Genomic DNA, 57,671 nt, shown 5'->3' on the forward strand with positions numbered 1-57,671 from the left:
GCGTCCTCGACCTGCTCGGCGACGACGCGCATGCCGCATTGGGTCGCGGTGAACCCGTTCCGGTGCGGCGCGCGTGTGCCGGCGGCGGCGAACTCGGAACGCTGACCCGGCTGCTGCTGATCGGTGACACCTGCGACCGTTCGGAGGTGGCGGCCGCTCTCGGCCCGCTCGACCTCGACACCGCGGAGTCGGTCGGACTCCTCCGTCCCGACGGCGACGGTGTGCGCGCCGCCGTCGACGTCCGTCCCCTCGACACCGGCCGCGGCACACGCTGGCTGTTCTCCGACCTCGACGGCGCCACCCGCGAGACCACGATCGCCCCGGACCACGTGCTGGGCGTCGGCCAGGCGTCGTTGTCGCTGCTGCGCGCCTCGGTGACCGCGTCGGGATCGGTCCTCGATCTGGGCACCGGATGCGGGGTGCAGGCCGTGCACGCCCTCGACACCGCCGATCACGTGGTCGCCACCGACATCACCTCGCGCGCCGCGGCGATGACGCGCGCGGGCATGGCGATCAACGGCATCGGCGCCGACCGGTACGACCTGCGCACCGGCCCGTGGTTCGCACCGGTCGACGGCGAACGGTTCGACCACGTCGTCGCGAACCCACCCTTCGTCGTGGGCACACCGACGGTGACCCACAGTTATCGCGACTCCGGACTCGATCTCGACGGCGCGAGCGCACTCGTCGTGTCGACGGCCGCCGACCACCTCGCCGACGGCGGCACCGCGTGCCTGCTGGCCTCGTGGGTCGTCACCGGAGGCGACTGGCGCGAGCGGGTCGCCGACTGGATCCCCGACCACGGCGTCGACGCCTGGGTGGTGCAGCGCGACGTCGCCGATCCCGCTCTGTACGTGGGCACCTGGCTGCGCGACGCCGGCCTCGACCCACGGTCGGGCGAGGGGGCGCGCCGCGCGCAGGAGTGGCTCGAGCACCTCGACCGTGCCGGCGTCGAGGGCGTCGGGTTCGGATTCGTGTTCCTGCGGTCCACGGGCGAGGCGACCGATCTGCTTGCCGAGGAGATGTCGCATGCGATCTCCGACCCGATGGGACCCGAGGCCGATGCCTACCTGTCCCGCGCCGCGTGGCTGCGCTCCCACGACATCGATGACGCCCGACTGCAGCTCGCCCCCGACGTGGCGCTGGAACAGATCTCGACGATCGGCGTCGACGGCGCCGGGTGGTCGGAGGTGGTGTGCCGGCTGCATCGCACCGACGGGCCGCGGTGGACGCACGAGATCGACTCCTGGGGCCGCTCGCTCGTCGCCGGTCTCTCCCACGACGGGTTGTCGGTCGCCGACGTCGCCGATCTGCTCGCCGCGGCCACCGGCGAGTCGCTCGACCCCGCGGTGCTGCGAGGTTTCGTGGGCGACCTCGTGCGCCACGGGATCCTGCTCCCACCCGGCTGACCGGCGAGGCGAGGGGTACTCTCAGCAACTTCTCAGACCGGTCTGGACATCGCCACAGGTCAGGAGTGTTTGGTCAGGGGACAGCGGGGAACTATTCGCGTAGAGCGAACCGTTGAACCCCATGAAGACACACGCTCGCGAGGAGGCCGACATGCCCAGTTCCACCGCCACGACGATCAGGCCCGCAGACACCATCCGCCCGCAGATGACCGACGCGGATCTCGACGCCCAGAGCCCGGCGGCAGATCTCGTCCGGGTGTACCTCAACGGGATCGGCCGCACGGCTCTCCTCAACGCCGAGCAGGAGGTCGACCTGGCCAAGGCCATCGAGGTCGGTCTCTACGCGAAGCACGTGCTCGCCACGAAGAAGCGGCTGTCCCCCACCAAGAAGCGCGATCTCGCGCAGCTCGTCCGCGAGGGCGAGTCGGCGCGGTCGCATCTGCTCGAGGCCAACCTGCGCCTCGTGGTGTCGCTGGCCAAGCGCTACACCGGTCGTGGCATGCCGCTGCTCGACCTCATCCAGGAGGGCAACCTCGGATTGATCCGCGCGATGGAGAAGTTCGATTACGCCAAGGGATTCAAGTTCTCGACGTACGCGACGTGGTGGATCCGCCAGGCGATCACCCGCGGCATGGCCGATCAGAGCCGTACCATCCGGCTCCCCGTCCACCTCGTCGAGCAGGTCAACAAGCTCGCCCGCATCAAGCGCGAACTGCACCAGCAGCTCGGGCGTGAGGCCACCGACGACGAGCTGGCAGAGGAGTCGGGCATCCCGGCCGAGAAGATCGCCGATCTGCTCGACCACAGCCGCGACCCGGTGAGCCTCGACATGCCCGTCGGCACCGACGAGGAGGCGCCCCTGGGCGACTTCATCGAGGACGCCGAGGCCACCTCGGCCGAGAGCGCTGTCATCGCCGGTCTGCTCCACACCGATGTCCGCACCGTGCTGGCCACCCTCGACGAACGCGAGCAGCAGGTCATCCGTCTGCGTTTCGGTCTCGACGACGGCCAGCCTCGCACCCTGGACCAGATCGGTCGCCTGTTCGGCCTGTCGCGCGAGCGGGTCCGTCAGATCGAGCGTGAGGTCATGTCGAAGCTCCGTCAGGGTGATCGCGCGGAGCGTCTGCGCGCCTACGCCAGCTGATCGATCGCATCAGGCGCTCGCTCGCGAAGCGATCACGCAGGTCGTCCGATCGCGCAGCGTTCACGCAAGTCTCCTCGGCCCGGTATCCGCTCTCGTGGGTACCGGGCCGATGCGTATCCGGCCGGAGAGCACCTCGGCGCCGTGCTCCGAGCACAGGATCGGATCGAGGGCGACCTCACGGATCTCGGGGAGGTCGTCGACGAGGGTCGAGACCCGTATGAGCAGGTCGGCCAGGGCGTCACGATCCACCGCGGCCTGTCCGCGATACCCGGTGAGCAGCGGCGCCGACCGGGGTGCGGCGATGAGTTCGTACGCATCGGCCTCGGTCAACGGGATGGCCCGGTGCGCGTGATCGCCGAGCAGATCGAACGTCGCACCCGACAACCCGAACGAGATCAGTGAACCGAACGACGGGTCGTCGCGGACCCGGATGATCGCGGCCACCCCGCGTGCCGCCATGCGTTGAACCTGCAGGTATCGCTCGCCGGTGACCGCGATCAACTCGTCGAACGCCGCGCGCACCGTCGCGGCGGTCGAGAGGTCCAGGCGCGCGCCCTCGCCGTCGAGTCGACCGCGCCAGGTGGTCGAGACGGCCTTCACCGCGACCGGATAGCCGAGTCGGTCCGCGGCCGCGGCGGCGGAGTCGGCGTCGTCGACCTCGACGAATTCGGTGACCCCGATCCCGTAGGCCGCCAACACCTGCGCCGACCGGCGTTCGTCGAGGGCGACGGTCTCGCGGTGGGTGTCGTCGCCGACGGCGCGCACCGCCTCGCGGGCGGCGTCGGCATCGACGTCGGCCGGGCGGATCACGGGTGACTCGGGGCGGGCACGCCACTGCGCGTAGCGCCACGCCTGCCCCAGCGCCGTCGCCGCCCGCTCGGGCGCCGGATAGGACGGGATGGAGCCACGCACGGGGGTGCCGTCGCCGTCGCGCACGGTGAGGTTGGCCGGGATGCCCTCGACCGCCAGGAACGTCGAGACGATGGTCTTCGCGCTGCCGGCAGTGGCGTCGGTCAGAGCTCGGGCGTAGCTGTCGGCGCCCACCGCGACCGGCGGTACGAACACCGCGACGATGGCGTCGACCTCGTCGTCGGCGACCACCTTGCGCAGCGCGGCGGCGAACTCGCCCGCCCCGGCCCCGGCACCGAGATCGATCTGCTCCACCACGCGCAGCCCGAACCGTTCCCCGGCGCTGCCGGCGAGCACACCGAGGACCGTCGAGTTCCCGACGATCGCCACGCGGGGGCCCTGCGGCAACGGTTGGTAGGCCAGCACGGTCGCGCAGTCGAAGAGGTCGGCGATCGTGTCCACCTGGATGACGCCGGACTGTTCGAGAACCGCACGCGCACTGGCGTCGTCGAGGGTGGAGTCGCGTCGCTCCTGCGACGGGGCCACCGCCGACCGCCCGGCCTTCACCGCGACGATCGGCTTGTTCCGCGACACCCGCCGCGCGAGCCGGGAGAACTTGCGCGGGTTACCGAAGCTCTCGAGGTACAGCAGGATCACGTCGGTGCGCGGGTCGCTGTCCCAGTACTGCAGGAGGTCGTTGCCGGAGAGGTCGGCACGGTTGCCCGCCGAGACGAAGGTCGACAGACCGAGATGCCGCCGTGCCGCGGCGTCGAGGATCGCGATGCCGAGCGCCCCGGACTGACAGAAGAACCCGACGCGGCCGGGACCGGGCACGCGCGGTGCGAGGGTGGCGTTGAGGGCGATGTCGGGGTCGGTGTTGATGACGCCGAGGGCGTTGGGACCCACCAGCCGCATGCCGTGGGCGCGGATCTCGTGGACGAGGGTGCGTTCGGCGACCGCACCGGCGTCGCCGGACTCGGCGAACCCGGCCGAGACCACGACCATCGTCTTGACCCCCTTCGACAGACAGTCCTGCAGCACGTCGCCGACGGTGTCGGCGGGTACCGCGACGACGGCCAGGTCGACCGGGTCGGGGATGTCGCGGACCGAGGCGTAGGCGCGGATGCCGCGCACGGCGCGGGCCTCGGCGTTGACCGGGAACACCGGTCCGTTGAAGCCGCCCTCGATCACGTTGGCCAGCAACGCGTTGCCCACCTTGCGCCGGTCGGCCGAGGCCCCGATGATCGCGACCGATCCGGGCGCCAGCAGGTTCGAGACGCTGCGGGCCTCCGAGCCGACCTCGCGGGAGTTGCGCACGGTGAGCAGCGCATCGGTCGGGTCGATGCGGAACTCGACGTGCACGGTCGAGCCGTCGAAGCTGCGGGAGAGCTGATACCCCGCGTCGCGGAACACCGCGAGCATCGCGCGGTTCTCGGTGAGGACCTCCGCCTCGAAGCGGTCGAACCCGTTCTCCGCCGCGGCCCCGGCGAGGTGCTCGAGCAGCACCGTGCCCAGACCACGGCCCTGGTGGTCGTCGGCGACGACGAACGCGACCTCCGCGGCGCGCGGTCGACCCGCGAAACGGAGGCTCTCGTAGATCCCGATCGCGATGATCCGGCCACCCAGCAGCGCCACGAGGGCCACCCGGTCGTGGTGGTCGACGGTGGTCACGTGACGCACGTCCCGTGCCGACATCTCCGGGTACGGGCCGAACCAGCGCATGTAGCGCGTCCGCTCCGACAACGTCGCGTGGAAGGCCACGATGCGGTCGGCGTCGTCCGGGACGATCGGCCGAAGATGCACCGCTCCCCCGTCCGACGCCAGCACGTCGGCGGTCCAGTGCTGCGGGAAATCCCAGGGGCCGTTGCCGGTTCCGGCCGACCCGTCCACCGGCGACGGCGTGGGGCCGTCCGGCGACATCTCGTCGCGATCAGTCACGCGGATCCTCCGGGTCGAGGCCGCGCAGGGGGAACACGGCGCGGCGGCTGGCGAGGATGGCGGCATCGGTCGCCGAGTGCAGGTGGGCGGAGATCCCGTCGGCGGGCTCCTGTCCCCAGTTGCCCTCCCACCGGTCGAAGTCGATGTCGCCGCCGTCGGACATGGTCTCGGCGGAGACGTCGGTCGCGAAGTCCTCGTGGACCGCCGACGCCGCGGCGTGTGCCGAGGCGCGCCACGCCTCGCCGGTGGGAGTCGTCGGGTCGACATCGCGGTCGAGAGCCGCGGCGATGAGGTGGGTCCAGATGCGCGGCACCACGTCGACCACCCCGTATCCGCCGCCGCCCACCGCGAGCCAACGGCCGTCGCAGTGGCGGTCGGCGAGGTCGCGCATGGCGTGGATCGCCGCACGTTGACCGTCGATGGTGAGCGCCAGATCGGTGAGCGGGTCGGCGCGGTGGCTGTCGACGCCGCACTGGCTGACGATGATCTGTGGCCTGAAGTCGGCGACCAGGCTCGGCACGATCGCGTGGAAGGCCCTCAGCCACAAACGATCCGGGGTGCCCGGCGGCAGCGGTACGTTCGAGGTGGTGCCCGCACCGTCGCCCTCACCGACGTCGCTCGCGTACCCCGTCCCGGGGAACAGCGTGGTGGGGTGCTGGTGCAGCGACACCGTCAACACCCGTGGGTCACCGGCGAAACAGCGCTCGACACCGTCGCCGTGGTGGGCGTCGATGTCGATGTAGGCGATGCGGTCGAAGCCCGCGGCGAGCAGTCGGTGGATGGCAACGGCGCAGTCGTTGTAGACGCAGAAGCCCGAGGCACGGGCGGGCATCGCGTGATGCATCCCGCCGCCGATGTTCACCGCACGACGGGCGACCCCGCGCGCGATCGCGTCGGCCGCCGCGACCGTCCCGCCGACGAGGAGCGACGCCGCCTCGTGCATCGCCGGGAAGACCGGGTTGTCGGCGCCGCCGAGGCCGAAGATGCGTTCGCCGACCGCGGCGGAGTACCCGGGGACCACGTCGCCGGAGGCGGTCGCCCCCGCGGCCCGCACCGCCTCGATGTACTCGGCACGGTGGACGGTGGTGAGCATGTCGTGTGACGCCGCGTCGGGGACCAGCGGGTCGACACCGGCGAGCACGCCGAGGTGATCGGCCAGCGACATGGTCAGCGCCAGTCGGATCGGGTTCATGGGGTGGCTCGGACTCCACCGGTAACCGAGGAAATCGTCGGTCCAGACCACCAGCGTGTCGGTGCGTGCACCCGTTCCGATCACTGCCGATCGCTGTTCGCCGCCATGCCCCCAGGCTAGAGCGACTCGCCTCGGCATGGAGCGACCCGGATGCGGGTAATCTGTCCGATGTGACGATGATGCCCCGAGTGGCGGAGGGATGGGCACCGTGAACGATCTGGTGGACACCACCGAGATGTACCTGCGCACCATCTACGACCTCGAAGAGGAGGGCATCGTGCCCCTCCGTGCGCGGATCGCCGAGCGCCTCGAGCAGAGCGGACCGACGGTCTCGCAGACGGTGGCGCGGATGGAGCGCGACGGCCTGCTGCGCGTCGCCGGGGATCGCCAGCTCGAACTCACCGAGCAGGGCCGGTCGTTGGCCATCGCGGTGATGCGTAAGCACCGTCTGGCCGAGCGGCTTCTCGTCGACGTGATCGGGATGCCCTGGGACGAGGTCCACGCCGAGGCGTGCCGCTGGGAGCACGTGATGAGCGAGAACGTCGAGCGACGTCTGCTCGAGGTGCTCGAGCACCCGACCACCTCGCCGTACGGCAACCCGATCCCCGGGCTCGATCTCCTCGGCGTCGAGGGCGCCACGATGGACAACGCGACGCGGCTGTCGGACCTGCCCGAGGGTGAGCCGGTCGCCGTCATCGTGCGACGGCTGTCCGAGCACGCCCAGGACGACCGCGACCTCATCAGCAAGCTCCGCGAGGCGGGTGTGGTGCCGAACGCCCGCGTGACCGTGACCAGCGAGCACGGCGCGGTGACCATCAACGCCCCCGGTCACGGTGGACTGCACCTCTCCTCGGAGATGGCGCACTCGGTCCACGTGGAGAAGGTGTGACGCGGCCGGTGACCGCATGAAGCTGCTGGTGACCGGAGGGGCCGGCTACGTCGGCAGCGTCTGCGCCCGGGTGATGATCGAGGCCGGTCACGAGGTGACCGTCGTCGACAACCTCATCACCGGCAACCGCGATGCCGTTCCCGACGCCGCGGACTTCGTCGAGGGCGACGTCAGTGCCGTCGCCGCCGACGTCCTCGGCGGGTCGCGGTTCGACGGTGTCCTGCACTTCGCGGCACAGTCGCTCGTCGGCGAGTCGGTCGAGCAGCCCGAGAAGTACTGGTACGGCAACGTCGTCGAGTCCCTCGACCTCCTCGAGGCGATCCGCAGGACCGGCACACCGCGTCTGGTGTTCTCCTCGACCGCCGCGACCTACGGTGAACCCGAGTCGGTTCCGATCCTCGAGTCGTCGCCGACCCGTCCGACGAATCCGTACGGGGCCACGAAGTTGGCCATCGACCACGCGATCACCTCCTACACCGGTGCTCACGGTCTCGCCGCGGTGAGCCTGCGGTACTTCAACGTCGCCGGCGCCCACGGCGGCGCCGGGGAGAACCGGCGCGTGGAGACGCATCTCATCCCGATCGTGCTGCAGGCCGCCCTCGGCCATCGCGAGTCGGTGAAGATCTTCGGCACCGACTACCACACCGACGACGGCACGGCAGTCCGTGACTACATCCACGTCTACGACCTCGCGCGGGCGCACGCCCTGGCCCTCGAATCGGCCGTCGCGGGCCGCCACGAGATCTACAACCTCGGCAGCGGGTCGGGTTTCTCGGTCCGCCAGGTGATCGAGACCTGCGCCGACGTCACCGGTCTCGAGATCCCGGTCGAGGAGGCACCGCGTCGTGCGGGTGACCCGGCGGTGCTGATCGCCTCGAGCGACAAGGCGATCAGCGACCTGGGGTGGTCGCCGACGAACACCGCGCTGCCGACGATCGTCGCCGACGCGTGGGAGTACACCCGAGCACTCGGCGACCGCGCGCACTCCGCTCCCCGGGCCTGACCCGCCCCTTCGCGGTGTCAGGCGCCGCGACGCATCCGGTGCTGCGTCGGGGGTAGTGCGACACCGAGTCGACGTGCGAGATCACGACTCGTCGGCAACAGTTCGGCGAGTACGTCCGGTCGCATACCGGCCCGGAGCGACTCGTCGAGCAGTGTCGCGAACGAGTTCCCCGGATCGGCGGCGAGCGCGGCGTCGAGTGCGATGCCCGCCATCGCACCGTCGCCGGCGACATAGTGCAGGTGGGCGAGCAGCGTTGCCGCCGTGGCGCGGCCGCGTCCGCGTAACCGTCGGGTGAGATCGGCCCACAGATGCTGTGCGTCGTCGGCACGATCGCTCGCGGCCAGGGCCAGCAGCGCGTCGCGGACGTGCACCGACCGGATCGCGTCGCCGAGGGCGACCACGTCAGCGCATCGCGGATCCGTGCCCAGACCGGAGTCGACGGCCGCCAGCACCAGCCGCAGACGTGTGGTGTCGTCGGGCGTGGGTCCCGACACGGTCGCGTCGGCGGCACAGATCCCTCGCTCGCAGTGCGCCCCGGGCTCGACGGCGGCGGTCATCTCTGCGCGCGACCCGGCCATGACGCGTCCGGTGGTGACAGCATGGGCCACGGCCGTCGGCGTGAACCGTGGATCGGCGAGTCGACCTCCGGCCAGATGGTGGTCGGGATGTCCCCACGCGGTGTACCAGCGTGCGCCCGAGGCGATCTCGTCGGTGGCGAACCCGGCGGCGAGCCCCAGATCGGCGAGACCGAGGTCGATGACGTCGAACACCGACGCCCAGCGCGGGTCGTCGCCGGGGATGCGGTCGTCGACGACGACGGCCACGACCGCCGACGCGCGCTCGCGCAGACAGACGCCGCAGAGGTGCTCGATGACGGCGCACATCGCCTCGCTCGGTTCGCCGAACGGATCGAGATCGATGTCGTGGCGCATCGTCACCTCGACCCGTGAACCCGAGCCCCCGAAGGTGAGCAGGACCAGGGAACGCTGCGGGACGAAGCCGAGCATCGCGGGCACGGCCGCGATGAGGTCCCCGGGATCGTGGAGGGTGACGGTGGTGGGTTCGATGCTCATGTGACGACCGTGACCCACCACGGCGACACGGTCGCACGGGCGAGAGGCGATCAGGCGCAGTTGTGCACAGATCACCCCGATCCCCACGTCACCGACCGCGGGAACGCTCCACGGCCGTGGTGAACACCGCGTCGAGAGCGGCTCCGTCGGGTCGCGACCCGGAGAACGACAGGTAGGACGCGTACACCCGGATCCCGTCGTTCTGCGCGGCGAGGACCGTGGTGGTCTGCGTGAGGGTGACCGGGGCCCGCCCGGAACTCGACACTCGGCGGAAGGCGATGGACTCCTGCGAATCGACGGGTGAGGCGGGCAGCACCTCCTGGGTCACCCTGGAGGTGACCCCGCCGATGTCGGCGGTGTAGCTCCCGCACCGCGACACGAGGTCCGACAGCTGCGACAGCGGAGTCTGCGCGCGCGTGGTGACGACGGTGAGATTGCCACCGGTGGTCGACATCCCGGTGATCACGACCGAATCGCCCGAGCCCGACGGGATCTGCGGCGGCAGGCACGATGCGGGATCGACCGTGCCACCGAGGGGTCGACCGGCGAGATCGGCGAGGGCGTCACCGGCCTGCTCGCTGCGCAGTCGGGTCGCGGGGTAATCCGACGGGAAGTCCGACGGTGACAGCGCCAGGCGGTCGATGGCCTGCGCGCCGTCGGACGCCGAGGCCCCCGAGGCGGCGACCGGTGTCCCGTCGATCCCGTCGGTGCACCCCGCCAGCAGGCACACCGCCACGACCGCTCCGACCAGTGCGGCACCGAGCGGTCGGCGGGTGTGGAGGGTACGTGCGGCGGTCACCGTGACGACTGTGCCATCTCGCCGCACCCCACCCGCGGACCGACACGTCCTCGGCCTCAGCTGCTCCCGAACACGAGCAGCCTCAGCTGCTCGGACCATGAGCAGCCTCAGCTGCCGCGGGCGATCCACTCCTCGAGGTGCGGTGCCTCCTCGCCGACCGACGTCGAATCACCGTGTCCGGTCCGCACCTCGGTACCCGGGTCGAGGGTGAAGATGCGCTCCCGGATCGAGTCGATGATCGTCGGGAAGCTCGAGAACGACCGTCCGGTGGCGCCGGGCCCGCCCGCGAACAGGGTGTCGCCGCTGAAGAGCACGCCCGCCTCGGGCAGGTACAGACAGCACGACCCCGGCGAATGGCCCGGGGTGTTGATCAGCACCAGCTCGGTCCCGGCGACCGGGATCCGTTGTCGGTCCTCGATGTCTCCGTGGGCGGCGTCGGGATGGGTCTCGCGCCACAGCATGTCGTCACCGGGGTGTAGCAGGACAGGCGCGTCGAGTCGCTCCGAGAGCTCCGGGGCGACGGTGATGTGATCGTTGTGGCCGTGGGTGGCCACGATGGCCCGCACCGTTCGGCCCGCGACGGCGTCGACGATCGGCTCGGCCGAGTGCGCCGCGTCGATGATCACGACCTCGTGCTCGTCGCCGACGATCCAGATGTTGTTGTCGACATCCCAACTGCCGCCGTCGAGTTCGAACTTCCCGGAGGTCACGACGTGGTCGATGCGGAACGTCACAGCTCGACCACCGATCGCAGGACCTCGCCGGCCTCCATCTTGTGGAACGCCGATTCGATGTCATCGAGCGAGATCCGCTCGGAGACGAACTTCTCCAAGGGCAGACGTCCCTGCCGGTACAGATCGACGAGCATCGGGAAGTCACGCTCGGGCAGGCAGTCGCCGTACCAGGAGGACTTCAGCGATCCGCCGCGGGAGAAGAAGTCGACCAACGGCAGTTCGAGTCGCATCTCCGGGGTGGGGACACCCACGAGGACGACCGTGCCGGCCAGATCGCGCGCGTAGAACGCGGTCTCGTAGGTCTCGGGACGACCGACGGCGTCGATCACGACGTCGGCGCCGTTGCCGTCGGTGAGTTCCTGGATCGCGGCGACGACGTCGTCGACCTGCGACCCGTCGATGGTGTGGGTGGCCCCGAGATCGGTGGCCCAGGCGAGTTTGCGGGCGTCGCGGTCGACGGCGATGATCGTCGACGCACCGGCCAGGCGGGCTCCGGCGATGGCGGCGTCGCCGACACCCCCGCACCCGATCACCGCGACGCTGTCGCCGCGCTCGACGTGACCGGTGTTCATCGCCGCACCGAGCCCGGCCATCACGCCGCAGCCGAGCAGTCCGGCGACCGCGGGATCGGCCTCGGGGTCGACCTTGGTGCACTGCCCCTCGTGGACGAGGGTCTTGTCGGCGAACGCGCCGATACCCAGTGCAGGGGTCAGTTCGGTGCCGTCCTCCAGGGTCATGGGGGCACTGGCGTTGTGGGTGTCGAAGCAGTACCAGGGACGTCCACGCTTACAGGCACGGCACTGTCCGCAGACCGCGCGCCAGTTGAGCACCACGTAGTCGCCGACGGCGACATGCGTCACCTCGTCGCCGATCTGCTCCACGGTGCCTGCGGCCTCGTGACCGAGCAGGAACGGGTACTCGTCGTTGATGCCGCCCTCGCGGTAGGCGAGGTCGGTGTGACACACGCCGCACGCCGCGATCGCGACGACGACGTCACGGGGCCCCGGATCGGGCAGCGTGATGGTGACGACCTCGGTCGGTGCACCCTTGCTCTTCGCGACTACCCCTCGCACCTGCTGTGGCATGAAACGTCTGACCCTTCGTCGGTGTGTCGTGTTCGTGCTCTCATGCCGATCTTGGCATGAGTGATCGACGACACGCGATCGTCGCCACACCCGCCCGCGCGCCGCACACGGGAATCGCCGGTGGTGTCGCGGTCGTTGAGGTCGGTGACACCGACATCTCCCCGTCCGTTGGTCGCCGCGATTGTGGTGACCACCGTGGGCATGGGCGACAATGGACAGATGCGGCCGAGGGTCCAGCCCTCGTCGTCGCGATCACAGGAGGACAACCATGGACGAGAAGTCCACGCTGTACGAGCTCGAGTTCCCCGTGCCCCAGGTGGCGGGCGAGGAGGGAACCGGCCCGGTGCTGGTGCACGCCATGGAGGGATTCGCCGACGCCGGACACGCCGTCGCCCTGGCCGCCGAGCACCTGCGTGACAGCCTCGAGTCCGAGCTGGTCGCGACCTTCTCCGCCGACGAGCTGATCGACTACCGCTCGCGTCGCCCCACGATGACGTTCTCCGGCCAGGAGTTCACCGACGTCGACATGCCCGAACTGACGATCCACGCGATCCGCGACAACGCCGGGCGCCCGTTCCTGTTGCTCGCCGGTAACGAACCCGACCTGCGGTGGGAGCGTTTCGTCGAGGCGGTGCGCGGCTTGAGCGACCACTTCAACGTGTCGTCGGTGGTCGGTCTCAACGCCATCCCGATGGCGATCCCGCACACCCGTCCGTCGACCATCACCGCGCACGGGTCGGATGCGTCGATGCTCGGCGACCTCCCGCGGTGGGGCAGCCCGCTGAAGATCCCCGCGAGTGCGTCGATGCTCGTCGAGCTCCGTCTCGCCGAGCACGGGTACCCGACGGCCGGCCTGTCGGTCCACGTGCCGCACTACCTCTCGCAGGCTCAGTACCCCGGTGCGTCGGCGATGCTGATCGAGTCGTTGGCCACCGTCACCGGGCTCGATCTCCCCGTCGCCGCCCTGGAGAACGCCGCGGCGAAGGTGCGGGTGCAGATCGACTCCGAGGTGGAGGGCAACGCCGAGGTCGAGTCGGTCGTGTCGGCGTTGGAGAGCCAGTACGACGCGTTCACCTCGTCGGAGACCGAGAAGGCCTCCCTGCTCGCCGCCGATGAGTCGCTGCCCAGCGGTGACGAACTGGGCGCCGAGCTCGAGGCGTTCCTGGCCGATCAGACCGCGGGCGACGATGTCGATGTGGACGGCGCGCGACGCGAGCTGCCCGAGGACCACGACGGCCCGGACAGCCAGAACCCGACCCCGCCGACCGGAGACGGTGTCTGATCGCCGGACCCGCCACTCTCCCGACCCCGGCGTCCGCCGACGCCGACGACCTCTTCGACGCACTCGGTGAGTGGGTCTCCGCGCGCGGCATCTCGCTCTATCCCGCGCAGGAAGAGGCGCTGATCGAACTGGCCTCCGGTGCCAACGTGGTCCTGTCGACGCCCACCGGATCGGGGAAATCGCTCGTCGCGACCGGCGCCGCCTACTTCGCGCTCGGTCGAGGGCAACGCACGTTCTACACCGCCCCGATCAAGGCGCTCGTGAGCGAGAAGTTCTTCGACCTCTGCGCACAGTTCGGCGCGGAGAAGGTCGGCATGATGACCGGCGACGCCACGGTCAACCCGGGTGCGCCGATCATCTGCGCGACCGCCGAGGTGCTCGCGAACCTCGCGTTGCGCACCGGCGCCGACGCCGATGTCGGTCTCGTGGTGATGGACGAGTTCCACTACTACGGCGACACCGAGCGTGGCTGGGCGTGGCAGGTGCCGCTCATCGAGTTGCCGCACGCACAGTTCCTGCTCATGTCCGCGACGTTGGGCGACGTGTCCTTCTTCGTCGACGACCTCACCGAGCGCACGGGACGTCCGACGGCCGACATCAGCGGCACGCAACGACCGGTACCGCTGGACTACAGCTACGTGCTGACCGCGGTGCACGAGACCATCGAGCGGCTGATCGAGGCCGACCGCGCGCCGGTGTACGTCGTGCACTTCACCCAGCAGTCGGCCGTCGAACGTGCGCAGGCCCTGCTCAGCGCCAAGATCATCACCCGCGAACAGCGCGACGCGATCGCCGCCGAGATCGGCGACTTCCGCTTCTCCGCCGGCTTCGGTTCGACGCTGTCGAAGCTGGTGCGTGCGGGGATCGGCGTCCACCACGCGGGGATGCTGCCCCGCTACCGACGTCTCGTGGAACGGCTTGCGCAGCAGGGACTCCTGCGGGTCGTCGCCGGTACCGACACCCTCGGCGTCGGCATCAACGTCCCCATCCGCACGGTGCTGTTGACCGGGCTGACGAAGTACGACGGCGTCCGCACCCGCCATCTGCAGGCGCGTGAGTTCCACCAGATCGTCGGACGCGCGGGCCGAGCGGGCTACGACGATCGCGGTTACGTGGTGGCGCAGGCCCCCGAACACGACGTCGAGAACGCCCGGGCGACCGCCCGCGCGGGCGACGACCCGAAGAAGCTCAAGAAGATCCAGCGCAAGAAGGCGCCCGAGGGCTTCGTCTCATGGGGTGAACCCACTTTCGAACGGCTCATCGCCGCCCCGCCGGAGCCGCTGCGGTCGCATTTCCGTGTGTCGACCTCGATGGTCATCGACGTGATCGCCCGTCCCGCCAACTGTTTCACCGCCATGCGTCACCTGCTGGAGTGCAATCACGAGCCACGGGAGCGGCAGCGGCGACACATCCTGCGCGCCATCGAGATCTACCGCGGGTTGCTCACCGCAGGGCTGGTCGAGCCGATCGACCCGTGGACCGCCGAGCCCTCCGACACCCCCGGCGGCAAGACCGTCCGCCTCACCGCCGACCTGCCCGCCAACTTCGCGCTGTCGAATCCGTTGTCGTCGTTCGCGATCGCCGCTCTCGAACTCCTCGATCCCGCCGACCCGGGTTACGCGCTCGACGCCGTGTCGGTGATCGAGTCGATCGTGGAGGACCCGCGGCAGGTGTTACGGGCGCAGCGCTCGGCCGCCCGCGACGTCGCCATCGCCGAGATGAAGTCCGACGGCATCGAATACGAGGAGCGGATGGAGCTGCTCGAGGAGGTCGACCACCCCAAGCCGCTGGCCGACATGCTCGACGCCGCCTTCGAGATGTACCGACGCGGCCACCCGTGGGTGTCGGGCACTCCCCCGGCCCCGAAATCGATCGTGCGCGAGATGGTCGAGGGCGCCATGGGTTTCACCGATTTCGTGGGCACCTACAAGCTGGCGCGCAGCGAGGGTGTGGTGCTCCGCTACCTCACCGACGTGTACCGCTCGGCGCGACACGGGCTGCCGACCGCACTGCACACCCCCGAACTCGACGACCTCATCGAGTGGCTCGGGGACCTCGTCCGACGGGTCGACTCGAGTCTCATCGACGAGTGGGAGCAGTTGACTCATCCCGACGACACCGGCGACGGACGTGCGACTCCCCCGCCCATGGCGGGTCCGAACGTCCGCGCCCTGCGGGTCGGTGTGCGCAACCACATGTTCGCACTGGTCTCGGCGTTCGCGCGTCGCGACGTCGCGACCCTGTACCGCAAGCACCCCGACGTCGAGTGGCGCGACGACCTCGATGACTACTTCGACGAGTACGACGAGGTCGGGATGGGTCCCGACGCGCGGAGCCCGCAGCTGTTCACCCTCGACACCTCCGAGCAGCCGTGGCGGGTGCGACAGACGCTCGACGACCCCGAGGGTGATCACGGGTGGGCCATCACCGCCCTCGTCGACCTCCCCGATGTCGAGGCCGACGATGCCGATGGCGCGGTGTCCGACGGTCAACCGGTGATCCGCGACGTCGAGGTGGTCGCGGGCTGACGCGAATGCGGACCCACTCCGGGGTCTCAGGTATTGACAGCAGCCTGTCAAGACGACAGTGTGTTGTCATCTGTTGACCACGTCAGGAGTTCCCCATGAGCACCGCACCCCGCCCCGTCCTCCTCGCCATTTACGACACGCTCGCCGACTGGGAGTACGGACTCGCCAGCGCGCACATCAACTCCGGCGCCCACCAGGTCGACCCCGGTCGGTTCACCGTGGTCACCGTCGGGCTCATCGACGCGCCGATCCGCACCATGGGCGGGATGCGGGTCGTGCCCGACATCACGATCGACGAGGTCGACGAATCCACCACGGCCGCACTGATACTGCCCGGGGCGGAGGCGTTCTCCGCCGGCTACGGAGCGCAGTGGGCCGACCTCGCCGAGCGGCTCCTCGCCGTCGGCATCCCGGTCGCCGCGATCTGCGGGGCGACCTCGGCCCTCGCCCGCCACGGGCTGCTCGACCATCGCCCCCACACCAGCAACGCCGCAGAATATCTCGGCGCGCAGCCGGGATACCGCGGTGAGGAGTTCTACGTCGACGAGCTCGCGGTCACCGACGGCGACCTGATCACCGCGAGCGGCATCGCGCCGGCACACTTCGCGCGCGCCGTGCTCGCACGGCTCGGCCTCTACCGACCCGAGACGCTTGCGGCGTGGTTCGACCTCTATGAGAACCACGACCCGGCGGCCTACCCGCGCCTGATGGCCGAGTCCGCGTGACGCACCCCCAGAGGTTGCTGAGCGATTCCGCGCTGCTGGCGTTCCGACTCAACGGGCAGTTCCTCGCCCTCGCCGACGACCTCGCGGCGCCCGCCGGACTCACCGCGACGCGGTGGCAGGTGCTCGGGGCGGTGGTCTCCGAGCCACTCCCGGTGTCGCAGATCGCGCGCGACATGGGCATCACCCGGCAGAGCGTGCAACGCACCGCCGATCTGCTGGCGCACGACGGCCTCGTCGAGTATCTCCCGAACCCGGCACACCGTCGGGCCAAACTGGTCACCCCCACCGTCGAGGGACGGGAGGCGATGGCGCGCATCTCCCCCGGTCACGCCCGCGCCGCCGCACGGCTGACCGACGAGGTGGGGGCGCAGCGATGGGAGACCATCGTCGAGGGACTGCGCGCGCTGTCGGCGGCCCTCGACGCGATCGAGGACCGCCCGACCTGACCGGACGGAATGGGTGTTCGACCGAAGGTCAGACGAGTTCGTCGAGCCCGTCGGACATGCGCTGGGCCAGTTCGTGTGTCTGCTCGGTGGTCATCACGAACGCCGGCGAGATCTGCAGCGCTCCCGCGCCCGCTGCGCGTCCGCTCACACCGTGACGGCGCAGCGCGGTGACCGCGGCCGGCCCCTGGGCGGGGTCGGCCAACTGCACCGCCGCCACGGCCCCGATGCCGCTGCGCACCTCCGACACCACGGTGTGCTCGGCGAGCGGCGCGAGCGCGGTGTGCAGGTCGGACTCGAGTCGTCGTGCCTCGTCGAGCAACCCCTCGCGCTCGATGATGTCGAGGTTGGCCATCGCGGCCGCGGCCGCACCGGCGTGGCCGCCGTAGGTGTAGCCGTGGCGCCACCACACGCCGCCGGAGAAGAACGGCTCGGCGATGTGGGGGGCGACGAAGACCGCACCCATCGGCACGTAGCCCGAGGTGAGTCCTTTCGCGGTGGCCATCATGTCGGGCTGCAGGTCGAAACGCTGCGAGGCGAACCAGGACCCGCCGATGCGCCCGAAACCGGTGACGACCTCGTCGGCCACGAACAGCACGTCGTGGTCGCGGCAGATCTGGCGCACCTCGGTCAGGTACCCCTCCGGTGGGAGATAGATGCCGCCGGCACCGATGACGGGTTCGCAGAAGAACGCGGCCACGGAGTCGGGGCCGACGCGCTCCAGGAGTCCGAGCAGGCTCTTGGCGTCGTCCCACTCGACGGTGGCCGCGTCGGCCATCAGGGTGCCGTAGCCCTCCCGGTTCGGCGGCAGCCCCGACAGCGCGGTCCCCGCGACGTGCATCCCGTGGTAGGCCTTCGTGCGCCCGATGATCAGCGTTTTGTCCGGTCGACCCTTCTCGTGCCAGTACCGGCGGGCCAGTTTCGCCGCGGTGTCGATCGAGTCGCTGCCGCCGGAGGTGAAGAACACCTTGCTGTCCGCGATGGGCGCGATCCCGCCGAGTCGCTCGGCGAGCTCGATGGTGACCGCGGGCGCGACGTCACCGAAACCGGAGTAGTGCGCGAGAGTGCCGAGTTGGCGTGCCACCGCGTCGGCGATCTCGGTGCGACCGTGCCCGACGTTGGTGAACCACAGACCCGCGGTCGAGTCGATGTACTTGTTGTCGTCGGTGTCCCAGATGTGCACCCCCGAACCGCGAGCGATCGCGAACGGTCCGGAGGAGCTGACCGCCCCCATGTCGGCAAACCCATGCCACAGCGTCGACGTCATGGGCCAATCATGCCTGTCGCCCACCGGCGTGGCGGGGGCGCGGTCCCCTGTGGCGAGGAGTCGTCGCGCACACGGCGCGGGGCCCGACGCAGAGGGAACGAATATCGTAGGAGACATCATGTCCCGACCCCCTCGCGCGCGTTCGACCGACGACCGGTCGGCACGTCGCCGTCCGAACGGCCCCCGGGGTCCCCACACCGACTCGACGGCCACGCCATCCGAGCCACTCGTCATCGACGAGGACGAGGTCTCGATCGTCGATGCCCACCGGTTGCGGCGCCGCGTGTCCGGGGCGCGCGACGACCGTTCCCGCCACCGGCTGGCCGGTTCGATCGACGCGGCGCGGGGGCGTCTGGCCCGCAGGAAGACGCTCGTCCCGGAGCTGAGCTATCCCGACGAGCTGCCCATCTCGGGGGCGCGCGAGGAGATCGCGGCCGCGATCGCCGCCCACCAGGTCGTGGTCGTCGCCGGGGAGACCGGATCGGGCAAGACCACCCAGCTGCCCAAGATCTGTCTGGGCCTCGGGCGCGGCGTCCGCGGCGCGATCGGCCACACGCAGCCGCGCCGAATCGCCGCGCGCGCCGTGGCCACCCGCATCGCCGAGGAGACCGACACCGAGTTGGGCGCCGCCGTCGGGTTCGCCGTCCGTTTCGACGACCGGTCGGGCGCGGACACCCTCGTGAAGGTGATGACCGACGGCATCCTGCTGCGCGAGATCGGACGCGACCCGCTGCTGCTCGCCTACGACACGCTCATCATCGACGAGGCCCACGAGCGCAGCCTCAACATCGATTTAATCCTCGGCTTCCTCAAGCAGCTGCTGCCCCGCCGACCCGATCTCAAGGTCGTGATCACCTCGGCGACCATCGACCCCGGCCGCTTCGCCGAGCACTTCGCCACCCCGGACCATCCGGTCCCGGTCATCTCGGTCTCCGGCCGCACCTACCCGGTCGAGATCCGATACCGACCACGGGACGCCGAGACCGACGACGGCGACCCCGACGGCGACACCCGAGGCGGGGGCGACCACGACGACGTCGACCAGATCCAGGCGATCGACGCCGCGATCGGTGAACTCACCCGTGCCGGACCCGGCGACATCCTGGTGTTCCTGGCCACCGAGCGCGAGATCCGCGACACCGCTGACGCCCTGCGACGGCGCCTCGACGACCGTGTCGACATCCTCCCGTTGTTCTCACGGTTGTCGACCGGCGATCAGCAGAAGGTGTTCACCACCTCGCAGCGCCGACGGATCGTGTTGTCCACCAACGTCGCCGAGACCTCGCTCACCGTGCCCGGCATCCGCTACGTCGTCGACGCCGGCACCGCGCGCATCTCCCGGTACTCGTTGCGTACGAAGGTGCAGCGGCTGCCGATCGAACCCGTCTCGCAGGCCAGCGCGCGCCAGCGAGCCGGCCGGTGTGGACGCGTCGCCGACGGGATCTGCATCCGTCTGTACTCCGAGGAGGACTTCGACAGCCGCCCCGAGTTCACCGAACCGGAGATCCTGCGCACCAACCTCGCGTCGGTCATCCTCACGATGACCGCGCTGAATCTCGGTGACATCGCCGATTTCCCGTTCGTCGAGGCTCCCGACGCACGGTCGATCCGCGACGGGATCGGCCTCCTGGAGGAGCTCGGCGCCGTCGACGGGTCCGGCACCCGCCGCGGTCTGACCCCGGTGGGTCGCGACATCGCCGACCTGCCCATCGATCCCCGGTGGGCGCGCATGGTGGTCGCGGCGCACGAGAACGGCGCGCTGGCCGAGGTGCTCGTCATCGTCGCCGCCCTGTCGTTGCCCGACGTCCGCGAGCGTCCCACCGAGAAGCGACAGGCCGCCGACGAGTCGCATGCGCGGTTCGCCGTGGCGGGGTCGGACTTCCTGTCGATCCTCGCGCTGTGGCGACACCTCGAACAGATGCGGGATGAGCTGTCGAACAACCAGTTCCGCAAGCGGTGTGAACGCGAGTTCCTGCACTGGCTCCGGATCCGCGAATGGCGGGAGCTGGTGCGACAACTCGAACGCATCACCGCCGACAAGGGATGGACACCCAACACCTCCGACGCGTCGCCCACCGCGGTGCACCAGTCACTGCTCGCCGGGTTGCTCGGACACATCGGCGTCCGCGACGGCGACACCCGCGAGTTCCTCGGCGCCCGCGGAACCCGGTTCGTGGTGTTCCCGGGGTCGCCGCTGGCCAAGAAGCCGCCGCGTTTCGTGATGGCCGGTGAGGTGGTGGAGACCTCGCGGTTGTTCGCGCGCACGGTCGCGGGCATCGAACCCGAGTGGGCCGAGAAGATCGCCGGACCGCTGGTGAAACGTTCGTACAGTGAGCCGCACTGGTCGTCGAAGCGGGGTTCGGCGATGGCCTACGAGCGCGTCACGCTCTACGGCGTACCCCTCGTCGCGCACCGCGCGGTCCCGTTCGGCCGGGTCGATCCCGAGACATCGCGGGACCTGTTCATCCGGCACGCGCTGGTCGAGGGTGACTGGCGCTCCCGACACCCCTTCTTCGACCGCAACCGGGCCCTGCTCGAGGACGCCCGTGACCTCGAGCACCGTGCGCGCCGCGGCGACCTCGTCATCGACGACGACCAGCTCTTCGACTTCTACGACCAACGCATAGGTCGAGAGGTCGTGTCGGCGGCCCATTTCGACACCTGGTGGAAGTCCGCGCGCCGCGGGGACCCCGAACTGCTCGACCTCACCCCCGACACGGTCGCCGACACCGACGCGGTCTCGGCGACGGAGTTCCCCGACCGGTGGCAGCAGGGCGAGGCGCACCTCGATCTGACCTATCAGTTCTCGCCCGGCGCCGAACGCGACGGGGTCACCGTCCACATCCCCCTCGCCCTGCTGCCGCGGGTCCGTCCGTCGGGCTTCGACTGGCTGGTCCCCGGACTGCGCACCGAGCTGGCCGTGGCGATGGTGCGGAGCCTCCCCAAATCGGTGCGCAGGCGGCTCGGTCCCGCCGCCGATGTCGGGGCTGCGGCCATGGCCGCACTCACCCCGCGCAGCGAACCGGTCGCCGTCGGTCTGGCGCGTGAGGTGAGTCGCCAGACCGGTGTCGCGGTGTCGCCGAACGATTTCGACCCGACCACGTTGCCCCGCCATCTGCGCATGACCTATGCCGCGGTCGCCAACGACGGATCGGTGGTCGCCACCGCCGAGTCGCTCGCCGAGCTGCGCGACGCCGTCGGGGGATCGGCGCCCGCGGCGCCGCGGCGTGGTGTCTCGACGTCCCGGGGCGGTGCGTCCGCCGCACCTGCGCCGCCGCCGATCACCGAGTGGACGGCCGCCACCATCGGGACCATCGCACCGTCGGTCGTGGAAACCGTCGCCGGTCAGCAGGTCACGAGCCATCCGTGCCTGCTGGTGGTCGACGGCGGTGTCGTGCGGGCGGTCGCGACCACCGCCGCCGAGGCCGACCTGCAGACCCACCGGGCCATCCGACGGCTGCTCGAGATCTCGATCCCCGTCCTCAAGCCCTCGGCCACCGGCCGGCTACCCGTCGCGGCGCGGTTGGCGTTGTCGCAGAGTCCCTACCGCTCGACCGAGGACCTGCTGCGTGACTGCACACGGGCGGCCATCGGCGATCTCACGGGGTCGACCGGCACGGTGCGCGACCCCGCCGCGTTCGCGGCGCTCCGGGCGTCGGTTGCCCGTGACACCCCGGCGGTCGCCCACGCCGCACTGGCAACCGCGGCCGACGTGCTGATTCGCGTCGCTCCGATACGGGCGGAACTCGACCGCCTCCGCTCGGGAGCTGCCGTCGCCGACATCACGCGCCAGCTCGACGATCTCGTGTTCGACGGGTTCATCGCCGCCACCGACGCCGAGCACCGCGCGCGTGTCGCGGTGTATCTCGACGCCATCCTCGTGCGATCGGCGCGCCTGCCCGCTGCGTCGGCGACCGACGCCCGGGCGATGGAATCGTTGGACCGCGTCCTCGACAGGTGGGCCGAGGTGGTCGAGAGAGCGACGCCGGCACGGCGTGTCACGCTCGGGGAGCAGATCCACTGGATGGTGGAGGAACTGCGCATCGGGCTGTTCGCCGAGCGCATCCGGCCCGCCTATCCGGTGTCGGAGCAGCGGATCCTACGTGCGATCGACGGCCTCGCCCGCGGAGCCGACGGAGGCGGTGGCGGCGCGCGACGGTGACGACCGCAGGTCGTCGATCTCGCGCTGGAAGTCGTCGACGGACTCGAACGACCGGTAGACCGAGGCGAAGCGCAGGTAGGCGACCTCGTCGAGTTCACGCAGCGGCCCGAGGATCGCCAATCCCACCTCGTTGCTGGGGATCTCGGCCGAACTCGAGGCACGGACGGCGTCCTCGACCTGCTGGGCCAGCAGCCGCAACCGGTCCTCGTCGACGGCACGGCCCTGGCACGCGCGACGGACGCCGAGCATCACCTTCTCGCGGCTGAACGGCTCGGTCACCCCGTTGCGCTTCACGACAGCGAGCACCGCGCTCTCCACCGTGGTGAACCGACGGCCGCAGTTCGAGCACGAACGGCGGCGGCGGATGGCCTGACCCTCGTCGGCAACACGCGAGTCGACCACTCGGGTGTCCTCGTGCTTGCAGAAGGGGCAGTGCATCGACGTGTCCTCGAACCTGATCCGCGGGCGACGCGCGTCGAGGACGGACCCCGGGGCGTCACAGGGTCCGATGTGGACCCACGGTCGCGAGGATACCGACCCGGGTCGAGCGTCACACACCGGTCAGTTCCGGTAGAGCGGTGCGAGCAGCGGTTGGCCCGCGGTGAGGGCCGATCCGCTCATGTGGTTGAGCTCCCTGATGTCGGCGACGACCGCCGACGTCGACCGGTCCGGGGCGACGCGCTGCGCGAGCTCGCCCAGCGACTCCCCGCCACGGACGTGGACCACCGAGGTACCGGCGATCGGCGCGGCCGTCGAGTCGGTGGCGGCCGCCCCACCGATGACGACCGCCCACACCGCGATCGCGAGGGCGATGCCGGCGACGATGGCCGCGCCCCATCCGATGGGGGCGGGCCGGCGCGACACCGGTGCGTGGCGGCGTCCGTCGGCGCACACGACGCCCGCGGGGCGCGCCGCGACCGGCCGACCCGAGGGGCGGCGGCGTGCGGGCACGGGGCGCGGCGCCGGACGCGGCGCGCGCTCGACCGTGGCTCCGGCGGGCCGGTGACCCGCGTGTGCGGTGGTGCTGCTGTGACGCGTGAGAGTCTGATTCATGACGTGCTCCTCATCGACCAGACGTTCGAGTGAACGTGTGTTCGATTTGTATCACGCACCTCCGACAATGTCCCGACACGGTCGAACAAATGTTTGAAAGTTGTTATCTGCTGCACTACTGTCCCAGGTGACAGCAGGTCCGCGCGTCATCCGAACCGTTCGAACAGACCGGTCGGGAGCGGGCCGCGACAGGAGGGACACCGTGTCCGACACCACCGTCACCACCACCGACTTCGCCGACGGCCCGATCAGCGAGGCCGATCTGACGCCTCGGCAGGCGAAGGTGCTCGAGGTCATCCGTGCGTCGGTCCGCGAGCGCGGCTATCCCCCGAGCATCCGCGAGATCGGCGACGCGGTCGGCCTCAACTCCACCTCGTCGGTCGCCCATCAGCTCCGCACACTGGAGCGCAAGGGCTTCCTCAAACGCGACGCGAACCGCCCCCGCGCGGTCAACGTCCAGGACGCCGATCCCGGTGACGGCGGGGGGTCGGATGCACTCTCGCTGCCGACCCCGACCTTCGTCCCGGTCCTCGGCCGGATCGCGGCCGGCGGGCCCATCCTCGCCGAGGAGGCCGTCGAGGAGGTCTTCCCACTCCCCCGCGAACTCGTCGGCGACGGTGCGCTCTTCCTGCTCCGGGTGGTCGGTGAGTCGATGATCGACGCCGCCATCTGCGACGGCGACTGGGTGGTAGTCCGCCAGCAGAACGTCGCCGACAACGGCGACATCGTCGCGGCGATGATCGACGGCGAGGCCACGGTGAAGACCTTCAAGCGCACCGACGGACACGTGTGGCTGATGCCCCACAACCCGCAGTTCGACCCCATCCCGGGAGACGAGGCGGCCATCCTTGGCAAGGTCGTCACCGTCATGCGTCGCCTCTGATCGACTGCACACACCCCGCAGATCCCATCTGACCACGCCGCGTGTCACACTGAGCTCCCCGTTCGGCGGACGACAGGAGAAGTGATGGGCACGCAGCGATTGGTCCTGGACGGGGCGGTGGTCATCGTGACCGGCGCCGCGGGCGGCATCGGGCGAGAGGTCGTCCGTGAGGTGCATCGTCGCGGTGCCCGGGTGGTCGCACTCGACCTGGTCCAGGCGGCGGTCGACGACGCCGTCCGCGGACTCGATCCCGACCGCGTGCTCGCGGCACGCGCCGACGTCACGGTCCCCGCAGACCTGTCCGACGCGGTCGATCGTGCCGTTGCGCGATGGGGACGGATCGACGTGGTGTTCGCCAATGCCGGTATCTCCAGCGGAGATTCGGCCGACACCGTGGCCAGCGTGGCCGACGGCGTGTTCGAGCGCGTCATCGGCGTCAACCTGATGGGTGTGTGGAACACGGTGCGGGCGGCACTCCCCCACATCATCGACTCCCGGGGGCATGTCCTCGTCACCTCGTCGACATACGCCTACCTCAACGGGATGGTGAACGCGCCCTACGCGGCATCGAAAGCCGCCGTCGAGCAGATTGGACGCGCGTTGCGCAGCGAGCTCGCGGCCCACGGCGCGACGGCCGGGGTGCTCTACCCCGGATGGGTCGCGACCCCCATCGCCGACGTCGCCTTCGGCAAAGACCAGCTGGCCACCGCGCTGATCAAGCGGGCCTTCCCACGTCCGCTGCTCACGCCGATCAAGCCCCGACGCGTCGGGCTGGCGGTAGCCGACGGGATCGAGGCCCGGTCACCGCGCATCCAGGTGCCACGCCGGTGGATCCCGGTGTCCGCCCTGCGCGGGATCGTCAACCCGCTGTCGGATGCCGCCCTGCACCGTGATCCGACCATGATCGGCCTCGTGCGTGAGGTGGAGGACCGGGCTCACCGGCGGTGAGCCCGACCGGTCGCCGTCAGGCGTGCAGGGCCGCCGCCGCGGCGGCCCGTGCGTCTGCCGGATCTGCGGTGGCCAGCGCCGCCTGCGCCGCGGCCCGGCACTGCGCAGTGCTCACCTGACCCAGCGCCGCACCCACCCCCGCGGCGGCCGCGGGTGCGCTCGACAGTGACGTGGCGCCCATGCCCACCAGCACACAGGCGAGCAACGGGTCGGCGGCGGCCTCACCACACACGCCGACGGACTTGCCGGTCGCCGAACCCGCTGAGGCGACCATGTTGATCAGTGCGAGGACGGCGGGCTGCCACGGGTCGGTGAGGTAGGCCAGTTCGGCCGACATGCGGTCGGCCGCCATCGTGTACTGCGTGAGGTCGTTGGTGCCGATCGACACGAAGTCGACCTCGGCGAGGATCGACGGCGCGAGCAGTGCGGCCGAGGGGATCTCGATCATCACCCCGGCGATGAGGCCCCGGGCACGCACCTTCGCCGCGAAGTCACGCGCCTCGGTCGCGGTGGCCACCATCGGGGCCATCACCCACGGGGACGAGCCGGTGGCCTCGGCGGCGGCCGCGATGGCGTCGAGCTGCCGATCGAGCAGACCCGGGTTGCCGAACGCCACCCGCAGACCGCGCACACCGAGCGCGGGGTTGGCCTCGGTTCCGTTGTCGGCGAACAGGAGCGGCTTGTCGGAGCCGGCGTCGAGGGTGCGGATCACGATCTTCGCGTCGGGCTCCCCCGCGGAGGGGACGAACGCTTCGATGACCTCGCGGTAGAGCGCGGTCTGCTCGGCGGCGTCGGGCTCCTTCGCGCGGTCGAGGAAGGCCAACTCGGTACGGAACAGCCCGATGCCCTGGACCGGGAAGTCGGTCGCGGAGCGCGCAGATGTCCCGTCCTGGACGTTGGCGAGGATCGACACGTCGAGTCCGTCGGCGGTGCGTCCCGGTCCGTTCCAGCGCGACACCAACTCCGCGGCGTCGCGAGACCGGGCGACGGCGGTGCGGGCGGTCTCGGCGTCGGGACCGACGGTGACGGTGCCGGCCTCCCCGTCGAGCATCACCGGGGTGCCCGCGGCGACCGAGGTCAGGGCACCGACCGCGACGACACACGGAATCCCCAACTGGCGGGCGATGATCGCGGTGTGGCTGGTCGGTCCGCCCAGACGCGTGGCGAGGCCCCGCACGAGGGCGGGGTCGAGCCCGGAGGTGTCGGCCGGAGCGAGGTCGTCGGCGAAGAGGATGACCTCGTGGTCGGGCTGGGCCAGGCCGGGTTCCGGGTCACCGGCGAGTTCGGCGAGCACACGATCGCGCACGTCGAGCAGGTCGGTCACCCGCTCGGCCATGAGACCGCCGAGCTTGGTGAACATGGCGACGAACTGTTCGGTGGCGTCGACCGCGGCGTTCGGTGCAGGTGATCCCGCGCGGATGAGCTTCTCCGCCGAGGAGATCCAACCGCGGTCCTGTGCGAGGGCGGCGGTTGCCGAGAGGACCTCCGAGGCCACCCCGGTGCCCGCGGAAGCACGGGCACGCAGGCGGTCGGCGACGGCCGCCGCCGCGGCGACGAACCGCGCGCACTCGGCCTCCACATCCGCCGGTGGGGTCCCCGGGCCCGGCAGGGCCGGCCGCTCACCGGGCCACATCACCGGCGCGAAGGCCACACCGGACACCACGGGGGTGCCGGTGAGGACCGTCGGGGCGGCGGGATCGGTGGAGGTGGTCACGTCCGCCGAGGAGAGGTCGTTCGCTGTCGCGTGGGGAGCCATGGGGTGCCTATCGATCGTTGCTGTCGGCCGATCATCCGCCGCGGCGTCCGATGTGGACTCTCGACGAGGTGATTGTCATTGCGGTGCTGCTGTGTGACTCAAATTACAAGAAAAGCTTGACTTGTCAACACATCCAGGCGTAAACACAACGATATCAACATTCAAAGCCACACATTCCAACCGAAACGGGGACGCGTGTACGCCGAAGAGCGACAGCAGGCCATCGCCGACCAGGTACTCGCCCACGGTCGCGCGTCGGTGACCGCGCTGGCCGAGGAATTCGATGTCACCAGCGAGACCGTGCGTCGCGATCTCGCCTCGCTCGAGCGGGCCGGATTCCTGCGTCGCGTACACGGCGGCGCCGTCCCGGTCGACGCCGTGCGGGTCACCGAGCTCGGTGTCGCCGAGCGCGCCGATGCCCATCCCGACGAGAAGGAGCGCATCGGCACAGCCGCGTGTCGCTTCGTGCCGTCCGACGGCGGCAGCCTGGTCATCGACGCGGGCACCACCACCGTGCAGGCCGCCGCCCGGCTGCCGCGCGATCGAGCGCTCACCGTGTTCACCAACTCGCTGCCCGTCGCCGCGTCGGTGGCCGATCACCCGGGCGCGCAGTTGCACTTCCTCGGCGGTCGCATCCGCGGGCTCACCCAGGCCGCGGTCGGACCCGCCCCCATCACCGCACTCGCCTCGTTCCGCGTCGATGTCGCGTTCATCGGCACCAACGGCATCACCGAACGCCACGGGCTGTCGACACCCGACCCCGACGAGGGTGCGGTGAAGTCGGCGATGATCGCCGCCGCCAATCGTGTTGTCGTGTTGGCGGATTCCTCCAAGCTCGGCGCCGAGGACATGACGCGCTTCGCCGGCCTCGAGGAGGTCGACGTCCTCATCACCGACGACGGCATCGACCCGGGCTTCTCCGCGCAGCTGTCCGCGCGCGGTGTCGAGGTCGTGATCGCATGATCGTCACCGTCACCGCCAATCCCAGCGTCGACCGCACCATCGTGCTCCCCGGAGAACTGGTCCGCGGATCGGTCATCCGCGCCGCCGACGCGCGTGTCGAGCCCGGGGGCAAGGGCGTCAACGTCTCCCGCGCCGTGCAGATGGCCGGCGCGGCGACCACCGCGATCCTGCCCGCACGCGCCGGCGATCCGTTGCTCGTGGGACTCGACGCCGTGGGGCTCGTCCACCGCACCGTCGACGTCGCCGTCGACGTCCGCAGCAATCTCACCATCACCGAACCCGACGGCACCACGACCAAGCTCAACCTGCCCGGCGCGGTGATGTCGCCGTCCGAGCTCGCCGAGATGACCCGCCTGGTTTTGGACTCCGCCTCGACCGCGACCTGGGTGGCGCTGTGCGGATCGCTCCCGCCGGGGGTGCCCGACAACTGGTACGCCGACCTCGCCGACCAGCTGGCGTCGATGCCCTGCCGGGTCGCGGTGGACACCTCGGGGACGCCATTGACCGCAGTGCGCGCGGCCATGCCCGGGGTGTCGGTGGATCTCATCAAGCCCAACAGCGAGGAACTCTGCGAGATCACCGGCGCAGATCTCGATTCCCTGGAACGGGCCGCCGACGCCGGCGACTTCGGTCCCACCCACGACGCGGCGCGCGCCCTGCACGACCTCGCCGGCTGCGCGGTCCTCGCGACACTGGGTGCGGCCGGCGCGATGCTGGTGACCGAGACCGGCGCCTGGCGCGCCACACCCCCGCCGATGATCCCTGTGAGCACCGTCGGGGCCGGTGACGCCACCCTGGCCGGTTACCTTCTCGCCACCCTCGACGACGCCTCCCCGGCCGACGCCCTGCGTCGTGCCGTCGCCTACGGATCGGCGGCGGCGGGGCTCGCCGGCACCCAACCACCCCGACCCACCGACCTCGCACTGTCCGCGGTGCGCGTGAGCGAGGTGGCGACACCCCACGCGGTGTGAGGCCCTCGCGCCGCATCCCTTGACCCGACCACCCGCTTCACCGAACAACCAGAAGTCGACCAGCCTCCACCGTGGAGGCTCCCATCGAGAAAAGGCACAACGATGTCCGACACCCATATCGGCACCGCCCCGACCGGGGCGCCCGAATCCGCCGATCCACCGCAGATCATCGAGGCCGCGACCGTCGCCCTCGACGTCGCCGCCGGATCGGACAACCAGGCGGTGATCACCTACCTCGCCGACCTCCTGGTCCGCAGCGGCCGGGCCACCGACGCCGACACCCTGGTGAGCGCGGCGATGGCGCGGGAGGCCCAGTCGGCCACCGGCCTTCCCGGCGGGATCGCGATCCCCCACTGCCGCACCGAGTCCGCGGTGCGCGCGAGCCTGGCCTTCGCCCGTCTCGCGCCGCCGGTCGATTTCGGCGCCACCGACGCCCCCGCCGATCTGGTGTTCCTGATCTCGGCGCCCGCCTCGGGCGGCTCCGAGCACATGAAGCTGCTCAGCGCACTGGCCCGCGCCCTCGTCCGTCCCGACTTCGTCGCGAAGCTGCGTGCCGCGTCCGACGCGGACGCCGTGGTCGCCCTCGTGTCCGAGGTCGTCACCCCGGCGGCGCCGAAGGCCCCTGCTGCGACAGGCACCGCAACCGCGGGCGCTGCGGCGACCGCCGCGGTCGCGACCTCGGCCGGCACCACCCCGCCCGCCGCGACCGGTTCGGCGGCTGCCACGACCGTCGTGGCCATCACCGCCTGCCCGACCGGCATCGCGCACACCTACATGGCCGCCGACGCCCTCACCTACGCCGCGCAGCGCGCCGATGTGGACTTCGTCGTCGAGACCCAGGGGTCGTCGAAGACGACCGCCATCGATCCCGCCGTCATCGCCCGGGCCGACGCCGTCATCTTCGCCACCGACGTGGGTGTGAAGGGCCGGGAGCGTTTCGCCGGCAAGCCCGTCATCGAGTCGGGGACCAAGCGCGCCATCAACGAGCCCGACACCATGATCGCCGAGGCCGTCGCCGCGGCGAAGGACCCGAACGCCAAGCGTGTGGGCGGCTCGGCCGCAGCGGCCGACGCCGGCGCATCGGCAGGCTCGAGCGAGCTCGGCTGGGGCACACGCACCCGGCAGATCCTGCTGACCGGTGTCAGCTACATGATCCCGTTCGTCGCCGCGGGCGGCCTGCTCATCGCACTGGGCTTCCTGCTCGGCGGATACGAGATGGCGCTCAAGCCCGACGGCGCCACCGATCCCCTGGGTGCGACGATCGCGCTCAGCAACAGCCTCACCAACCTGCCGTCGGGCGGGTTCGCCCAGTACCTCGGTGGCGTGTTCTTCGAGATCGGGTCGCTGGCGTTCTTCTTCCTGGTGCCCGCGTTGGCCGGCTACATCGCCTTCGCGATCGCCGACCGTCCCGGTCTGGCTCCCGGTTTCACCGCCGGCTACATCGCCTCGGTCGTCGGCGCCGGCTTCATCGGCGGCCTCGTCGGTGGTCTCATCGCCGGCTTCGTGGCCCTGTGGATCAGCCGGATCCCGTTGCCGCAGTGGGCGCGTGGACTCATGCCCGTCGTCATCATCCCGCTGCTGGCCACACTGATCACCGGCGCGCTGATGTTCATGGTGCTCGGACGCCCGCTGAAGTGGATCACCACCTCGCTGCAGGACGCGCTGTCGAACATGTCCGGCAGCTCGGTCATCATCCTCGGCATCATCCTGGGTCTCATGATGTGCTTCGACCTCGGCGGTCCGGTCAACAAGGCCGCCTATGCCTTCGCGGTCCAGGGGCTCGCGATCGGTGGCTCGGCCGACCTCCGGATCATGGCGACGGTGATGTGCGCCGGCATGGTCCCGCCGCTGGCCATGGCGCTCGCGACCACGATCCGTCCGAAGCTCTTCACCGAGCCCGAGCGGGAGAACGGCAAGGCCGCATGGCTGCTCGGAGCGTCGTTCATCTCCGAGGGCGCGATCCCGTTCGCCGCGGCCGACCCGCTGCGGGTGATCCCGTCCATGATGGCCGGCGGTGCCGTCACCGGCGCGCTGACCATGGCATTCGACGTCGGTCTGCGTGCCCCCCACGGCGGCATCTTCGTGTTCTTCGCGATGAGCAACGTGTTGGGCTTCCTCATCTCGCTCGCAGCGGGCACGATCGTCGGAGCCGTTCTCGTGGTCGCGGCCAAGCAGATGCGGTCCAAGCCGGTCGTCGCGACGTCCGAGGTCGCCCTCGGCGCTCCCGTCCCCGCGTGATCTCCTCCCACCCGACACCTCCACACAGAAGGAACTGAACATGCCCAGTACCACCATCGCCGTCGGGTCCGCCGTCGGACTGCACGCCCGTCCTGCCACGATCATCGCCGAGGCCGTCGCCGCGGCCGGCTCGGCGGTCACCCTGGCCGTCGAGGGCGGCGAGCCCGTGGACGCCGGTTCGGCGCTGATGATCATGACCCTCGGCGCCGAGAAGGGCACCCAGGTCGTGGTCAGTGCCGACGATCAGGCCACGCTCGACGAGATCGCCGGACTGGTCGGCAAGGATCTCGACGCCGAATAGATCGTCGACAGAGCAGAACGGGCAACGGCCGGTGGGACATCCCACCGGCCGTTGCTCTGTCTGTCGTGTGCGGGTCTCGCTCAGCGCCAGGCGATGTCGACGAGGTCGCCGGCCAACGCGGCCGGCACCTTCACCCGCATGTACGTCCCGTCGTCACGGTGTTCGGTCTCGAGGACGTCGCCGTGGGCGTGGATACGCGAGACGAGGTCGCCCCGCGAGTAGGGCACGAGCACCGACATCTCCACGTCGTCGCGCCCGATGACGTCGCGCACGCGGTCGAACAGCTCGTCGAGCCCCTCGCCGGTGACCGCCGAGACGAACACGGCGTCGGAGAACTCGCCGCGCAGCGCGGCGAGGGTGAGAGGGTCGGCGGCGTCGATCTTGTTGACCACCAGTATCTCCGGCGGTGCGGTGGCCTTCTCGCTGCGCACGACCTCGTCGATCACCGTGCGCACCGTGGAGATCTGGTCCATGGGCAACGGATCGGACGCGTCGACGACGTGGAGCACCAGGTCGGCGTCGACGACCTCCTCGAGGGTCGAACGGAACGCCTCGACCAGCTGCGTCGGCAGGTGTCGCACGAACCCGACGGTGTCGGTGAAGACGACCTCACGGCCGTCGTCGAGCGTCGCACGACGGGTTGTCGGATCGAGCGTCGCGAACAGGGCGTTCTGGACGAGCACGCCGGACCCGGTCATGGCGTTGATGAGACTGGATTTCCCGGCGTTGGTGTACCCGGCGATGGTCACCGCGGGTACCGACGACCGACGGCGGCCACTGCGTGACACCGTTCGCGCCGTCTTCATGCCGCGGATCTCGCGACGCAGCTTGGCCATCCGTTCACGGATGCGCCGTCGATCGGTCTCGATCTTCGTCTCACCGGGACCACGCAGGCCCACACCGCCGTTGCTACCCGCCCGACCGCCGGCCTGACGGGACATCGACTCACCCCAGCCGCGCAGCCGCGGGATCATGTACTCCATCTGCGCCAACGCGACCTGCGCCTTGCCCTCGCGGGAGGTGGCGTGCTGGGCGAAGATGTCGAGGATCAGGGCGGTGCGGTCGATGACCTTGACCTTCACCACCTTCTCGAGCGCGTTGAGCTGGGCCGGTGTCAGTTCGCCGTCGCAGATCACCGTGTCGGCGCCGGTGGCCAGGACCACCTCGCGGAGCTCGTGCGCCTTGCCCGATCCGATGTAGGTCGCGGGGTCGGGACGATCGCGCCGCTGCATGACCGCGTCGAGGATCTCCGAGCCGGCCGTCTCGGCGAGTGCCGCCAACTCGGCCATCCGCGCCTCCGCGGTGGAGGCGTTGCCATCGGTCCACACCCCGACCAGCACGACCCGTTCGAGGCGTAGCTGTCGGTACTCGACCTCGGTGACGTCGGTGAGCTCGGTGGACAGTCCGGGTACGCGCTGTAGCGATGACCGCTCGTCGAGCTGCAGCTCGCCGGTGGTCGGCGTGCGCCGCCGGAACTGTTCGGTGATCCCCGCTGTGCGGTCGGTCTCGCCGAACGCGTCGGTGTCGTCGGTGTGGTCGATCGTGTTCGTGTCGGTGAAGAAGGTGTTCTCCTCTGTGTCGTGCGCGGTGTCGTGATGGTCGGCACCGGTGTCCGGTGATGCCGGGTGTCCGGCCTGTGGTGTCAGTGATCTCATGGATCGGTGGGCCCCCGCATCCGATTTTCCGTCGGGCATGAGGTCGCCGTCGTCGGCAACGCGCGGTTCGGCTTCCCGCGAGGACGTCACCGGGTGGTGGTCCGGGGTGGGTTCGAGGCCCGGTCCCACCCGGGTCGCAACACACCCGAGCCCACGAGGACCGACGGACCGGTCAGGTAGGCGGCGTCGGCCTCGAGGCAGACGGTCACCCTGCCACCGGGTACGTCAACGTCGATGGTGCCCAGCTGATTCCCGGTCGACGCCAGCAGTGCGGCCGCCGCGGCGGCGACGGTTCCCGTGCCGCAGCTACGCGTCTCACCGACGCCGCGCTCGAGGACCCGCATCGCCACGACACCCTCGCTCGGTGGCGTGACGATCTCGATGTTGACGCCGGACGGGAACACGTCGGTGTCGAACCGTGCACCCGACGCGAGATCGACAGCATCGAGGCCGGCGCGGTCGAGATCCGGTACGACACAGGCGAGATGCGGATTGCCGACATCCACGGCGACGCCCGCGACGGTCAGATCGCCGAGCGTCGCCTTGCTCTCGACACCCACGGCAACCGGCCCCATCTCCACGGTGACGGTAGCGGTCGTGGCATCGGCGTCGGAGACGTGCACCGCCCGCGCGCCCGCGCGCGAGCCGACGACGAAATTGGGTCCCTCCACGAGTCCGGCGGCGACGAGGTGGTGAGCGAACACACGCACCCCGTTGCCGCACATCTCCGCGATCGACCCGTCTGCGTTGCGGTAGTCCATGAACCAGTCGCGGGTCCCGACACCGGCCGGCAGTTCGTCGAGCGCTCCGGTCACACACAGCGCGTCGGCGCGGGCGACGCGCAGCACACCGTCGGCACCGATACCGCGACGTCGATCACACAGGGCCACCACGAGGTCGGCAGTGAGATCGAGGCGCGCGTCGGCGTCGGGCAGCAGCACGAAGTCGTTCTGGGTGCCGTGCCCCTTGAGGAACGCCATGCCCTCGGTGTCGACGTCTGCTGCCATAGGCCCAGGTTACCGTTCGTGTCCGTCGCGCGCGGCCGGTGCTCCGGGCGCGGGGGTGGCGTCGACCAGGGCCGAGACGGCGTCGAGCATCGACGGGTCGGCGGCGTCGAACCAGTGGATGCGCGGATCACGCCGGAACCACGAGCGTTGGCGGCGGACGTAGCGACGGGTCCCCGTGAACGTGAGCTCGCGCGCGGTCGCCATGTCGAGTCGTCCGTCGAGGGCGTCGAGGACCTGCGCATAGCCGATCGCCCGGGGCGCGGTCGTACCCTCCCGCAGCCCGCGCCCGACGAGCGCGCGGACCTCCTCGACGAATCCGTCGTCGAACATGGCGTCGGTGCGCCGACGCAGGCGCTCGTCGAGGGCGTCGGTGTCGCGGTCGAGCGCGACGATCGTCGTCGCCCATCGCGGGGCGCGGCCGATCGGCGGCGCCGACGCCGCGAACGGTTCCCCGGTGATCTCGACGACCTCCAGCGCCCGCACGATGCGACGGCCGTCCGACGGCAGGATCGATGCCGCGGCCGCCGGGTCGACCTGCGCCAACCGTCGGTGCAGTGACCCCACCCCGTCGGAGGCGAGCTCGTCCTCGAGTCGCGCGCGCACGGCGGGGTCGGTGGCCGGGAAGGTCCAGTCGTCGAGGAGCGACTGGATGTACATCATCGACCCGCCGACGATGACCGGGCGGCGATCGGCGGCGATGATTGCCTCGACGTCGGTGCGGGCGGCCGACTGATAGCGGGCGACGGTCGCGGTCTCGGTGATGTCGAGGACGTCGAGTTGGTGGTGGATGACCCCGCGGCGCATCTCGGGCGGCACCTTGGCCGTCCCGATGTCCATGCCCCGGTACTGCTGCATCGCGTCGATGTTGACGATCTCGCCGCCGTGGCGCTGCGCCAGGTCGAGGGCGAGCTCGGATTTGCCGGTGCCGGTGGGACCGATCACCGCGATGGGTGTGCGAACCGGGTCGCGGGGCCGAGGCGCTGACGGCCCGGTCAGCGTTCCCACCACGCGACCTGATAGCCCACCCCGAACGGCGCCCCGCGGTAGAGCGATACCGAGGTGGTCGACGCGTCGCCGGACGCGGTCCACGCCGCGGCCGCGACCTGCCAGGCCGCGCGGCCGGCGATCCGCATCTGCGCGCAGGTCTGCTCCTCGAGCCGGGCGAGGGCCTCGAGGTCGGCGGCGGCGAGCGCGTCGTCGATCCGGTCCTGCAGTGCGGCAGCGCCGTCGAGGAGTCCGGCCGGCGCCCGGTCGGTGAGTCCGGTCGACCCGTCGCCGACGACGAGGATTCCGATCGTCGCATCGGATGTCGCGCACCGACGTGCGAGCCGTTGCCCGATCGCGGTGCACTCCGTGCCGGTTGTCGACGGGTCGACGAGCACCGGGTCGATCTCGACGCCGTCGGCCACGCGGCCGCGCAGCCAGGCGGCGATCAGCATCGGGGTGGGCATCGTGTCGCCGTCCGGTGGCGCGACGGTACCGGGGTCCAGCGACACCGTCAGGTCGACCCCGAAGCCCGCGAACGTCCCCGTCCGCGGCGTCGGGGATCCATCGTGCGGGGCGACGCCGATCGCGATCCAGGTACTCGCCCGGGCGGCCAGGCGTCGGCCCACCTCGAGCACGGCATCGCGGATCGGGTCGACGTCGGCGACCGCTCCGGGACCCGACACCTCCGGGACGATCAGCGGGGCACCGGGGACGAGGGCGACGGCGGTGAGCACACCGCAAACGCTAGTCGACGCGGCCCCGCACCCCGGCGCCCGCGCACGGCCCACGGCGTTGACGCGACTGCGCACGAAATCGGCGCCCGCCTGCTTAGATGGGGTCCACGACCACCCGGGTGGGGACGCATCGGGTGGTCGGACGACAGTGGCAGCCGTGACGCGCGGCAGGGACGAGGTTGTGACGGACATGAGTGAACCGACAGCGCAGAGCGCGGACTCCGCGGCCGAGACCACGGACGCTCCGAGCGCGACCGTTCCGGATTCGACGCCCCCCACCGAGTCCGTTGCTGCACCGCCCGCGCCGACCGCAGCCCCCGCATCGGCGCTCACCGGATCCCCGGCGACCGAGTCCGCTCCTGCCACCACGACACCGAGCACGCCGGTGGCCGGTGCGCCGAAGCCGGGACCACGCCCGGGACCTCGACCCGGCCCCCGTCCCGGTGCGCCCCGGCCGGGCTCGACGAGCCCCGCGTCGGGCAACGCTGCGCCGGTTGTCGAGCATCCGGTACGGGTGCGCCCGGCGAGCGACCCACGACAGTTCGGTCGGGTCGACGACGACGGGACGGTGTGGCTCACCGCCGGGGACGAACCGCGCCAGATCGGTTCGTGGCAGGCCGGCACCCCCGCCGACGGCCTCGCCCACTACGGCCGACGGTTCGACGACCTCGCCACCGAGGTCGAGATCCTCGAGGAGCGTCTGACGGCGGGGACCGGTGATCCCCGCAAGACGAAGACGGCCGCGGTGGCCCTGCGCGATTCGCTGCCCACGGCTGCGGTCATCGGTGACGTCGGGACCCTCGAGCGACGGCTGACGGCCATCATCGACGGCGCCGACAGCATCGCCGAACAGCGCACGAAGGAACGCGACGCCGCCCGGTCGGCGGCCATCGCCCGCAAGGAGACGCTCGCCGGCGAGGCCGAGCAGATCGGCGCCGAGACCACGCAGTGGAAGCACGCCGGCGACCGGCTGCGCGAGATCCTCGACGAGTGGAAGACGATCAAGGGTGTCGACCGCAAGACCGACGACGTGCTGTGGAAGCGCTACGCGAAGGCCCGCGACGCGTTCAACCGCAGGCGCGGTGCGCATTTCGCCGACCTCGACCGTGAACGTGCCGGTGCGAAGGCCCGCAAGGAGGAGCTCATCGAGCAGGCGCAGGCCCTGTCGGACTCCACCGACTGGGGTCCCACGGCGGGTCGCTTCCGCGACCTGCTCACCGAGTGGAAAGCGGCCGGACGCGCGCCCCGCGACACCGACGACGCCCTGTGGGAGCGCTTCAAAGCCGCCCAGGACGTCTTCTTCGCGGCCCGCAACGCGGCCAATTCCGAGCGCGACGAGGAGTTCGGGGCGAACGCGGCGGCCAAGCGCGAGCTCCTCGAGGAGGCGAAGTCGATGGCCGACCCGGCCAAGGACCTCGACGCCGCACGCTCCCAGTTCCGGGCGCTGCGCGACCGGTGGGACGCCATCGGGAAGGTCCCCCGCGAGCAGATGCAGTCGCTCGAGAAGGGCATCCGCGCCATCGAGAAGCGCATCGCCGACGCCGAGAGCACGCACTGGCAGCGGACCGACCCCGAGGTGAAGGCCCGCGCCGATCAGTTCGCCTCGCGCGTGGCCCAGCTCGAGGAACAGGCCGAGAAGGCGGCCGCGCGCGGCAAGGACCGCGAGGCGGCGGATCTGCGGGCCCAGGCCCAGCAGTGGCGCGAATGGTCACAGGCGGCGCAGAGCGCCGTCTCCGACCTTTAGGAACCGGGTCGCGGGACGCTCAGTCGCCGAGACGGTCGGTCGGCTCGGGGTCGTCGGCGGGCGCGTCGGCGACGCGGGCCTGCGATGCACGCCGCTGCAGTGCGCGGGCGCGGTCCTCGGCCTCGGTGGCCTCACGACGACGACCCTCTTCGAGCGCGAGCTGATAGTTCGTGCGCGCCCAGACCACCCGCGCCCAGTGGAACGTGATGACGAGCAGCGCGAACCACCCGAGCACCAGCCCGACACCGACGCCGTGCGGCGGGGCGATCCCGTCGACACCGGGGGTGTTCCGCGACCACCAGGCGAGCATCCCCGCGACGCATCCGACCGCCGAGCCGCACAACGCGACCCACGCGATGACCCACCGTCGGGTCACCAGGGCCAGCATCGAGAAGCCGATGCCGAAGATGACCAGCAGATAGATGAACACCCGCGAGGTGATCGTCACCCGCTCGGTCGTCGAGTCCGCAGCGAAGGTCAGCACATCGATGCCGTTGGCCGAACCGGTGTGCGGCAGGATCATCGCCAGGATCGCCGCGAGCACCGCGACCGCCACCACGACGGCGCGTCCACCCGGGTCGATCTCACCGGCCACCTTGCGCTCGGCCTTGCGCAGGTCCCCCTCGAACGCCGAGAAGCCGTCACCGTCGGTCGATCGTGCATCACTCATGACTCACATCCTCCTCCGCATGACCCGGCGGCGGCGACGCCGGGCGCATCCGCGGCCACCGGAGCCCCCATCGCGGGCATTCCGAGACCCACCCCGATCGGCGGGGTCTGGGCAGTACGTCCGGCCGCCGAGGCGTCACCTGCGCGTGTCCGCCGGTGCGACAGCACCCCGTCGTCGGCGATCAGATGGTGCGGCGCCGCGCCGGTCACCACCGTCTCGATGACGTCACCCGCGCGGATCGTCTCGGGATCCCCCGCCGTGAAGTGCACCAGGCGACCGTCACGGGCGCGGCCGGTCCGACGCTTGGTCTCGGCGCTCTTGCGACCGCTGTCGGCGGTCACGAGCAGCTCGACGCGATTGCCGACCGTGCGCCGGTTCTCCTGCAGGCAGATCTCGTCCTGCAGCGCGGTCAGGCGCAGATACCGTTCGGTGACAACCTCTTTCGGCACCTGGTCACCCATCGTCGCCGCGGGCGTTCCCGGACGCGGCGAGTACTGGAAGGTGAACGCCGACGCGAAGCGTGCCGTCGCGACCATGTCGAGCGTCTGGGCGAAGTCCTCCTCGGTCTCCCCCGGGAACCCGACGATGATGTCGGTGCTGATCGCGGCGTCGGGGATGCGGTCACGCACCTCGTCGAGGATCGACAGGAACCGGGTCCGTCGGTAACTGCGGCGCATCGACCGCAGCACCCGGTCGGAGCCGGACTGCAGGGGCATGTGCAGCTGGGGACACACCGCGGGGGTCTCGGCCATGGCGTCGATCACATCGGTGGTGAACTCCGCCGGATGCGGCGACGTGAACCGCAGACGTTCGAGGCCGTCGATGTCGCCGGTGGCACGCAGCAGGTCGGCGAAGGCCGAACGCTGCCGTCCCAGGGCCGGGTCGACGAACGACATGCCGTAGGCGTTGACGTTCTGGCCGAGCAGCGTCACCTCGAGCACACCCTCGTCGACGAGGGCCTGCACCTCGGCGAGGACGTCGCCGGGGCGGCGGTCGACCTCCTTGCCGCGCAACGCGGGCACGATGCAGAACGTGCAGGTGTTGTTGCACCCGACCGACACCGAGACCCACCCCGCGTACGACGACTCCCGGCGTGCGGGCAACGTCGAGGGGAACTCCTTGAGTGAGTCGAGGATCTCGACCTCCGCCGCGGCGTTGTGGCGGGCGCGCTCGAGAAGGACCGGCAGCGATCCGAGATTGTGCGTGCCGAACACGACGTCGACCCAGGGCGCCTTGTCGACGACGGCGCCGCGGTCCTTCTGGGCGAGGCAGCCGCCGACGGCGATCTGCATGTCGGGGCGCTGCTGTTTGATCGGCGCGAGATGCGAGAGGTTGCCGTAGAGCTTGTTGTCGGCGTTCTCGCGCACCGCGCACGTGTTGAACACCACGAGGTCGGCGTCGGTGCCGTCGCTCGCGCGCACGTACCCGGCATCCTCGAGCACACCGGAGATGCGCTCGGAGTCGTGCACGTTCATCTGACAGCCGTGGGTGCGGACCTCGTAGCTGCGGGCGCCCTGTCCGGCGGGCGCGGTCGGCGGTGAATACGCTTTCATCGCAGCCCAGGGTACGTCCGCGGGAGGGCACAACCGGAATCGGCGACGCCGACGAGCCCCACGGGCGGACCGGGTAAAGATTTCGTTACCCACGGCCGCGCTTTCGGGTCACTTCGGGTCATGGTGACCGTAAGGTGCCCTGCATGACCGCTTCGCAATCCGGACCGGCCGCGTCCGCGACATCGGCCACCACGCCGATGATCTCGCTACACGGTGTCGACAAACACTTCGGTGACCTCCACGTCCTCAAGGACATCAACCTCGACGTCCCGGCCGGGCAGGTGGTCGTCGTGCTCGGCCCGTCCGGCTCGGGCAAGTCGACGTTGTGCCGCACCATCAACCGCCTCGAGCCGATCGACAACGGCGAGATCCGTATCGACGGCGAGCCGCTGCCGTCGGAGGGCAAGGGGCTCGCCGCGCTGCGCGCCGAGGTCGGCATGGTGTTCCAGTCGTTCAACCTCTTCGCCCACAAGACGATCATCGACAACGTCACGCTCGCGCCGATGAAGGTGCGCAAGAAGAGCAAGGACGCCGCCCGCAGCCGCGCGATGGAGTTGCTCGAACGGGTGGGTATCGCGGCGCAGAAGGACAAGTACCCGGCGCAGCTCTCGGGCGGGCAGCAGCAACGCGTGGCCATCGCGCGATCGCTCGCCATGGACCCGAAGGTGATGCTGTTCGACGAGCCGACGTCGGCTCTCGACCCGGAGATGGTCAACGAGGTCCTCGACGTCATGGTCTCGCTGGCCAAGGAGGGCATGACGATGCTCGTGGTCACCCACGAGATGGGCTTCGCACGCAAGGCCGCCGACCGCGTCATCTTCATGGCCGACGGTGCCGTCGTCGAGGACACCGATCCGGAGAGTTTCTTCACCCGCCCGGAGTCCGAGCGTGCGCGGGATTTCCTCGGCAAGATCCTGGGCCACTGATGCGGGGATCACCACGGTCGTCGACGACGGCACATCCGCGCCGCCGCCGGTGGTCGACCGTCGCCGTGCTGGCCGTGACGCTCGCCGTCACCGCGGCGTCGCTGACCGCCTGCGGCAACACCAATCCGCGCGACCTCATCGCGTCGATCAAGGACGGCTCGGTCATCCTCGGCACGAAGTACGACCAGCCCGGTCTCGGGCTCCGGGAACCGAACAAGGACTTCACCGGCTTCGACACGCTCGTGTCGCGCTACGTGGTCGACTCCATCGCCGACGACCTCGGCGTGAAGCACCCGAAGATCACCTGGCGCGAGACGCCCTCGGCCCAGCGCGAGACCCTCATCGAGAACGGCGAGGTCGACATGATCGCCGCCACCTACTCGATCAACGCCGCACGTTCCGAGCGTGTCGCCTTCGCCGGCCCCTACCTGGTGAACTACCAGGGCCTGCTGGTCCGCAAGGACGACGACAGCATCGCGACGCTGACCGACCTCGACAAGGGCAAGAAGCTCTGCTCGGTGACCGGGTCGACGTCGGCGCAGAACGTGAAGGCCCAGCTGCCACGAATCCAGCTGCAGGAGTACGACTCCTACTCCGGCTGCGTGGAGGCCCTGCGCCTGGAGAAGATCGACGCGTTGACGACCGACGAGGTGATCCTCGCCGGGTTCGCGAACTTCGACATCTACGACGACCAGTTCAAGATCGTCGACATGACGTATCCGAAGAACGCGTGTGCCACCTCCTCGGGCAAGAAGGTGTTGCGCAAGCAGGGGGCCCCGTTCTCCACCGAGCGCTACGGGATCGGCATGCCGAAGAACTACCCCGCCAACGTCACCGCGGCCAACAAGGCGTTGGACAAGATGCTCACCCCCGACGCATCGGGGTCGTCGCCGTGGGAGCGCGCACTGCGCGAATCGATCGGCGACGACGAGGTCGACGGATTGATGCGTCGGGCCGATGCCCCGAACTCGCCGTTCACCTTCACCCCGAAGCCGGGCGACCTGTCGTTCCTCGACTCGAAGTCCACCCCGTGCCCGGCAGGTCTGTCATGAACGAACTGTGGTCGGACATCGGCCCCGCCCTCTGGCCGGCCTACTGGGTGACCCTGAAACTCACCTTCTTCGCGGCCATCGGAGCGCTGGTGTGGGGCACGATCCTCGCCGGCATGCGCGTGTCGCCGGTGCCGGTGATGCGGATGTTCGGGACCTGGTACGTCAACATCGTCCGTAACACCCCGCTGACCCTGATCGTCATCTTCTGCTCGATCGGCCTGTACCAGAACCTCGGTCTCACGTTGGCGCCGGAGAACGCGAACTTCATCAAGAACAACAACTTCTGGCTCGCGGTTCTCGGGTTCGTGGTCTACACCTCCACCTTCGTGTGCGAGACGCTCCGGTCGGGGTTCAACACCGTCCCGCTCGGGCAGGCCGAGGCGGCCCGGTCGCTGGGTCTCGGGTTCTCGAAGGTGTTCGGCATCATCGTTCTGCCGCAGGCGATCCGATCGGTCATCGGCCCGATGGGCAGCGTCCTGATCGCACTCACGAAGAACACCACGATCGCGTCGGCGATCGGTGTCGCCGAGGCGTCGCTGCTGATGAAGGAACAGATCGAGAACCACGCCGACCAGATCGTCGCGATCTTCGCCATCATCGCGGTCGGCTTCATGATCATCACGTTGCTCGAGGGCTACGTGTTCGGCTTCCTCGCGAAGAGATTGGCGGTCCGACGATGAGCGGCAGCGCGACAGTCCTCTACGACGCACCGGGCCCCAAGGCGCGGCGTCGGTACCAGGCGATCGCCGTCGTCTTCGCGGCGATCCTCATCGCCGTGGTGGCGTTCGTGATCGTGACGTTGGCAGGCAACGAGCAGCTGACCTCCGAGAAGTGGAAGCCGTTCGTCGAGGTCAACACCTGGACCACGTACCTGCTACCCGGACTGTGGGGCACGCTCAAGGCGGCGGCCCTATCGATCGTGTTCGCGCTGGTCCTCGGCGCGGTCCTGGGCATCGGGCGGCTCTCCGAGCACCGCGCCGTGCGCTGGGTCAGCGGCGGTGTGGTCGAGATCTTCCGCTCCATCCCCGTCCTGATCCTGATGATCTTCGCCTACTACCTGTTCGCGCAGTACGCGGTGTTCCCGTCGCAGCAACTGGCGTTCGCGGCCGTGGTCACCGGACTCACGCTGTACAACGGGTCGGTGATCGCCGAGATCCTGCGATCGGGCATCAACTCGTTGCCGTCGGGACAGCTCGAGGCGGCGAACTCGTTGGGACTGCGCAAGTCGCAGACCATGCGGATCATCCTGCTCCCCCAGGCCATCACCGCGATGCTGCCGGCCCTGATCTCACAGATGGTGATCGCACTGAAGGACAGCGCGCTGGGGTACGCCATCGGCTACATCGAGGTCGTGCGTTCGGGCATCCAGTCCGCCTCGTACTACGGCAACTACCTGCCCGCGCTGGTCGTCGTGGCCATCGTCATGATCACCATCAACTTCGGTCTGTCGGTGCTGGCCACCACCGTCGAGCGGCGTGTCCGCGAGGGACGCCGCAAGGAGCCGACGGTCACCCCGACCCAACCCGATCCCCTGCCCGTCTGACGAACGAGTCGCCCGGCCTCCCCGACCTCGTCAGTCGGGGTCCGGGAGATCGTCGAGCGCGGTGCGGACGATCTCGAAGGCATCCGACGACCCGTAGCCCCGGCGTGCGAGCATGGCGACGAGGCGACGGGTCCGCCGGTCGCGTTCGTCGCGATCGGCGATCACGTCAGAGGTCCAGCCGCTGACCTTGCGCGCGATGAGATCGGCTGCACGGGAACGTTCCTCCTCGGCATCGATCGTGGCCAGTGCGGCCTCTGCGACGGCAGGATCGACACCCTTCGTGCGGAGTTCGTGCCGCAGGGCGGTGCGACCGCGGCCACTGTGCTCGTGTCGTGCCCGAACCCATTGCAGGGCGAAGTCCGCATCGTCGACGAGGCCGACGGCGGCGAGCCGGTCGAGAACCGAGTCCACCTCGGTGGGCTCGAACTCCTTGCCCAGCAGTCGGGTCCGCAGCTCCGACCGGCTCCGCGCGCGTAACCCGAGCAGTCTCAGCGCGCTGTCGTAGGCGGTCGCCTCAGGTCGCGACCCACCTCGTGTCGACGGCTGTTTCTCGGGCGCAGCGGGAGCCGACGACGAACGGGAGAGGATCTCGCGGGTCGCACCCTGTAGGCGCGCCCGGACATCCTCCCCCGTTCGGGAGTCGTGAGACCGATCAGAAGTCAACGGGCGCGGGCGCCACGTCATCGGTCAGGACAGCACCGATGCCGAGCTTCTCCTTGATCTTCTTCTCGATCTCGTCGCGCACGTCGATGTTCTCGAGCAGGAACTTGCGGGCGTTCTCCTTGCCCTGGCCGAGCTGATCACCCTCGTACGTGAACCACGATCCGGACTTGCGGATGAAGCCCTCGTTGACACCGAGGTCGATCAGCGAACCCTCCTTGCTGATGCCGTGACCGTAGAGGATGTCGAACTCGGCCTGCTTGAACGGCGGCGACACCTTGTTCTTGACCACCTTCACGCGGGTGCGGTTGCCCACCGCGTCCGTGCCGTCCTTGAGGGTCTCGATGCGACGGATGTCGAGGCGGATCGAGGCATAGAACTTGAGAGCCTTACCGCCGGTGGTGGTCTCAGGCGAGCCGAACATCACGCCGATCTTCTCGCGGAGCTGGTTGATGAAGATGACCGTGGTGCCCGAGTTGCTCATGGCACCGGTGATCTTGCGCAGCGCCTGGCTCATCAGACGCGCCTGCAGGCCGACGTGGCTGTCGCCCATCTCGCCCTCGATCTCCGCACGGGGCACCAGGGCGGCCACCGAGTCGACGACCAGGATGTCGAGCGCACCGGAACGGATCAGCATGTCCGCGATCTCGAGCGCCTGCTCACCGGTGTCGGGCTGCGACACCAGCAGCGCGTCGGTGTCGACACCGAGCTTCTGGGCGTAATCGGGGTCGAGCGCGTGCTCGGCGTCGATGAAGGCCGCGATGCCACCGTTGGCCTGCGCGTTGGCGACCGCATGCAGTGCCACGGTGGTCTTACCCGAGGATTCCGGGCCGTAGATCTCGACGACGCGGCCGCGGGGCAGACCGCCGATGCCCAGCGCGACGTCGAGCGCGATCGACCCGGTGGGGATCACCTCGATCGGTGCACGCACCTCGTCGCCGAGGCGCATCACCGAACCCTTGCCGAAGTTCTTGTCGATCTGCGCGAGTGCGAGGTCGAGCGCCTTCTCGCGATCCTGCGGTGCTGCTGCCATGGGGTTCTCCTGTGTCTCTGGGAGGCCGATCCTGTACGTGTCGACAGGCCGGTGTCCTCGGTGTGCGCCACGCTAGGCGGGACCACCGACAACGACATCGATCGTGCGTGCCGCCCTGTGCACCGACGTCATCTGTGGACCGATCCACCCGATCGGGATCGCCTCGCGTAGTCGAACAGGGTCCAGACTAGACGAACATCTGTTCGATGCGGGGATTCGCCACGCCGACACGCCGCCGGATCGGATGCGCGTCACCAGCGGTCACGGGGGACGTCGAAATCGCGGCAGTAGGCCTGCCACACCTGTTTCGGGTCGTATCCCGCATCGACCGCGTCGGCGCCGTTGCGCCCACCGAACTCGGGGAAGACGTGGTCTCGCAGCATGGAGTACGCGGCGGTGGAGCCGAACTCGGTCTCCATCAATTCGGTGAACTCGGTCAGACGCATCGCCGACCACCCTAGCGACGATCCCCCGCCGGGTCGTCGCGGTGTGCGTCGGACACGGCACGACACACCGCCACCGGATCGGCGAGGTCGTCTGCCACCCCTGCTGCTCGTGCGGCGGCGCGGATAGCAGGGTCGTCGAGAACCTTCTCGACGGCGTGTCGCAGCGTGGCGGGGGTCAGCGGCCGCACGCAGACACCGACCCCGGCCCGCGCGGCGCGGTTGGCGAGTTCCCACTGGTCACCGCCGCCCGGGACGGTGACCACCGGCACCCCCGCGGTGAGACATTTGGCGAGCATGCCGTGGCCTCCCCCGCAGATCGCGACCGACGCCGTCGCGAGCAGGGCGTCCTGGCGGCCGGTGGTGGCGGTCGCCCACCGGGGCAACGGGGTCGACGGCTCGGCGAGTGCGGAGACGACGAGTCGTACGGGCCGGCCGGTCGTCGACGGATCGAGCGCCTCGAGCGCGGTGTCGAGGAGATCGGCGACACCGGTCTGGGCGGTCGAGGGGGCGAGCACGACCAGCGGGCCGTCCCCCGCCGGCGGTTCGGTCGCGACGTCGGTCGGTTCCCACAGGAGCGGTCCGATGACATGGGCGTTGTCGGGCCAGTCGGGGCGCGGCACCTCGAGCGACGGGAGTGTCGCGACCAGACGGGCGTCGGGGCCCCGGTCCTCGGCGGGCAGACCGACCGACACCCGCGCCTGCCCGCGCTGGCGTTCGCCGAGCCGGCGGGACCGTGCGGTCGCCGCCCGCATCAGCGTGTCGCGCAGACGTCCGCCCACACCGGTTCCGGGAGCCAGTCCGCTGCCGATCGGCGGCAGTCCGCGGGACGGCTCGTAGAGCGGGTGTGGCGACAGCTCGATCCAGGGCAGTCCCAGCAGTCGCGCCGACCATCCGCCGCAGACGGTGATCACGTCGCACACCACCAGGTCGACCCTCTCCGCCTCGAGCAGTGGGGTGAGCGCGGTGGTCATCCGCGCCGCACGGACACTCAGTCGCGCCCCGGCGTCGGTGTCGTCGCCGTCACCGTCGACCAGGTCGAGCCCGGGCAGTTCCACGATCGCGACGGGCGGGAGGCCGACGGCGCGCGTGGCACGGATGTCGGCCCACCGGGTGCCGGTGTAGACGATGACCTCGTCACCCGCCGCGGACAGTCTCTCGGCCAGCGCGATCGCCGGGATCGCGTGTCCCGCATCGGGTCCCGCGACAACCGCGATCCGCACGTGAGGACTCCTCGTTGTCGGTTCGTCGGTGGTGACGCCGGTCTAGCGGTCGGCGGGCAGGTCGGCCGAGGGTTCACCCGACCGGGTGAACCACTTGACCACCGTCATGACACCCAGTGCCAGCAGACCGAGGACGGCCAGCGCCGCCACACCTTTCACGAGCGCCACGATCAACCCGAAGGCCAACCACACCACGACGACCGCCACCGCAATCTTCCACCACATGTCCCGCACCTCTCGATCGGTTGTCCGAGCCGATCGATGTGCCGGCCCGTCACCCTCGACAGTGCCGGTCGCCGAGGCCCGAGTCACCACTTCACGACCGAGTCGGGGGAAAGATCCGGGATGACCCCGACACCGCGGTGAGAGAACTCAGGGCACCGCCGACCCGCAGGTCAGGACTGCTCGGGACGCTTGTTCAGATCGGGTGTGGCCGGGTCGATGGCCGGGTTCGACGACGTTCCACCGGGCAGTGCGTCGTTCTTCATGCCTGCGCGGATCTGCTCGAGACGTGAATGTCCCGCCATCTGGACCGAGGCCTGCTGGACCTCCATCATGCGACCGCCGACGGTGTTGCGTGAGAGCTCGGCCGATCCGAGGGCGGTGGCGTAGCGCCGTTCGATCTTCTCGCGCACCTGCTCGAGGTTGGGGGTGTTGCCCGGCGCCGAGAGCTCGCTCATCTGCTGCAGCGACGAACTGACCTGCTCCTGCATCTTCGCCTGTTCAAGCTGGCTCAACAGCTTGGTGCGCTCGGCGAGCTTCTGCTGCAACATCATCGAGTTCTGCTCGACGGCCTGCTTGGCCTGGGCCGCCGCCTGCAACGACTGGTCGTGCAACGTCTTGAGGTCCTCCACGCCCTGCTCGGCGGTCACGAGCTGGGCGGCGAACGCCTCGGCGGCGTTGGTGTACTCCCCCGCCTTCGCGGAGTCACCGTTGGACGCGGCCTGATCGGCCAGCGTCAGGGCCTGACGGGTGTTCGCGTTGAGCTTCTCGACGTCCTCGAGTTGGCGGTTGAGCTTCATCTCCAGCTGACGCTGGTTGCCGATCACCGCTGCGGCCTGCTGCGACAACGCCTGGTGCTGACGTTGCGCGTCCTCGATGGCCTGCTGGATCTGGATCTTGGGATCGGCGCGTTCGTCGATCGTGGCGTTGCCCGCGGCCATCAGGTAGCGCCAGGCCTTCACGAATGGGTTCGGCATCTTGTCCCTGTCGTCGGTGCTCGTACGTGGTGTCGTACCCGGCCGCTCTCATCGAGGAACCGGGCGTGCGGTGGACACCAATCTAGCCGCTGACGTCACCGCACGGGGCGACGTGCGCCCCCGAGCGTGGTGCGGGTCAGGCGGCCGACAGGGCGGAGGTGCCCCGGGGGCGCCCGGCAGCTGCGGAGTCGGCGGGCGGCGGGATGACCACCTTGGTGTCCTCGGCGATGGTCGTCCGACGACGCATCGCGGTGCTGACGTCGAGGAGGAGGTCGGCGACCTCCACGTCGAGGGCGTGGCAGATGGCCGAGAGCAACTCGCTCGACGCCTCTTTCTGCCCGCGCTCGATCTCGGACAGGTAGCCGAGGCTCACCCGCGCATCGGTCGAGACCTCTCGTAACGTGCGACCCTGATCCGTCCGGACCCGCCGCAGACTGCCACCGAGAGCCTCACGAAGTAGTGCTGCCATTGGAGTCCTCCTCACTTACTGACGTACAACGCGATCACACCCCGTGGAAGTTCCCGATTCGCTCGCCCCGGTCGTTCCGACGACCCTAATCGACGCCCCACGACTCCGCCGGTCGGTTGTGCGACGGCACGCGGTCGCGACGACGGCACCGGAAGCGCCCGGCGCTCACGCGGCGCGGCCGGCCGATCGCAGCTGCAGTGCGCGCCAGACGTAGTCGAGGCCGGTGACGACGGTCGCGACGATCGCGGCCACCATCATCACGATCGCGACCCAGTGCACCGCACCGGGCAGAGGGAGGATGTACAGGCCGATGGCGATGACCTGCAGCAGTGTCTTGAGCTTGCCGCCGCGACTGGCCGGGATGACCCCGTGCCGGATCACCCAGAACCGCAGGAGGGTGACGCCGACCTCGCGGGCGATGATCACCGCGGTGATCCACCACGACAGGTCGCCGAGGAGCGACAGACCGATCAGCGCCGAACCGATCAGCGCCTTGTCGGCGATCGGATCGGCCATCTTGCCGAAATCGGTGATCAGTCCGCGGTTGCGCGCGATGCGTCCGTCGTAGCGGTCGGTGATCGCCGCGATCGCGAACACGACCCAGGCGGCGATCCGCCAGCCCGGTTCGTGGCCGTCGCCGGCGAAGAGTGCGGCGAGGAACACCGGCACGAGCACGATGCGGAACACCGTCAGGATGTTGGCGATGTTGACGATCGGGACGTTGCTGACCGGGTCGGCGATCGGATCGTCGGCCACCGGCTTCATGGAGTTGCGCAGCCGTTCGGCCACCGGCGAATCCTCTCCCGCCGCTCGACCGACGACGCCTCGGCGCCGATCATCGGTGCGTCCTGGATCACCCACGCCCATGACGATATCCGTCACACTGCCGCACCCCGAGCGCAGGTCACGCGAGCACCTCGCACGCGTGTCGCCGACGCCCCCGCGAGGACGCCCGCCCCGAGGCGCCCGTACTACTGTTTCCCCATGGCAGCCGACGAGGGGTCCGCCGACACCGGCGGCGTCACCGGTGCCGCGTCGGTGACGATCCGGCGAGCCCGGACCTCCGACGTCCCGCACATCAAAGCGGTCATCGATCTGTACGCCGGACGCATCCTCCTCGAGAAGAACCTGGTGACCCTGTACGAGGCCGTGCAGGAGTTCTGGGTCGCCGAGATCGACGGTGAGGTGGTGGGATGCGGTGCGCTGCACGTGCTCTGGGCTGATCTCGGCGAGGTCCGTACTGTCGCCGTCGATCCGGCGTGGTCGGGTCACGGCATCGGCCATCGCCTGGTCGGTCGACTCATGGAGGTCGCACGCGACCTGCAACTGACCCGCGTGTTCGTGCTGACGTTCGAGACCCACTTCTTCGCCCGACACGGTTTCGCCGAGATCGACGGGACACCGGTCACCGCCGAGGTCTACGAGGAGATGCGGCGGTCGTACGACGCCGGTGTCGCCGAGTTCCTCGACCTGAGCTACGTCAAACCCAACACCCTGGGAAACACCCGCATGTTGGCCTCCCTGCGCTGACATCCCACCCGCACACACCTGAAGGAGCGCACCATGACCGTCTTCGCCGTCGAGTACACCTACGTCGACGCCACCTCCGACACCCGCGACACACACCGGGCATCGCACCGCGAGTGGCTCAAGGGCCTCGTCGACACCGGGGTGGTCCTCGAGACGGGCCCCTACCCCGACGGCAGCGGAGCGCTGCTGATCTTCCGCGCCGACGATGCCGACGCGTTGGCGGCCATCCTCGCCGACGACCCGTTCCACGCGGTCGACGCCATCACCGCGACGCGGGTCACAGAGTGGAAGCCCCTCTTCGGGCCCCTCTCCGACTGAGACGGGCGAAGCCGACTGAGACGGGCGAACCCCGCACCACCGGGTGGGTGGGCGGGGTCCGCGACGTGCTCGGTGGAGGTTAGGCGCTCGGTATCGAGTCCTGCTCCTTCTTGTCGTTCGACTTCGCCTTGATGAGGCTGGCCACCGTCGTGACCACCAGGACGCCGACGATGATGCTCAGCGACAGACCGGTCGAGATCTCGGGGACCTTGATGTGCTCGCCACCGTTGAGGAACGGCAGCGTGTTCTCGTGGAGTGCGTGCAGCACGAGCTTCACACCGATGAACCCGAGGATGATCGACAGGCCCCACGAGAGGTACACGAGGCGGTCGAGCAGGCCGTCGAGCAGGAAGAACAGCTGACGCAGACCCATCAGCGCGAACGCGTTCGCGGTGAAGACGATGTACGGCTCGGTGGTGAGGCCGTAGATCGCCGGGATCGAGTCGAGGGCGAACAGCACGTCGGTGAAGCCGATGACGATGAGCACCATGAGCATCGGCGTCGCGAGGCGCTTGCCGTTGGCCTTGGTGAACAGCTTGTCGCCGTTGTACTCGTCGGTGGTGCGCAGGTACTTCTTGACGAACTTCATGATCGCGCTGTCTTCGTCGTCGTCGTCCTCCTCGGAGGCCGTGGCCTCGCGGATGAGCTTGACGGCGGTGTAGATCAGGAAGGCGCCGAACAGGTAGAACACCCAGCTGTAGGCGTTGATCGCCGCGGCACCGACGGCGATGAAGCCACCGCGCATCACCAGGGCCATCACGATGCCGAGCAGCAGCACCTTCTGCTGGTATTCACGGGGAACGGCGAACTTCGCCATGATGATGACGAACACGAAGAGGTTGTCGACCGACAACGCCTTCTCGGTGATGAAGCCGGCGTAGTACTCACCGCCGTAGGTGCCGCCCCACTGCCACCAGACGTAGCCGCCGAAGATCAGGGCGATGGTGATGTAGACCGCCGACCAGGCCCCGGACTCCTTGAGCGACGGGGCGTGCGGGGTGCGGACGTGGGCGAAGAAGTCGAAGATGAACAACCCCAGGATCACCACGAGCGTGATGATCCAGGTTGTCGCGGACACGTTCATGTACTCGTAAACCTCCAGCTAACCGAACACGGGTGCCAGAGGTCTCTCCCGCCGTGTGGATGACCACACGGCCGACGTCCCGGAACGACATGCGAACCCGGTGATGGCACCGGTTCGATGACGAACGTATTGACGAGATCGCCGCGACAGGGATACTCCCCTCGAAAGCAAAATTTACTTTACCTTTGCCGTGGGGGGCTCGCCATTGTCGCAGGTCAGCGAAGTTCCGTTCCGGACAATTCAGTCACCGACCGTCGCGCCGTTGATCGAGGCGATCACGCCGGCGAGGTCCTCGGGCTTCACCAGGACCTCCCGCGCCTTGGAGCCCTCACTCGGTCCCACGACACCTCGGGTCTCCATCAGGTCCATGAGTCGCCCGGCCTTCGCAAATCCGACGCGCAGCTTGCGCTGCAGCATCGAGGTCGACCCGAACTGACTGCTCACCACGAGCTCGATCGCCTGTAGCAGATCGTCGAGATCGCCACCGATGTCGCCGTCGATGTCCTTGGAGTCCGACACCTTCTGCGCGGTGACGCCCTCCTGATACTGCGGATCGCCCTGCTCCTTGGCGAACTCGACGACCGCGGAGATCTCCTCGTCGGTGATGAACGCGCCCTGCATGCGGATCGGTCGATTCGAGCCCATCGGGATGAACAGTCCGTCACCCATGCCGATCAGCTTCTCCGCGCCGGGCTGATCGAGGATGACCCGCGAGTCGGTCAGCGACGACGTCGCGAACGCCAGGCGTGAGGGCACGTTGGTCTTGATCAGACCGGTCACGACGTCGACCGACGGTCGCTGCGTCGCCAACACCAGGTGGATGCCCGCGGCACGCGCCTTCTGCGTGATGCGCACGATGGCGTCCTCGACGTCCTTCGGCGCGGTCATCATCAGGTCGGCGAGCTCGTCGACGATGGCGAGGATGTAGGGGTAGGGCCGGTACACGCGCTCGGATCCCAGCGGGGTGCTGATCTCACCGGAACGCACCTTCGCGTTGAAGTCGTCGATGTGCCGGACCCGCGACGCCTTCATGTCCTGGTAGCGCTGCTCCATCTCCTCCACCAGCCACGCGAGAGCGGCCGCGGCCTTCTTCGGCTCGGTGATGATGGGGGTGATGAGATGCGGGATGCCCTCGTAGGGAGTGAGTTCCACCATCTTGGGGTCGATGAGGATCATCCGGACGTCGTCGGGAGTCGCGCGGGTCAGCAGCGACACCAGCATCGAGTTCACGAAACTCGACTTGCCCGAACCGGTGGAACCGGCCACCAGGAGGTGCGGCATCTTGGCGAGGTTGGCGCTCACGAAGTCGCCCTCGATGTCCTTGCCGAGCCCGATCACCAACGGGTGGGCGTCCTTCCGCGTGCTCGGCGACTTGAGGACGTCGGCGAGGCGCACCATCTCGCGGTCGGAGTTGGGCACCTCGATACCCACCGCGGACTTGCCGGGGATGGGTGCGAGCAGTCGCACGTTGTCGGTGGCGGCGGCGTAGGCGATGTTGCGGGCCAGCGCGGTGATCTTCTCCACCTTCACGCCGGGGCCGAGTTCGACCTCGTAGCGCGTGACCGTCGGCCCACGGGTGAAGCCGGTGACGGCGGCGTCGATCTTGAACTGCTCGAGCACGGCGGTGATGCGGTCGATCATGTCGTCGTTGGACGCGCTGCCCATCTTCGGCGGGTCACCGTCGATCAGCAGCGACGCCGGCGGCAACCGGTAGTCGCCCTCGACGGCGCGCTCGACGAGTTCCTCCATCTCGTCGGCGGCCGGCACGACCGGTGCCGGGGCCGCCTTCTTCGCGGCGGCGGTACGCCTGGGTCGACGGGTGACCACCTCGGTGGGCTGGGTGGCCTCCGCGGGCGGCGCGGCGCGGACACCGTCGTCGATGAGCGGTTCGGTCAGGGCGTCGCCGGCGGTGACGCCGCTGCGTCGACGCAACCGCGTGGTCGGCGCGATGTCGTCGACCGTGTCGTCCGGTGGGTAGTTCGCGTACGGGTCGCCGCCGTAGGGCGCCTCGGCGAGATCGTCCTCGTGGCGGTCGTCGTCGTAGCGCTCCGGCCCCAGCTCGTCGAGGTCGTCGAGGTCGTCCCGCAGACGACCGATCCCCAGGTAGTCCCGGGACCGGTCGACGGCCTCGCGCACGGTCAGCCGCAGCCCGAGCAGCACGCCGAACACGATGCACAGCAGCAGGGTCGGGATCGACACCCAGACGGTCAGCCCGCTCGTGAGAGGTCCCGCGGCGGCGAAACCGAGGAAGCCGCCAGCCCGCAGACGTCCGTCGAACGCCACGGGCGCACCGGCCACCAGATGCCAGAGGCCCAGCACGGGGAGACCGATCAGCAGTGCGGTGCCGATGCGGCGTCCGCGCTGTTCCGGATTGGGACCGCGACGCATCAGCGCGACGCCCAGACCCGCGGCCGCCACCGGCACCAGCAACGCGGCCTGCCCGACGATCGAGCGGACGGCGGTGTCGACGAAGGCACCGATCGGACCGGCGGCGTGGAACCAGACTCCGGCACCGATCAGGATGGCGGCGGCGATCAGCGCCAGCGCGACCCCGTCGCGACGGTGGGTGTGTTCGGGTGACGGCGTCGCGACATCGGGGGCGAGATCGTCGTCGTCGAAGTCGAGATCGGGGATCTCGAGGTTGTCGTACCGGTCGTCGACGTCGGCACGGCTCGTCGGTCGCCCGCTGCGCGGAGCGGATCCGACCCGGGCCATGCCGCCCACGCCGCGGGCCATCATCAGCCACCCGGCTCCGACACCGCGACCGACCGATCGGACGACCGAGCCGCGAGGGGCCTCGTCGGTCGGCGCGATCGCGGCCGTGCGGGCGGTCTGGGACCTGCCGGTGGGGCGGGTCGATGCCGGTGCCCGCTTCGCAGCGGTACGCCCGGTTGCGCGCGCGGCGGCCCCGCGGGAACCGGAGGATCGGCTACCGGCCGCAGAGGCCGACCGTGCACGGGTCGACGAAGCAGTTGAACTGGGCTTTCCGGCGGCGCGGCGAGTCGACGACCCCGACGAGGTGCGTTTCGCGGCCGCAGTGGAACCGCGGGCCGAGGACTTGGGGCTCATGCCGCTCAGGATAAACCGCATCCGTCACATAAGCCTCGTGCGCCTCACTGGTTACCGGGGGCGTGTCGCTTTTGTGACCCGGACACTAGGCACTGCGGTCGGAGGCCTTCACCGCGGCGATCGCGTCCTCGTCCCCGGCGAATTCGCAGGCGACCTCGTCGCGACCGAATGCGAACAGCAACAACTCGCCTGGTTCCCCGGTGACGGTGACCGCCGGGCCGGAACCCACCGTGGTGACCGTGGCGCCGTCTGGGGTGCGCAACTCCACCCGTGCGGGCGCCGAACCCAGGCTCTTCCTGGCGATCAACGGCAGGGGGCGTCGCAGGGCGGCGGTCAGGTCGGGGTCCAACGGTCGGACCGTCCAGCCGGCGACCGCCCGGCGGACGTCCTCGTGGTGGACGAACATCTCCGCGGCGTTGACGAATCGGTCCAGCGGGCGCAGCGGCGAGTACCAGGGCGGTCCTGCGGCGAGCTGGTCGACCAGTCCGGTCCAGTCCCGCCGGGCGTACCCCTTCTGGACCCGTTCGGTGTATCCCGCCAACGGCGGCAGGAGGATCCCCGGGGCGGCGTCGAGCCGTGCCTCGCGGATCACCATATGCGCGGTGATGTCCCGGGTCGCCCACCCCTCACACAGGGTGGGTGCGTCCGGCCCGGACAGGCGCAGGGTCTCGACGAGAGCGGCGCGTTCGGCGCGTGCAGCGGTCATCTGTCGACCCTAACGTCCGCACACACCTTGCAACCCTCAGGAAGGGTCACCGTGGCTAGGGCCTGTCAAGTTTCACTTGATTTTCACGCAGCAAACACGTAAGCCATCAAAGAACCCAGCCGATCAATCAGCCAGCCGTTCACGTGCGGCCCCCTATGACGAGATAGCACCCAGCCGCAGCCAAGAGGTGAGATCATTTAAGAGAGCCTTGATCGTCGGGCGGCGACCACTGCCGCGTGCAGACAAACTTTTCGAGCAACGACAACGCAGGAGCTACTGACTCATGAGCCCGACAAATCGTAGGATGCCCGCCGACATCAATCTAGATCAACATAAATTCTACCTAATTTACAATTTCGAAGCCGCGAACTTCATCGCCACTCAAACAAAATGGAAACCCTATACCGAGCGACTCTTCGCCGCCCAAAGAATCAAGTCCGCGATAGACGAATCCCTTGCATTCTATCCTTCATCGCGCCCAGCCTTCTACCCGGATCTGGTTGACCTTCAGTCTCATCAGTTACGAACCCAAACGACCGAGGTTACAGCTAGAGAGGTAGCACACGCGGCCAGTGTAACCGAGAAGCGATATCTCGCGGGCCTATCGGGACGACGCCTCACTCTAACCAACGAGAACTTCGAGAAATATAGGCCCACCAGTGCTCGCATAGACAGGGCCGTCGGTGACGAATTTAACGTTGCGCTCAACTGTGAATGGATTGACGTTATCCTGATGCCCCCCGGTGTTGGCTTTCTGATCATAAAACTGACAACCGAGGGCCTAAGCCTTAGTACCGCCGGGGATGTTCACAGAGGAATCAAAAAGATATACTATCGCGAACGCCTACGGGTGCAGCCCGCGAAGATCACAGTAGGCAATTTGGAATTTGAATGGGCTCAAATCATACCTGACATTCTCGCAGATTTGAAGACCGATAAGCCAGCACCCGATAACGCTTCGTTTCGGGTGATCTCTGCGTCCATGAGTAGTGAGCTTCGCGATGATAGCGACGTGAACTTCGGCAACATGAAAGGCCATTATGAGCCCTACCTTCTGAAACTCGTCACCGGAGAACAGCTCGCCGATCTGTCACACCCTGGAACAGACTTAGTCGAAAAAGTGCGCAACAATGGACTAATCCGGTATTGGGACCGTTGGCAGGCAATCATCTGGGGTGATGATGTCGCGTACCTGACGCAGAGCTCGAAGTTTGCAAGGAAGTCCCTCTGGTTAAATATCGATACGCTTTACCTACCGATATTCTTACTCACCTTTTACCAACACATTCGACTCCAGAAAATTTCCGCGGAGCTATACGAATTAGCGTCCCAAAAGATTGAGAGTAATCAACGCCAGATCGCGAAGCTCAGACGACTGTCAGAGATGTTGCTCGACTATCGCAGCAAGTATGTTTTCTCTGAGGTCACGCGCGCACCCGTCCTAGCCACCTTGCACGAGAGGTTTTCGGAACATTTTCGTACAGCCAGCTCGTTGCAAGATATCGAGACCGAACTAGACCGTCGGTATACTGAGGAGCGCACCTTGGCCCAGGAACGCCTAGGAACCGCAGTTGCCCTAATAACGGTCTTGGTTGTACCCCTCACTATCTTGACCGCCGTGTACGGGCAAGCAATCCAGACTGTAACGCAGAAAAATCATCTACTGTCCGGTCTAATAATTGGACTGAGCATTGTCGCAACGCCACTGTTTTTTCTCGCACTGCGAAGAAAAAAGAAGTTCTGAGATGGATCTGAAACGCGGCCGACTAGATTTGCACTGCACCTCCGGCCAGGGCACATTATGGCAGTGACCGCAACGTAAAGAGCGGCTAATTCAACGGCGCGACCACTGAAACCGTGCAAGTACCGAACCGGAGCTTTCAGACGCCGACGCGTCCGACCCACATCGGAACGGTAGTGACCTCCGGACCCGGGTGACCATGACCAAGGCGACCTTCCTCGCCGAAACTCTCCCCATGATCCGCGCACACGATTACCAAGGTTCGACGGCCACGCCGCTCCAATTCGCTGAACAATCTGCCTAGATTCTTGTCCACCTGCTCCAGAGCGTCAACTTGCATCTGCTTCAACAACCCGGCGGACGCTACTGACAACCCGCGTGCGGTCTCGCCTGACCGAACCAGGCTTTGACAGCGCAAGTAGTCTTCGAGAACCTCCGACACCTCCGACCACCTTCGGGTGGTCGACGGTATCGAGTAAGGAAAATGCGTCTCTGAAAAGTTTGCAAAAGCAAAAAAAATGGCATCGCCAAGTAAATCATGGGTCAACGCTTCATTCATAACGAACGACGGCAGATCCTGTTCCTCCCGCGGGGTGAGCATAGAAGAGGTTGATGCCAAACCTACGTACTGAAAATTTGGAAATAGAGCGGGAAGCGAGTTTCCCGGCTTCGGATCGAAAAACTGTACGC

Annotated in this window: 51 protein-coding genes (2 of these 51 only partly in view); 23 read left to right on the top strand and 28 right to left on the bottom strand. The window is 69.1% G+C overall.

The window, feature by feature from the left end:
• Both ASG12_RS10240 and ASG12_RS10245 read left to right on the top strand, forming a co-directional pair.
• On the top strand, positions 1–1,409 hold the 3' portion of the coding sequence (locus ASG12_RS10240; RefSeq protein ID WP_055788835.1) for a DUF7782 domain-containing protein. The gene continues 94 nt to the left of window position 1, outside the view; the window shows 1,409 of its 1,503 coding nt (coding positions 95–1,503); the start codon falls outside the window, past its left edge; the stop codon is at positions 1,407–1,409.
• A gap of 151 nt (positions 1,410–1,560) precedes the next feature.
• Positions 1,561–2,553: a sigma-70 family RNA polymerase sigma factor gene (locus ASG12_RS10245; protein ID WP_045822634.1), complete on the top strand. Its 993-nt coding sequence runs from the start codon at positions 1,561–1,563 to the stop codon at positions 2,551–2,553.
• Positions 2,554–2,613: 60 nt separating this feature from the next.
• Here ASG12_RS10245 and ASG12_RS10250 read toward each other — a convergent pair whose 3' ends face one another.
• The gene (locus ASG12_RS10250) at positions 2,614–5,322 is read right to left on the bottom strand and encodes a bifunctional acetate--CoA ligase family protein/GNAT family N-acetyltransferase (RefSeq protein ID WP_200932772.1); all 2,709 of its coding nucleotides are present in this window, start codon (positions 5,320–5,322) and stop codon (positions 2,614–2,616) included.
• 10 nt (positions 5,323–5,332) lie between these two features.
• Complete coding sequence (locus tag ASG12_RS10255; RefSeq protein WP_235456538.1) at positions 5,333–6,616, bottom strand: acetoin utilization protein AcuC; 1,284 nt, start codon at positions 6,614–6,616, stop codon at positions 5,333–5,335.
• Between the two features lie 124 nt (positions 6,617–6,740).
• Between ASG12_RS10255 and ASG12_RS10260 the strand changes: the two genes are divergently transcribed.
• Entirely contained in the window at positions 6,741–7,421 is a 681-nt protein-coding gene (locus ASG12_RS10260) for a metal-dependent transcriptional regulator (protein ID WP_045822631.1), read from the top strand.
• Positions 7,422–7,437: 16 nt separating this feature from the next.
• Positions 7,438–8,424 carry a UDP-glucose 4-epimerase GalE gene (gene galE, locus ASG12_RS10265; protein ID WP_055788838.1) on the top strand — a complete coding sequence of 329 codons (987 nt, stop codon included), beginning with the start codon at positions 7,438–7,440 and terminating at the stop codon, positions 8,422–8,424.
• Positions 8,425–8,441: 17 nt separating this feature from the next.
• Here galE and ASG12_RS10270 read toward each other — a convergent pair whose 3' ends face one another.
• The 4 genes from ASG12_RS10270 to ASG12_RS10285 all read right to left on the bottom strand — a co-directional run bounded on the left by ASG12_RS10270 (position 8,442) and on the right by ASG12_RS10285 (position 12,115).
• On the bottom strand, positions 8,442–9,497 hold the full coding sequence (locus tag ASG12_RS10270; RefSeq protein ID WP_156378050.1) for a DUF4192 domain-containing protein: 1,056 nt from the start codon (positions 9,495–9,497) through the stop codon (positions 8,442–8,444).
• An 88-nt stretch (positions 9,498–9,585) separates the two neighbouring features.
• A complete protein-coding gene (locus ASG12_RS10275; RefSeq protein WP_055788844.1) occupies positions 9,586–10,296 on the bottom strand; it encodes a hypothetical protein in 711 nt (236 codons plus the stop codon).
• Positions 10,297–10,403: 107 nt separating this feature from the next.
• Complete coding sequence (locus ASG12_RS10280) at positions 10,404–11,030, bottom strand: MBL fold metallo-hydrolase (RefSeq protein WP_055788847.1); 627 nt, start codon at positions 11,028–11,030, stop codon at positions 10,404–10,406.
• A complete protein-coding gene (locus tag ASG12_RS10285) occupies positions 11,027–12,115 on the bottom strand; it encodes an S-(hydroxymethyl)mycothiol dehydrogenase (protein ID WP_055788851.1) in 1,089 nt (362 codons plus the stop codon). The genes ASG12_RS10280 and ASG12_RS10285 overlap by 4 nt, the downstream gene beginning before the upstream one ends.
• 268 nt (positions 12,116–12,383) lie before the next feature.
• On the opposite strand from ASG12_RS10285, the gene ASG12_RS10295 reads away from it, so the two are divergent.
• From ASG12_RS10295 to ASG12_RS10310, 4 genes are all read left to right on the top strand, one after another.
• The gene (locus tag ASG12_RS10295; protein ID WP_055788855.1) at positions 12,384–13,397 is read left to right on the top strand and encodes a proteasome assembly chaperone family protein; all 1,014 of its coding nucleotides are present in this window, start codon (positions 12,384–12,386) and stop codon (positions 13,395–13,397) included.
• The gene (locus ASG12_RS10300; protein ID WP_055788857.1) at positions 13,397–15,925 is read left to right on the top strand and encodes a DEAD/DEAH box helicase; all 2,529 of its coding nucleotides are present in this window, start codon (positions 13,397–13,399) and stop codon (positions 15,923–15,925) included. Before ASG12_RS10295 ends, ASG12_RS10300 begins: the two co-directional genes overlap by 1 nt.
• Positions 15,926–16,020: 95 nt before the next feature.
• The gene (locus tag ASG12_RS10305) at positions 16,021–16,650 is read left to right on the top strand and encodes a DJ-1/PfpI family protein (protein ID WP_055788860.1); all 630 of its coding nucleotides are present in this window, start codon (positions 16,021–16,023) and stop codon (positions 16,648–16,650) included.
• Positions 16,647–17,096 (top strand): MarR family winged helix-turn-helix transcriptional regulator, encoded by a 450-nt coding sequence (locus ASG12_RS10310; RefSeq protein WP_055788863.1) that lies wholly within the window; start codon positions 16,647–16,649, stop codon positions 17,094–17,096. Before ASG12_RS10305 ends, ASG12_RS10310 begins: the two co-directional genes overlap by 4 nt.
• 28 nt (positions 17,097–17,124) lie before the next feature.
• On the opposite strand, the gene ASG12_RS10315 is transcribed toward ASG12_RS10310, so the two are convergent.
• Positions 17,125–18,360 (bottom strand): aminotransferase family protein, encoded by a 1,236-nt coding sequence (locus ASG12_RS10315; RefSeq protein ID WP_055788865.1) that lies wholly within the window; start codon positions 18,358–18,360, stop codon positions 17,125–17,127.
• A gap of 118 nt (positions 18,361–18,478) precedes the next feature.
• Here ASG12_RS10315 and hrpA point away from each other — a divergent pair, with 118 nt between their 5' ends.
• On the top strand, positions 18,479–22,522 hold the full coding sequence (gene hrpA, locus ASG12_RS10320) for an ATP-dependent RNA helicase HrpA (RefSeq protein ID WP_082501845.1): 4,044 nt from the start codon (positions 18,479–18,481) through the stop codon (positions 22,520–22,522).
• Here hrpA and nrdR read toward each other — a convergent pair.
• Together nrdR and ASG12_RS22090 are read right to left on the bottom strand one after the other, a co-directional pair.
• Positions 22,460–22,960, bottom strand: a complete 501-nt coding sequence (gene nrdR / locus ASG12_RS10325; protein ID WP_055789522.1) for a transcriptional regulator NrdR — start codon at positions 22,958–22,960, stop codon at positions 22,460–22,462. The two genes, hrpA and nrdR, sit on opposite strands and share 63 nt — an antisense overlap.
• 123 nt (positions 22,961–23,083) lie before the next feature.
• A complete protein-coding gene (locus tag ASG12_RS22090; protein WP_055788867.1) occupies positions 23,084–23,575 on the bottom strand; it encodes a LysM peptidoglycan-binding domain-containing protein in 492 nt (163 codons plus the stop codon).
• A gap of 202 nt (positions 23,576–23,777) precedes the next feature.
• On the opposite strand from ASG12_RS22090, the gene lexA reads away from it, so the two are divergent.
• Entirely contained in the window at positions 23,778–24,458 is a 681-nt protein-coding gene (lexA, locus tag ASG12_RS10335) for a transcriptional repressor LexA (protein ID WP_045822532.1), read from the top strand.
• Between the two features lie 84 nt (positions 24,459–24,542).
• On the top strand, positions 24,543–25,406 hold the full coding sequence (locus ASG12_RS10340) for an SDR family NAD(P)-dependent oxidoreductase (protein WP_055788869.1): 864 nt from the start codon (positions 24,543–24,545) through the stop codon (positions 25,404–25,406).
• 16 nt (positions 25,407–25,422) lie between these two features.
• On the opposite strand, the gene ASG12_RS10345 is transcribed toward ASG12_RS10340, so the two are convergent.
• Positions 25,423–27,162, bottom strand: a complete 1,740-nt coding sequence (locus tag ASG12_RS10345; RefSeq protein WP_082501846.1) for a putative PEP-binding protein — start codon at positions 27,160–27,162, stop codon at positions 25,423–25,425.
• Between the two features lie 195 nt (positions 27,163–27,357).
• Here ASG12_RS10345 and ASG12_RS10350 point away from each other — a divergent pair, with 195 nt between their 5' ends.
• From ASG12_RS10350 to ASG12_RS10365, 4 genes are all read left to right on the top strand, one after another.
• Entirely contained in the window at positions 27,358–28,125 is a 768-nt protein-coding gene (locus tag ASG12_RS10350) for a DeoR/GlpR family DNA-binding transcription regulator (protein WP_055788872.1), read from the top strand.
• On the top strand, positions 28,122–29,096 hold the full coding sequence (locus tag ASG12_RS10355; protein WP_055788875.1) for a 1-phosphofructokinase family hexose kinase: 975 nt from the start codon (positions 28,122–28,124) through the stop codon (positions 29,094–29,096). The genes ASG12_RS10350 and ASG12_RS10355 overlap by 4 nt, the downstream gene beginning before the upstream one ends.
• 102 nt (positions 29,097–29,198) lie before the next feature.
• A complete protein-coding gene (locus ASG12_RS10360; protein WP_082501847.1) occupies positions 29,199–31,334 on the top strand; it encodes a PTS fructose transporter subunit IIABC in 2,136 nt (711 codons plus the stop codon).
• Positions 31,335–31,374: 40 nt separating this feature from the next.
• Positions 31,375–31,635 (top strand): HPr family phosphocarrier protein, encoded by a 261-nt coding sequence (locus tag ASG12_RS10365; protein ID WP_045822527.1) that lies wholly within the window; start codon positions 31,375–31,377, stop codon positions 31,633–31,635.
• A gap of 80 nt (positions 31,636–31,715) precedes the next feature.
• Here the strand turns inward: ASG12_RS10365 and hflX are convergent, their stop codons facing one another.
• The 4 genes from hflX to ASG12_RS10385 all read right to left on the bottom strand — a co-directional run bounded on the left by hflX (position 31,716) and on the right by ASG12_RS10385 (position 36,018).
• Positions 31,716–33,290, bottom strand: a complete 1,575-nt coding sequence (gene hflX, locus ASG12_RS10370; protein ID WP_082501906.1) for a GTPase HflX — start codon at positions 33,288–33,290, stop codon at positions 31,716–31,718.
• An 86-nt stretch (positions 33,291–33,376) separates the two neighbouring features.
• Positions 33,377–34,297, bottom strand: a complete 921-nt coding sequence (gene dapF, locus ASG12_RS10375) for a diaminopimelate epimerase (protein WP_235456549.1) — start codon at positions 34,295–34,297, stop codon at positions 33,377–33,379.
• Positions 34,298–34,306: 9 nt separating this feature from the next.
• The gene (gene miaA / locus ASG12_RS10380) at positions 34,307–35,239 is read right to left on the bottom strand and encodes a tRNA (adenosine(37)-N6)-dimethylallyltransferase MiaA (RefSeq protein WP_235456551.1); all 933 of its coding nucleotides are present in this window, start codon (positions 35,237–35,239) and stop codon (positions 34,307–34,309) included.
• A gap of 50 nt (positions 35,240–35,289) precedes the next feature.
• On the bottom strand, positions 35,290–36,018 hold the full coding sequence (locus tag ASG12_RS10385) for a hypothetical protein (protein WP_200932763.1): 729 nt from the start codon (positions 36,016–36,018) through the stop codon (positions 35,290–35,292).
• Between the two features lie 190 nt (positions 36,019–36,208).
• On the opposite strand from ASG12_RS10385, the gene ASG12_RS10390 reads away from it, so the two are divergent.
• Complete coding sequence (locus ASG12_RS10390; protein WP_082501907.1) at positions 36,209–37,762, top strand: DUF349 domain-containing protein; 1,554 nt, start codon at positions 36,209–36,211, stop codon at positions 37,760–37,762.
• A 19-nt stretch (positions 37,763–37,781) separates the two neighbouring features.
• Here the strand turns inward: ASG12_RS10390 and ASG12_RS10395 are convergent, their stop codons facing one another.
• Together ASG12_RS10395 and miaB are read right to left on the bottom strand one after the other, a co-directional pair.
• A complete protein-coding gene (locus ASG12_RS10395) occupies positions 37,782–38,432 on the bottom strand; it encodes an Rv2732c family membrane protein (RefSeq protein WP_055788882.1) in 651 nt (216 codons plus the stop codon).
• Positions 38,429–39,985, bottom strand: a complete 1,557-nt coding sequence (gene miaB, locus ASG12_RS10400; protein ID WP_055788885.1) for a tRNA (N6-isopentenyl adenosine(37)-C2)-methylthiotransferase MiaB — start codon at positions 39,983–39,985, stop codon at positions 38,429–38,431. The genes ASG12_RS10395 and miaB overlap by 4 nt, the downstream gene beginning before the upstream one ends.
• Positions 39,986–40,182: 197 nt before the next feature.
• On the opposite strand from miaB, the gene ASG12_RS10405 reads away from it, so the two are divergent.
• From ASG12_RS10405 to ASG12_RS10420, 4 genes are read left to right on the top strand one after another with little or no spacing between them, the layout of a single operon-like run.
• Entirely contained in the window at positions 40,183–40,911 is a 729-nt protein-coding gene (locus tag ASG12_RS10405) for an amino acid ABC transporter ATP-binding protein (RefSeq protein WP_055788889.1), read from the top strand.
• Positions 40,911–41,963, top strand: a complete 1,053-nt coding sequence (locus tag ASG12_RS10410) for a glutamate ABC transporter substrate-binding protein (RefSeq protein ID WP_082501850.1) — start codon at positions 40,911–40,913, stop codon at positions 41,961–41,963. The genes ASG12_RS10405 and ASG12_RS10410 overlap by 1 nt, the downstream gene beginning before the upstream one ends.
• Positions 41,960–42,643, top strand: coding sequence for an amino acid ABC transporter permease (locus ASG12_RS10415; RefSeq protein WP_055788892.1), 684 nt, complete (start codon positions 41,960–41,962; stop codon positions 42,641–42,643). The genes ASG12_RS10410 and ASG12_RS10415 overlap by 4 nt, the downstream gene beginning before the upstream one ends.
• On the top strand, positions 42,640–43,506 hold the full coding sequence (locus tag ASG12_RS10420; RefSeq protein WP_055788896.1) for an amino acid ABC transporter permease: 867 nt from the start codon (positions 42,640–42,642) through the stop codon (positions 43,504–43,506). The genes ASG12_RS10415 and ASG12_RS10420 overlap by 4 nt, the downstream gene beginning before the upstream one ends.
• Positions 43,507–43,536: 30 nt before the next feature.
• On the opposite strand, the gene ASG12_RS21225 is transcribed toward ASG12_RS10420, so the two are convergent.
• The 8 genes from ASG12_RS21225 to pgsA form a co-directional block, all read right to left on the bottom strand.
• Complete coding sequence (locus ASG12_RS21225) at positions 43,537–44,169, bottom strand: regulatory protein RecX (protein WP_235456554.1); 633 nt, start codon at positions 44,167–44,169, stop codon at positions 43,537–43,539.
• A complete protein-coding gene (gene recA / locus ASG12_RS10430) occupies positions 44,159–45,199 on the bottom strand; it encodes a recombinase RecA (RefSeq protein ID WP_045822518.1) in 1,041 nt (346 codons plus the stop codon). Before recA ends, ASG12_RS21225 begins: the two co-directional genes overlap by 11 nt.
• 251 nt (positions 45,200–45,450) lie before the next feature.
• The gene (locus ASG12_RS10435) at positions 45,451–45,645 is read right to left on the bottom strand and encodes a DUF3046 domain-containing protein (RefSeq protein WP_045822517.1); all 195 of its coding nucleotides are present in this window, start codon (positions 45,643–45,645) and stop codon (positions 45,451–45,453) included.
• Positions 45,646–45,656: 11 nt separating this feature from the next.
• Positions 45,657–46,865: a glycosyltransferase gene (locus ASG12_RS10440; protein ID WP_055788898.1), complete on the bottom strand. Its 1,209-nt coding sequence runs from the start codon at positions 46,863–46,865 to the stop codon at positions 45,657–45,659.
• 42 nt (positions 46,866–46,907) lie between these two features.
• Positions 46,908–47,090 carry a hypothetical protein gene (locus ASG12_RS10445; RefSeq protein WP_055788901.1) on the bottom strand — a complete coding sequence of 61 codons (183 nt, stop codon included), beginning with the start codon at positions 47,088–47,090 and terminating at the stop codon, positions 46,908–46,910.
• 170 nt (positions 47,091–47,260) lie between these two features.
• Positions 47,261–48,064, bottom strand: a complete 804-nt coding sequence (locus ASG12_RS10450; RefSeq protein WP_055788904.1) for a PspA/IM30 family protein — start codon at positions 48,062–48,064, stop codon at positions 47,261–47,263.
• Positions 48,065–48,200: 136 nt separating this feature from the next.
• Positions 48,201–48,533 (bottom strand): helix-turn-helix domain-containing protein, encoded by a 333-nt coding sequence (locus ASG12_RS10455; RefSeq protein ID WP_055788906.1) that lies wholly within the window; start codon positions 48,531–48,533, stop codon positions 48,201–48,203.
• A 165-nt stretch (positions 48,534–48,698) separates the two neighbouring features.
• Positions 48,699–49,298, bottom strand: a complete 600-nt coding sequence (gene pgsA / locus ASG12_RS10460) for a CDP-diacylglycerol--glycerol-3-phosphate 3-phosphatidyltransferase (protein WP_055789545.1) — start codon at positions 49,296–49,298, stop codon at positions 48,699–48,701.
• 219 nt (positions 49,299–49,517) lie between these two features.
• On the opposite strand from pgsA, the gene ASG12_RS10465 reads away from it, so the two are divergent.
• Both ASG12_RS10465 and ASG12_RS10470 read left to right on the top strand, forming a co-directional pair.
• Positions 49,518–50,063 carry an amino-acid N-acetyltransferase gene (locus tag ASG12_RS10465; protein ID WP_055788909.1) on the top strand — a complete coding sequence of 182 codons (546 nt, stop codon included), beginning with the start codon at positions 49,518–49,520 and terminating at the stop codon, positions 50,061–50,063.
• 33 nt (positions 50,064–50,096) lie between these two features.
• Positions 50,097–50,381: a YciI family protein gene (locus ASG12_RS10470; RefSeq protein ID WP_055788912.1), complete on the top strand. Its 285-nt coding sequence runs from the start codon at positions 50,097–50,099 to the stop codon at positions 50,379–50,381.
• A 79-nt stretch (positions 50,382–50,460) separates the two neighbouring features.
• Here the strand turns inward: ASG12_RS10470 and ASG12_RS10475 are convergent, their stop codons facing one another.
• The 3 genes from ASG12_RS10475 to ASG12_RS10485 form a co-directional block, all read right to left on the bottom strand.
• Entirely contained in the window at positions 50,461–51,465 is a 1,005-nt protein-coding gene (locus ASG12_RS10475) for a TerC family protein (RefSeq protein ID WP_055788914.1), read from the bottom strand.
• 240 nt (positions 51,466–51,705) lie between these two features.
• The gene (locus ASG12_RS10480; RefSeq protein ID WP_082501853.1) at positions 51,706–54,534 is read right to left on the bottom strand and encodes a DNA translocase FtsK; all 2,829 of its coding nucleotides are present in this window, start codon (positions 54,532–54,534) and stop codon (positions 51,706–51,708) included.
• 85 nt (positions 54,535–54,619) lie between these two features.
• Positions 54,620–55,240, bottom strand: a complete 621-nt coding sequence (locus ASG12_RS10485; protein ID WP_055788920.1) for a TIGR03085 family metal-binding protein — start codon at positions 55,238–55,240, stop codon at positions 54,620–54,622.
• 304 nt (positions 55,241–55,544) lie between these two features.
• On the opposite strand from ASG12_RS10485, the gene ASG12_RS21690 reads away from it, so the two are divergent.
• Complete coding sequence (locus ASG12_RS21690) at positions 55,545–56,984, top strand: CorA family divalent cation transporter (RefSeq protein ID WP_162243422.1); 1,440 nt, start codon at positions 55,545–55,547, stop codon at positions 56,982–56,984.
• A 136-nt stretch (positions 56,985–57,120) separates the two neighbouring features.
• Here ASG12_RS21690 and ASG12_RS21230 read toward each other — a convergent pair whose 3' ends face one another.
• A protein-coding gene (locus tag ASG12_RS21230) for a sulfatase-like hydrolase/transferase (RefSeq protein ID WP_162243423.1) crosses the window boundary here: on the bottom strand, positions 57,121–57,671 show its 3' portion. The gene runs 76 nt beyond the window's last position; only the last 551 of its 627 coding nucleotides appear in the window; its start codon lies beyond the right edge, outside the window; the stop codon is at positions 57,121–57,123.

Source organism: Williamsia sp. Leaf354 (assembly GCF_001424365.1).
Taxonomy (GTDB): Bacteria; Actinomycetota; Actinomycetes; order Mycobacteriales; family Mycobacteriaceae; genus Williamsia_A.

Bases quoted from the DNA above. Each gene is read 5' to 3' on its own strand.
- ASG12_RS10245 (WP_045822634.1), top strand. From the start codon at position 1,561: ATGCCCAGTTCCACCGCCACGACGATCAGGCCCGCAGACACCATCCGC.
- ASG12_RS10250 (WP_200932772.1), bottom strand. From the start codon at position 5,322: ATGTCGCCGGACGGCCCCACGCCGTCGCCGGTGGACGGGTCGGCCGGA.
- galE (WP_055788838.1), top strand. From the start codon at position 7,438: ATGAAGCTGCTGGTGACCGGAGGGGCCGGCTACGTCGGCAGCGTCTGC.
- ASG12_RS10270 (WP_156378050.1), bottom strand. From the start codon at position 9,497: ATGAGCATCGAACCCACCACCGTCACCCTCCACGATCCCGGGGACCTC.
- ASG12_RS10285 (WP_055788851.1), bottom strand. From the start codon at position 12,115: ATGCCACAGCAGGTGCGAGGGGTAGTCGCGAAGAGCAAGGGTGCACCG.
- ASG12_RS10295 (WP_055788855.1), top strand. From the start codon at position 12,384: ATGGACGAGAAGTCCACGCTGTACGAGCTCGAGTTCCCCGTGCCCCAG.
- ASG12_RS10305 (WP_055788860.1), top strand. From the start codon at position 16,021: ATGAGCACCGCACCCCGCCCCGTCCTCCTCGCCATTTACGACACGCTC.
- ASG12_RS10315 (WP_055788865.1), bottom strand. From the start codon at position 18,360: ATGACGTCGACGCTGTGGCATGGGTTTGCCGACATGGGGGCGGTCAGC.
- hrpA (WP_082501845.1), top strand. From the start codon at position 18,479: ATGTCCCGACCCCCTCGCGCGCGTTCGACCGACGACCGGTCGGCACGT.
- nrdR (WP_055789522.1), bottom strand. From the start codon at position 22,960: ATGCACTGCCCCTTCTGCAAGCACGAGGACACCCGAGTGGTCGACTCG.
- ASG12_RS22090 (WP_055788867.1), bottom strand. From the start codon at position 23,575: ATGAATCAGACTCTCACGCGTCACAGCAGCACCACCGCACACGCGGGT.
- ASG12_RS10340 (WP_055788869.1), top strand. From the start codon at position 24,543: ATGGGCACGCAGCGATTGGTCCTGGACGGGGCGGTGGTCATCGTGACC.
- ASG12_RS10345 (WP_082501846.1), bottom strand. From the start codon at position 27,162: ATGGCTCCCCACGCGACAGCGAACGACCTCTCCTCGGCGGACGTGACC.
- ASG12_RS10355 (WP_055788875.1), top strand. From the start codon at position 28,122: ATGATCGTCACCGTCACCGCCAATCCCAGCGTCGACCGCACCATCGTG.
- ASG12_RS10360 (WP_082501847.1), top strand. From the start codon at position 29,199: ATGTCCGACACCCATATCGGCACCGCCCCGACCGGGGCGCCCGAATCC.
- ASG12_RS10365 (WP_045822527.1), top strand. From the start codon at position 31,375: ATGCCCAGTACCACCATCGCCGTCGGGTCCGCCGTCGGACTGCACGCC.
- hflX (WP_082501906.1), bottom strand. From the start codon at position 33,290: ATGAGATCACTGACACCACAGGCCGGACACCCGGCATCACCGGACACC.
- dapF (WP_235456549.1), bottom strand. From the start codon at position 34,297: ATGGCAGCAGACGTCGACACCGAGGGCATGGCGTTCCTCAAGGGGCAC.
- ASG12_RS10390 (WP_082501907.1), top strand. From the start codon at position 36,209: ATGAGTGAACCGACAGCGCAGAGCGCGGACTCCGCGGCCGAGACCACG.
- ASG12_RS10395 (WP_055788882.1), bottom strand. From the start codon at position 38,432: ATGAGTGATGCACGATCGACCGACGGTGACGGCTTCTCGGCGTTCGAG.
- miaB (WP_055788885.1), bottom strand. From the start codon at position 39,985: ATGAAAGCGTATTCACCGCCGACCGCGCCCGCCGGACAGGGCGCCCGC.
- ASG12_RS10405 (WP_055788889.1), top strand. From the start codon at position 40,183: ATGATCTCGCTACACGGTGTCGACAAACACTTCGGTGACCTCCACGTC.
- ASG12_RS10410 (WP_082501850.1), top strand. From the start codon at position 40,911: ATGCGGGGATCACCACGGTCGTCGACGACGGCACATCCGCGCCGCCGC.
- ASG12_RS10415 (WP_055788892.1), top strand. From the start codon at position 41,960: ATGAACGAACTGTGGTCGGACATCGGCCCCGCCCTCTGGCCGGCCTAC.
- ASG12_RS10420 (WP_055788896.1), top strand. From the start codon at position 42,640: ATGAGCGGCAGCGCGACAGTCCTCTACGACGCACCGGGCCCCAAGGCG.
- recA (WP_045822518.1), bottom strand. From the start codon at position 45,199: ATGGCAGCAGCACCGCAGGATCGCGAGAAGGCGCTCGACCTCGCACTC.
- ASG12_RS10435 (WP_045822517.1), bottom strand. From the start codon at position 45,645: ATGCGTCTGACCGAGTTCACCGAATTGATGGAGACCGAGTTCGGCTCC.
- ASG12_RS10445 (WP_055788901.1), bottom strand. From the start codon at position 47,090: ATGTGGTGGAAGATTGCGGTGGCGGTCGTCGTGGTGTGGTTGGCCTTC.
- ASG12_RS10450 (WP_055788904.1), bottom strand. From the start codon at position 48,064: ATGCCGAACCCATTCGTGAAGGCCTGGCGCTACCTGATGGCCGCGGGC.
- ASG12_RS10455 (WP_055788906.1), bottom strand. From the start codon at position 48,533: ATGGCAGCACTACTTCGTGAGGCTCTCGGTGGCAGTCTGCGGCGGGTC.
- pgsA (WP_055789545.1), bottom strand. From the start codon at position 49,298: ATGAAGCCGGTGGCCGACGATCCGATCGCCGACCCGGTCAGCAACGTC.
- ASG12_RS10465 (WP_055788909.1), top strand. From the start codon at position 49,518: ATGGCAGCCGACGAGGGGTCCGCCGACACCGGCGGCGTCACCGGTGCC.
- ASG12_RS10470 (WP_055788912.1), top strand. From the start codon at position 50,097: ATGACCGTCTTCGCCGTCGAGTACACCTACGTCGACGCCACCTCCGAC.
- ASG12_RS10475 (WP_055788914.1), bottom strand. From the start codon at position 51,465: ATGAACGTGTCCGCGACAACCTGGATCATCACGCTCGTGGTGATCCTG.
- ASG12_RS10480 (WP_082501853.1), bottom strand. From the start codon at position 54,534: ATGAGCCCCAAGTCCTCGGCCCGCGGTTCCACTGCGGCCGCGAAACGC.
- ASG12_RS10485 (WP_055788920.1), bottom strand. From the start codon at position 55,240: ATGACCGCTGCACGCGCCGAACGCGCCGCTCTCGTCGAGACCCTGCGC.
- ASG12_RS21690 (WP_162243422.1), top strand. From the start codon at position 55,545: ATGCCCGCCGACATCAATCTAGATCAACATAAATTCTACCTAATTTAC.